Raw genomic sequence first — 57,671 nt, forward strand, 5'->3', positions numbered from 1 at the left:
AGCCCACCAGAGCCGATGGTACTGCGGTAACACGTGGGAGAGTAGGTCGGTGCCAAATCTTAAACTGCTAACAGCAGATTAATAAGAAACCCTGTAACTATCAGTTGCAGGGTTTTCTTGGTTTATAGCCGTTCAAGCTAAAATCCATCAATTGAAATGATTTGTGCATTGTTCCTATAAAGCACAGCCTTTGGTTAGTTAAACCTGACCGGCATGTAAATCCTTTTTGGTGAAGAGCAAATTAGTTTTAAAAACAAATGCTCCCAAAAGATTGCAATAAAGGGCAGGGCGACTGGTACCGATAAAACACTGACACTCGTTTCCTGATCCCCAATGAAAAAATCCTCTCCCGAATTAATAGACTTTTAATATAATACAATAATATTACATTGAATTATGCCACAGCTAGATGTATGGAATAGTTATTAAGCTCTTATTTAAAACTGATTACGTGCAAATGTGTTAATATAATAAGGTTTGCCATATTATTTGGTTATCTTTGACAATAACAAATATATAAACACAACAATGAGTTTTTTTGCAGAAAAAAGAAGGGAAGTGATGTTGCATATTGAGAAATATATGCTGGAGATGATGGATACCTATCTTAAACCAATTGATACTAACTGGCAGCCATCTGATTTCTTACCGGATTCTACAAGCGAAACATTTTATCAGGATATTAGAATTTTAAGGGATAATGCTAAAGATCTTTCTTACGATCTGGTAGCCGTTTTAGTAGGGGATACAATTACTGAAGAGGCTTTGCCTACTTATGAATCGTGGTTGGCTATGGTTGAAGGACCAAGTATGGCTGAAGATGGTGGCTGGATGAAATGGAACAGACACTGGACTGCTGAAGAGAACCGACATGGCGATCTTTTAAATAAATATTTATACTTATCTGGCCGCGTTGACATGCGCCAAATGGAAATATCTACTCAGTATTTAATTGCTGATGGTTTCGACATTGGTACCGGACACGATCCTTACCGTAATTTTATTTATACCAGTTTCCAGGAACTGGCAACAAATATTTCGCACAGAAGGGTTGCTTCTTTAGCGAAAAAGGACGGGGATACATTATTATCTAAAATGTGTGGTGTGATTGCTTCTGATGAGGCCAGACATGCAAAAGCTTACAAGGATTTTATGAACCGTATTTTTGAGGTTGATCCTAATGAAGCGATGCTTGCATTTGAAGACATGATGCGTAAGAAAATTGTAATGCCTGCTCACTTTTTACGTGAAGTAGGTTTAAAAATTGGTCAGACTTTTGGCCATTTTACCGATGCTGCACAACGTTTAGGTGTATATACTGCAATTGATTATGTAGATATTATGCAACAGTTAATTATCGACTGGAAAATTGAAGGAATGCGTGATTTAAATGAGGCTGGTGAAAAAGCCCGTGATTATATTATGAATCTGCCTTCGCGTTTATTGCGTGTAGCAGAACGAATGAAAAATCCTTCGATTGATTATAAATTTACCTGGATAGCAGGTTAACATTATTAAATAATATTGAAAAGCCCCGATTTTGTCGGGGCTTTTTTGTGTCCTGAAACTATAAATTAATAAATGATTTGACCTTGTCTGGCCAAATTAAAACCATTTTTTAAGACTTCTTTTTGGGTGTTTACATCCCACAATAAAGGGTTGGTGTGATTAAAGTGAATAAAGTAAACCTTGTTTTTTGTCTGCAAATCCTCGGTTTGAAGCAATTTTTCAGTTTCCATCACTAGCGGATGCGGAACTTCAGCAATTGCCCTGTTTCCAAGTTCTGTATTGGTATAAAAGGTCGCATCTATCATTGCAACGTCTACTTTCTTTACTTCATCTATTATGTTTTTGTTCCACTTATTCCATTTATCTACGTCAGGTATAAAAAGATATTTTTTGGTTGGTGTTACAATTTTGAAGCCTGCAGTTTCTGAATATTCATCACGATGCGGAACCGTAAAAGCAGTTATACTATTATTAATTACAGACACTGGTTTATCCGGACTGAGTTCTATCAGATCAATGTTATTAAGCTTTACGAGTTGACTCCAGGGGCCATTTTGCTCTAAAAATGCTTTTAATTTTGGAAGAACGTATACCTTTAGCTTATTGGTGGCCATTACTTCACGGCCAAATTCCATGAGCCCGGTATAATGACCTATATGCGCATGGGTAATAAAAACACCTTCTGGAAGGTAAGGATATTGCTCTTTTGTTTGCAATTTGAAATCCTGAAGCTGTTGTTTGATATCTGGTGTGGCTTCAAATAGCCACCATTTTTTATTTACCGGATCAACTAAAGCTAAAGAAACCACATTTTTCCTTAAAACAGGGTTATTCCAGGCCATTTTGCAACAGTTTTTCTGGCAACCCATGTGCGGATAACCTCCATCCTGAGCAACACCAAGCACAATAATGTAACTTGATTTTGGCTCTTCAGCCGACCAGCCTTTTACCTGCAGAATGAGCAGGAACACAACAATGAATATTCGTTTCACAACCATTTACATATTTCTTCTATATTGACCGCCAACTTCATAAAGTGCATTACTGATTTGCCCTAATGAACAAATCTTACAAACTTCCATCAGCTGTTCGAAGATGTTATCACCGGCAACTGCAGACTTTTGAAGTGTTTTTAACAATGCAGAGGCCTGATCTTCATTACGGTTTTGGAACTGTTTTAAAGCCTCAATCTGGTATTGTTTCTCCTCTTCGGTTGCTCTGATGACTTCGCCCGGAACAATAGTAGGGGAACCATTTTTATTGAGAAAGGTATTTACACCTACAATAGGATATTCTCCCGTATGTTTTAAGGTTTCGTAATAAAGACTTTCTTCCTGAATTTTACCACGCTGATACATGGTTTCCATGGCACCTAAAACACCTCCGCGATCATTAATTCGCTTAAATTCTGCCAATACCGCATCTTCCACCAAATCTGTTAATTCTTCGATAATGAAGGCACCTTGTAAAGGATTTTCATTTTTTGCCAGACCCAATTCGCGGTTGATGATCAGCTGGATGGCCATTGCTCTGCGCACAGATTCTTCTGTGGGGGTTGTAATGGCTTCATCGTAAGCATTGGTATGCAGAGAATTGCAATTGTCGTAAATGGCATAAAGCGCCTGTAATGTAGTCCGAATATCGTTAAAATCAATCTCCTGTGCATGTAAAGAACGCCCTGAAGTTTGAATGTGGTACTTTAATTTTTGCGAACGATCATTTCCTTTATATTTATTTTTAATGGCCTTGGCCCATATTCTTCTGGCAACGCGACCAATCACTGCATATTCAGGATCGATTCCGTTAGAAAAGAAGAAAGAGAGGTTAGGCGCAAAATCATCAATGTGCATGCCCCTGCTTAAATAGTATTCTACAAAGGTAAAGCCATTACTCAGGGTAAAGGCAAGCTGAGAAATTGGATTTGCACCGGCCTCCGCAATGTGATAACCAGAAATGGATACAGAATAGAAATTTCTTACTTTTTCATCAATAAAATACTTCTGGATATCACCCATCATGCGCAATGCAAATTCAGTAGAAAAAATACAGGTATTTTGAGCCTGATCTTCTTTCAAAATATCAGCCTGCACGGTTCCTCTTACTGAGCTGATTGCGTAAGCTCTTATTTTAGCGTAAACATCGGCTGGTAAAACCTGATCGCCAGTAACCCCCAGGAGCATTAAACCCAGGCCATTATTTCCCTCTGGCAATGATCCGTTATAAGTTGGTCTTTTTATTTTTTTAGCTTTATAAATGGCCTCAATTTTAGCCTGAACTTCTTCTTGCAGTTCATTTTCGATAATGTATTTTTCACATTGCTGATCGATGGCCGCATTCATAAAAAAGCCTAATAACATAGGTGCAGGACCATTAATAGTCATGGATACCGATGTAGAAGGGGCGCAAAGGTCAAAACCTGAATACAGTTTTTTGGCATCATCCAGTGTGGCAATACTTACCCCAGAATTACCAATTTTACCATAAATATCGGGGCGGATATGAGGATCTTCACCGTAAAGGGTTACCGAATCAAAGGCCGTAGACAAACGGTGTGCCGGCTGACCTAGAGAAACATAGTGAAAACGTTTATTTGTTCTTTCAGGGCCACCTTCTCCGGCAAACATCCTGGTAGGATCTTCTCCATCACGCTTTAAAGGGAAAACCCCTGCTGCATAAGGAAATTCTCCGGGAAGATTTTCGGTTAACAACCAGCGAAGAATATCTCCCCAATCTTCATACCTTGGTAGGGAAACTTTTGGAATATTTAACTTGGAAAGTGACTCGTAATAAAGCGGCTGTTTAATTTCCTTATCCCGAACTTTATAAATGAAAAATTCCTGCTTATAACTTTTCTTCGTTTCAGGCCATTGACGAAGTAACCGTCTGCATTCGCCGTCTAATTGTTCTTCAAAAAATGAGTAGGCTTCTTCTAATCCATTGGAAGATGGGAGTGAAGTTCCTGTTTTTTTCAGGTTGTGGTCATTCAGTAGATCGATTACCCCTTTAAGCTGATACATTTTTCTGGCAATACCGGTCTGTTTATCAACCCAGTCATTATAACTTTGACTGGCTTCGGCAATTTCAGCTAAATAGCGAATGCGATCGGGTGGGATAATGTAAATTTTTTCAGACTGATCTGAAGTAAGTTCCATTTTGGCCTTGAAATCCGTTCCGGTTTTAACTTTGATTTGCTGCATTAAAGCTACAAACAAGTTGTTCATTCCCGGATCATTAAACTGGGAAGCCATGGTGCCATAAACCGGAATTTCCTCGTCTTTAGCATCAAAAATATTGTGATTGCGTTTGTATTGTTTGCGTACATCACGGAGGGCATCTAATGCACCTCTTTTATCGAATTTATTAATGGCCACGAGATCAGCGAAATCGAGCATATCAATTTTCTCCAGCTGGGTTGCCGCACCAAATTCGGGTGTCATTACATATAAAGAAACATCACAATGTTCGGTAATTTCGGTATCAGACTGACCTATACCTGAAGTTTCGACAATAATAAGGTCGTAACCAGCAGCTTTACAAATGTCGATACTTTCCTGTACATTTTTAGATAGGGCTAAATTTGCCTGGCGGGTAGCCAGCGAGCGCATGTAAACCCTGGGATTGTTGATTGCATTCATGCGAATGCGATCGCCAAGTAAGGCACCGCCTGTTTTTCTTTTAGATGGATCAACGGAGATGATAGCCAGTGTTTTATCTTTCACCTCAACTAAAAATCGTCTGACCAATTCATCTACCAAAGAGGATTTACCAGCTCCACCCGTTCCGGTAATTCCTAAAATCGGTGCTTTATTATTTTCTGATAATTTTTTTAATTCGTCTACAAAAGCTTGTGCGCCTTCAGGATCATTCTCTGCAACGGTAATGGCTCCGGCTATGGCTTTAATATCTTTTTTAGGAATGGTATTTAATTCTTCGGTAATGCTGGTTTTGGTTACAAAATCTGTTTGACGAAGCATATCGTTAATCATGCCCTGCAAACCCATCTTACGGCCATCATCCGGAGAATAGATTTTAGAAATCCCATAGGCTTGTAATTCCTCAATTTCTACCGGTAGAATAACGCCACCACCACCTGCAAATATTTTAATATGACCTGATCCGCGTTCCTGCAAAAGATCGTACATATATTTAAAGTACTCAATATGTCCGCCCTGATAAGAAGTCATGGCAATACCCTGTACATCTTCCTGAATGGCACAGTTTACCACTTCATCAACAGAACGGTTATGGCCTAAATGGATAACTTCGGCCCCTGATGACTGAAGGATCCGTCGCATAATATTGATGGTGGCATCGTGTCCATCGAAAAGGGAGGCTGCTGTTACAAAGCGGATTTTGTTTTTAGGCTTATATATTTCTACTTGTTGCATACTAAAGGGTTTTAAGGATCTGAATTTTAACAGTACCGATCCCTGTTCCAATTTATATTTGGTCTGCAAATGTACTAAAATAAGTAGTTTACCACAGCGAATACCCTAAACCGTTATGGCTTTTAGTTCAGGTTTATTTCTTGCCCAAATTGTAGTAAGTAGCCATTGTTATCATAAATGGCAAACTCTCTCATACCATGCTCAAAATCTTCCAGTGGATAACAGATTTGACAAACATCTTTTAAGCTTTCCCATAATGTTGCTACTTCATCTGTATAAATGTATAACGAGCCACTCATAATGGATTTAGGAAGGTTACGATGTTCATTAGGGCTGCAGAACATTATTTCTATATCATCCTTAGTAAGTGCTAACCAGCTCAAATCATCAAATTTTACTTTACAGGTAAAGTTTAAAATTTCGGTATAAAAGGTTAATGTTGCTGACATATCATGCGATTCCAGCATGGGTGTCAACCGGGTTGCTGTATATTTTGACATTACGTTAAAATAAAAAAAACTATGCTGAAAAGCATAGTTTTTTTTTATTATTTGTTCGTTATTTCCGTAATGGGCTCTCCAACGCAGCCGCTAGGCATTTGGATGTGGAGCAGCGCAGCTAAAGTTGCCGAAATATCTGTCATGTAATGGGTTTTGTTTGAGGCGCCCGGTTTAATTCCCCAGCCCATAAATACCAATGGAATATGAGAATCATAAGGATTCCAGTTGCCGTGTGTTGTACCGGTAGGGCCACCATTAAACCAGTTTGGATTTAAGATGTAATAAATGTCGCCACTTCTGCGAGCGTTATACCCATTGGTAATCATTGTTTTTTGAATTTGTGGTAAAGTGCTTGAAGATATTTTAGCAATGTCAACAGCATTAGCAAAACCATCTAATCTTTTTAGAAATTCAACAGCGGCAGATTTAATTACATCAAAACTTACTGAGCCGTTATCTGTTTTATCGTGATCGAAAATAATCTGATTGTTCTGTGATTTTAAAACAACGTTATTCACTTTAAATTTATCGTTAAGATAAGTATTTAACTTACTGGCAATTTCTCTGTCACTAACCACACCGCCCGGCAATTTATTTTCCTGCATAAAACCAGGAACATGTGCTGCACCATGATCTGCCGTTAAGAAAATCGTATAATTTCCTTTTCCAACTTTCTTATCCAAATAGTTGAAAAACTCTTCAAAATCTTTGTCTAAACGCAAATAAGTATCTTCTGCTTCAATAGAGTTAGGACCGTACGCATGACCAACATAATCTGTAGCAGAGCAACTCACTGCCAAGAAATCGGTGATGTTATCCTGACCTAAATCTTCTGAAAGAATAGCAAGTTTAGCTAAGTCAAGTGTAATGGTATTTCCGTAAGGCGTACTTCTGATGGCATCAAAATTACGATCGACAAATTGTGTAAGGTTATGTGGGAAAGTACTGTTTTTACCTTCATACGCTTTTTCATCACTTGTACTGTTTACATAAGTGTTAATCGGGTAGAGCGTTTCCCAGTTTTTTGCATAAAACTTATTGGCAAGTTTTAATTTATTGTAATCCGCTATCCAGGTAGGTACTTCTTTCATGTAATAGCTGCTGGTAATCCAGTTGCCGGTTGTACCCTGATACCAGTAAGCCGCATTTGCAGCATGCCCTGCCGGAAGAATAGAACCCCGGTCTTTTAAAGATATCCCAATTACTTTCCCTCTGAAATTAGTTGCTAATCTCAGTTCGTCAGTAATGGTTGTGGTCAGCATATTTTTAGGAGACATTTCTCCTTCAGATGATGGTGTACTGCCCACAGTAACTACCGATGTATCTTGTGTGCAATACATATTCTTTTTGGTTTCCGGATCGTACCAATCGTTACCAATAATACCATGAACTGCGGGAACAGAGCCTGTATAAATACAAGTATGACCGCAAGCAGTATAAGTTGGTGTGTAAGGGATATAAGTGTTTTCAACAGAAAAACCTTCGTTGATTAATCTTTTAAAACCACCGTTTGTATATCGGTTATAGTAACGGTATAAATAATCCCAGCGCATTTGGTCTACAACTAAACCTACTACCAGCTTTGGACGGGCAACTTCTGCCGGAAAAGTTTTGGCTGGTGCGGCAACTGTTTTCTTAGTTTGTCCGATGGCTACTGAAAGCGAAAAAACGGAAAGAGAAAAGAATAAGTAAGCGGTTTTTTTCATTCTATGTGGTTATTTGTTTGGTAAAGAAACGGACTGTTTTTAACGGACCATTATCTTCGGTTAAAGGTATAAAGTAACAACTTTTAGATGAAGTATCTCTGAAGTTATTGTAAAGTTTTTATATCGATTCTGCAACTACAAAGGTGCTTCCGCCAATAAAAACAAGGTCTTCTTTCATTGCTTTAGATAGGGCTTCGGCCTTAGCTTCTGCAACAGAATTAAAAGTATTGCCTTGTAAACCAAAGGAAATTGCTTGTTGTTGCAGCTCATTAACGGCTAATCCTCTTTCTAAATCCGGCTTGCAAAAATAGTAAGTTGCTTTCTTTGGTAAAATGGATAAGACCTTTGAAATATCTTTGTCTTTAACCATGCCAAATACCATATGTAAATTTTTATGTGGCGTTAAACTAATGTTTTTAACCACTTCTGCTATACCGGCTTCATTATGCCCGGTATCACAAATAACCAGTGGGTTTTTACCAAGTGTTTGCCATCTGCCCTGTAAGCCTGTTCGTTTCTTAACCTGTTTTAAACCTTTAAAAATACTTTCAATGCTTATTTTAAGTTGAGTTTTTTGATTCAAAACTTCCAGCGCTTCCAGTACCGTTAATATATTTTTAGGCTGGTAAATACCTGTTAAATCACTTTGGAGTTTATTATACTTTAAGTTGTTATTTTGATAAACGGATAAGGAGAGTTTACCATTTTTAATGTTTATGTCTTTAGCATTAAGTTGCTGATCGGCAAAAACAATGCTGGCATTCATTTCTTTAGCTTTATTGATAAACACAAGTCTGCTTTCTGACTGAGTTTCACCAATAACGGCCGGAATGTTTTTTTTAATAATGCCCGCTTTTTCTCCGGCAATTTCTGTCAGGGTGTTTCCCAGCATATTCGTGTGATCGATGCTGATGTTGGTAATTACCGAAATTTCGGGTGTAATGATATTGGTTGAGTCTAACCGTCCACCTAAACCCACTTCAATAACAGCAACATCCACTTCATGGCGGGCAAAGTGATCGAAAGCCATTGCAACGGTTACTTCAAAAAAAGAAGGTTCAATTTGTTCAATCAATTGCTTTTGCTGTTGAACAAAAGAACAAACTTCCGTTTTACTCATCATTTTTCCGTTAATGCGTATACGTTCGCGGAAATCTTTAAGGTGAGGAGAGGTATACAACCCGGTTTTATAACCTTGCGCCTGCAGTACGGAGGCCAGCATATGTGATGTTGAGCCTTTACCATTTGTACCGGCCACATGAATGGTTTTAAATTTCGTTTGCGGATTATCAATCGCTTCGCAAAGTGCTATGGTGTTGGTCAGGTCTTTTTTAAATGCTGACGCACCTATACGCGTAAACATGGGTAATTTACTGTATAAAAAATCAAGCGTTTGCTGGTAGTTCATCATTATAGTTCAAATATAAGCCGACTATTATTATTATAAAATGAAATGCTCAATAATTTACTACAGGAGATGAATATTTTTATCCGGGTTGCATTAATTTCAAAAGCAGTCTTTGAAATCCGTTATTAAATTTTATTACTATAAACGAAGAATAACCTAAAATTACCCCTAATCTTTAAGATTTTTCACCCTTCGCTTTTTTGAAAATAGATAATATTTGATTGAAAAATTTTTAACCAAATTCTATTAAAAAATGAAAAACTTATTAATTACCTGTTCGGCATTAACTATGCTGTTACTCGGTGGATGCAAAAAAGCAATTGTACAAGGTGCAGATGGCTTATCAATCCAAAAACTAAGCAGCAATACCAGTAACCTTGTTGGTATTGCAGGGACTGTTTATTATGTGGATCCGTTGGGGGATGACAACAATAACGGTACAAGCACAAGTACTGCCTGGAAAACCATAAACAAAGTAAATACAGTTACTTATGCGCCAGGGGACCAGATTTTGTTTAAAGCTGGTGGGGTATGGACCGGAAATCTTGCTCCATTGGGTTCAGGGAGTGCCTCAGGCTCAATTGTTATTGATCAATATGGATCTGGGAATAAGCCTGTTATAAATGGTGGGGGATTAACCAACGGTTCAATAACGGTTTTGCTTAACAATCAATCCTTTTGGGAAATTAATAATCTTGAAATTACCAATACAGTAACTTCAGGACAACAATATGCAGTAACGGGTATTAAAGTAAATAATTCAGGTGCTACGGCTGCGAGTAATATTACCATCAATAATTGTTATGTGCATAATGTAAATTCAACAGGATATGGTACACCCAATTATAATAAGGGGTCGGGTGGAATTATTTTTACCGGCCTGATTAATAATGTATTGGTTTTAAACTGTCATGTTAAAGATTGTGATATTGAAGGAATCAGAACATCCAGTTCGGTAAAAGCAGATAATGTAGTATTTGAAGGTAACTTAATTGAAAATATTTATGGCGATGGCATTGTGTTTAATGGGGTGAAAAATTCGAAAATTACCCATAATATTTTGCGCAACGTATGTAAAAGTGATGCAGCAAATTATGCCGCCTGCTGGACGTACGGAAGTATAGGAACGATTATATCTTATAACGAAGTTTCGGGTATTAAAGGTGGTGGACCTTATGATGGACAGGCCTTTGATGCAGATATTGATACCAACGGGGATATTTTTGAATATAACTATTCTCATGATAATGATCGTGGTTTTATGTTGTTTATGCCTAGTGCCCAAAATATTATTGTTAGGTATAACATCAGCGTAAATGATGTAAAGCATGCCAATTCGTCTCCAAGTGGCTCTAAACTTATTAATTATACCTCAAACTATACAACCAATAAAATATACAACAATACTTTTTACACAAATGATAGTTTTACCAGGATATTTCAATACACCAATACGGGTAGTACTTTTGCCTTTAACAGTAATTTCAGCAATAATATAATCTATGCAACGGGTACCATTACTAGGTTTTCGGATAAACCCATAATGGCCTCTGCTGTTTTTAAAAATAATTGTTTTTATCCGCAGTCCATAACAGCTGTAAACGGTCCGGCTGGTACGGTTTCAGGTAATACTTATACTGATCCGAAATTTAACAACGCTTCTGCAACCGGTACACCTGCTGATTTCAAATTGCAAAAAACATCTCCTTTGATTGCCGGAGCTGTTAATTTTACCGATAATGGAGGCATTGATTATTTTCAAACGGCTTTGCCACTGAGCAACCCGGATGTTGGTTTTGCACAAAGCTCGTATTCATTTACAGGGTTTGTTTCTAATGCAGATACTTATGTAAGAAATGGTACCTATGCCGGCAATAATTATGGTACGGAAAGCACTTTGATTGTAAAAACGGATGCAAGTTCTTATGCCAGAAAAACCTATATTAAATTTGATTTTTCTGCACTCTCCGGCTCTGCAGTTTCTAATGCAAGATTAGTTTTAAATGCGGCTTCAGTTAATACCGATCCTTCCAGAACAATTAGTGTATATACTGCAGCGACAAATACGTGGACAGAAACCGGATTAACCTGGAATAATGCACCACTATCCAACCCACTGGTCAATAGTTTTGTGGCGTATGGAGTAGATAACTATTCGATTGATGTAACCAGTGTAATTAATCAAAATCTAAGTGCAGGAAATAAAATTATAACCTTTGTGTTAACGAATGAAGCTCCGGCAAGCAGTAAAAATGATATTTACTTTACCAGCAGGGAACAGGCAAGTAATAAACCTCAGCTTAATATTATTTTATAACTACCGCTTAAAGAAAAAGCCCGATATTTTTATCGGGCTTTTTTATGTTTTAAAGATTAGCTGTGTTGTGATTTCAGCCTATTTCACTTTGAAATTAAACATAACCACACCAATTTGTACATCGGGGGCTGATTCCAGTTTATTTAAACTTGCACCTAATACAGCCTGTTCACATTTTCTCCAAAGGGCTAAATCAGATAGGGTAGTTCCTTTTGCACCAGCGCGGGCAAATACGACTGTTCCATTTTTATCAACCCGAATTTGAACGGCAATTTTACCTGCACTTTGTCCATCATCCTGAATACGCGGAATATTTACAAATCTTCTGCTGGCCAGCGTAAGCTGTACATTTCCATTGCCAGAGCCACCTTCGCCATAATTATTAGCAAGTGGATCTCCATTTACTGAACCTTGATTGCCCGGTGTATTACCCGTACCATCTCCCTGTCCCTGACCTGTATTTTTCTTCCCTTTGTACAAGGCATTTTGATTAATAACAGGTTTTGAGGGTTTATCCTCTGTAGTTGGGGTAGGCGTAGCGGTAGTTGGTTTAGTCTTTTTAGTATTTACACTAATTGCGTCTTCTGTATTCTGGGTCTGGATTTCCTTATCGCTTGATTGTACAGAAGTAGTTGGTGTTACCTTTTCTTCCGGTACTACTTTATCAGGTGCCTTATTATTTGCATTAGGATCTGCAGAAGGCTCTTCTATGCTGGTATAATCATCGCCCATACCGGTTTCAGCTGTTCCGTAATTTACAACCATGCCGCCCATGCCTACCTCTTCAGGTGGTTGGAAAGACCCGATGACGATAAAAAAGCTTATTGCAAGCAGAAAAACCATTATCCCTGTAGAAATGGCTATCGCTTTTGGGTAATTATTTTCCTCTTTGTAAGTCATTATTTCTTAGGCTCAACAGCTAAAACAAGTTTTAATTTTAGTTTGTTTGCAACATCGTAAGCAACCATAATATTTTCTGCCGGAACATTTTTAGCCACATATAAAATAATGGTCATATCTGGTGCCAGCTTTTGAAAAGTTTCGATTGCTGGCAACAACTGATCTGCAGGAGTTGGCTTCTTATCTACAAAATACTTTAAATTTTCGTCTATCGTTACTGTAACTGCTTTTTTGGCTGTAGATTGTTGACCGCTTGATGATTGAGGCAATAACAATTTAACCACTTGCGGGTTTACAACCGCAGAGGCCAGCAGGAAAAACAGCATCAGGAAGAACATAATGTCGTTTAATGCCGACGTATGTACTTCTACACTTCCTTTTGTTCTTTTTCTTAAATTCATTATTTACCTGGTTCTTCTAATAAGTCAATAAAATCAATTGCATCAGTTTCCATTTTAAGGATGATCTTTTCAACCATGATGTTTAAAATGTGGTATAAAACATAAGCGATAATACCGATAATTAATCCGGTAGCCGAAGTAATCATTTTAGTATAAAGACCACCTGAAATGGTACCTATTTCGATGGCACCTTTAATGGATACCTGGTGGAAAATGGTAATTACCCCCACAATTGTACCTACGAAACCAAGCATTGGTGCAATACCTGCAACAATACCTAAAATACTGATGTTTTTTTCAAGTTTTGAAACTTCCAGTTTACCAACGTTTTCAATAGCACCTTCAATATCTTTAATTGGGCGGCCGATACGCTTTAAACCTTTTTGCAACATACGCGAAAGCGGAGAGTTGTTGTTTCTTAAAAGTGCTGTTGCGCCTTCAAGATTTCCGGATTGGATGTATTGCCTGATTTGAAGCATTAGATTAGATTCATCTTTGGTCGATTTTCTAATGGTTAAATAACGCTCAACAAAAATGATTAACGCTAAAAAGGCTAAAAAAGCCAGTGGAATCATTACCCAGCCGCCTTTAAAAAGCAGGTCAATAAAGTGAAGTTCGGGAGTTGGCTGGCTTAAGTTTGAATTAGCTGCATTTAAAGTGTCTTGTAATGCTTTTGAGGTATCCTGAATGGTTAATAGTGTAATCATTATGGTGTGTTGTTTATCTGTTGTATGTAAAGTCCTTTAATGTTTATTTTATGCTCTAAAATTGGTCTCTGTGCTCTTGCTTCAGTTTCTGTTTTAAATGATCCCACGCTTACTTTGATCAATTTGCCTGGCAAACCTTTAATAATTTTAGCATCAATGCCATATTTTTTCATGGCATACACAAATTGCTCCGCTCTTCTGTTTGTTTTTACAGAAGTTCCAATTACTTCAAACGTAACAGGGCCGGTATTTGGTATAGCCGTAACTGCAGTTGCAGCAGGTTTAACCTTTTTCAAACTATCTGTTTTTACAGTTTTTGAAGCATTTATCTGGTTGGCTTTTAAAATGCTGTCTGTTTTGGCAATAGAATCCTGTTTTATTTTTGCAGTGTCGATGGCTACTTTATTGGTATCAACAATTGCAGCAGCTGGTTTAGTTTCTACTGTTTTGGCTTTTCCAAATAATTCAGGTTTAGCATAATACAAGATTGCTGCAATTACGGCTAAAATGATTATTACAAAAAGAACTTTAATCCAGGCCGACATTTTTTGCTGCTCTTCTGCATATTCAGGAGCTATCGGATCGTGGCCAAAGCGGTTAGGATGTTCTGCATGTTGTTCTTTTATAAACTCTGGGGCTTCATTAATAACTTCTTCTTTCCGAAGCTCATCATGCAGGTTGATATAAGTTTTAGGAGCATCGGCCTCCGGTACAGAAGAGCTAACAGTTTCTTCAACTTGATCTTCAACTATTTCCTGCTTTTCTGTATGGTGATGTTCCGGTTCAGACTCTGGTTTATGTCCAAAGCGGTTAGGGTGCTCTTCATGTTGCTCTTTAATAAATTCAGGTGCTTCAACATGATCATGCGTTTTTTCAACTCCGGCTGGTTCTTCATGTTCCGCAATTGTTTCGGGAACTTCAAACTCATTTTCGACCGACTTCTCTGAATGTTTTAACGTGTTTTTTAAATCGTCATTAACTTCATCCAGTTCTACGTTTTCAATTTCAGGAACGGCTTGCGCTGTTTTATCAATATTCTGATGTTCCGCTGCAGTTGGTGCTTCTGCTATTTCTTCATAAACATCATCCTCTTTAGAAACAGGTGTGGCAGGTAAATCGGCCGGTTTTTGAATTTCAGCTTCAGTCAATGCGGGCAGTCCAAAAAACTCCGATCCGTAATTGATGTTTTTTTCAGCCTCAAAACTTAAACCTTCATGTTCGGTATAAAATAAACGGCCCAGGTTTTCAAGGCTGGCTTCATGCTCTAATTCAAGCTTGCTGTTTATCTCTTCTACAAACTGCTGAATAGAGTATTGTGCGCTTTCTGCAGATATACTTTTTTTAGCTGCAACAAAATTTGCAAGTGCGTTTTCTTCTTTAACTTCTTTTGTAAATTGAAGGGCATAGGCTGGTGGTAAAAACGATTGTTTTTCTTTATCGTATCTCCCCGGAAATTTCTTTTTATAAAAAGTGCCTAAGCCGGTAATACCAACTTCTTTGCTTTGTTGCAAGAGTTCTAAAAGGTATGATAAGATATCCATTCCGGTAAAATTAAGCGTTTTATATTTATAACAAGTGTTTAGACTATATAAAACGATATTTTATAATATTATTTTAAAAATAAGTCTGTTTAATTTAGTTGTGCACAGGTTTAAACCATTAATGTTCTCCAAATTGCTTAATTTCAAATATAACAGATACAAAGATAAAAATGGTATACTTCTAAGCAAATTGCAGTAAATCGTGGGTTCAATTGTCCTGTTTCTTCAAATCATTTTTTCCATAACAATAAGTTCTATCAATTGTCTTGGTTGTCCAAAACGTACATTATCGTGAAAAGGTTGTATCTCTCCTGTAAAAGAATAACCGCGGCGTTCGTACCAGCTAATTAATTCTTCGCGACCTTTAATCACCGTCATGGTAATCGTATCGCAATTTTGTTGTTTTGCAATTACTTCTGCTGCCTCAATTAACGCTCTTCCAACACCGTTTCCCTGCAAGGTTGGCGATACACTGAACATGCCCAGATACAATTTTGGCGTTTTAAGTTCCAAATAAACGGAACCTATAATTTTTCCATGGTCATTGGTATACTTTAATAGGGTAATGGCTTCGTTTTTAAAATATTCAGCCAAAGTTTCTTCATCTATCCTGATGCCATTGAGCAGATTGGCTTCAGTTGTCCAGCCTTTTTTAGATTCCTCTCCGCGGTAAGCACTGTTAACCAACCGGTTTATTTCAGGAATGTCTGCTGATGTGGCTCTGGTAATTGGCATAATGATCATTTAACAGGTAAGGGTGCCTGCGGATTATAAATAACAAAAAGCCAACTTTCGTTTAGAAAATTGGCCTTTTGTTTGGGTTAAAATTATTAAAATGAATAACTAAGACCTCCAAAAACATTTATACCATTTACCTGATAATAAAGGTATCTGCTATAGTTTTTATTTAAAAGGTTATTGGCCTTTGCAAAAACAGAAAACTTGTTATTAATACGGTACTCTGCACCTAAACCTAAATCAACATAACCTTTAACTGTTACGATAGATTCTATTGCGGTGTTAGGGGAAACGTATTGTAATGCCGGTACCGGATTAGCGGTATAAATTTTTGCTTTCACATCATCCTGAATCACCACGGCAGCATTAAAGCTTAATTTTTTATTGTAGGTATAGGTAAAGTTAGAGCCTACTTTTAAACCTGGTTTAAACCAACTGTACGTTTCAGCTGCTGGCTTGTAATCATCTATGTTTAATTTACCTGTCCATTTTAAAGCATCACTTACCTGAACTGAAATTTCGCCTTCTAAACCAGTTATTTTACTTTTTCCGAAGTCGTAAATCACATCAAACTTGTTAAAATCTGTAAAGTTGTTTACAAATAAAGGCATATCGTCCATTTGTTTCATGTAGAAACGGGCTTTATAACCAAAACCAGGACCGCCTGTACCTTTAATACCTGCACTGATGCTTAATTTTTCAACCGTGTTTTTAACCAGGACATTGCTGTTTAACCATGGGTTTTCATCCGTAAAGCTTTTCATTGAATTTCTGGTTACATCGCCTTTAACTTCTCCAAACACCTGTAAGTAATCAGGAATTAGGGTAAAATCTGCAGTAACCGCCGGGAATATCCTTGAGCTGCTATATGCGCCAAATTCCTGTACAAAATTAATACCTGCTGTAATTTTAGCACCTTTAACCTGCAGGCGGATGTATGGATTTAAACGTAACAAATTGTTTCCAACACTGGTTAAAGCATCTTTAGTATTTCCAAATTCGGTTGATGCCGCAAGACCAAGGTTTAAAGAGTTAATGCGTTTGTTTAAATAGCCATTTAAGCCGATGTAGCTTTCTTTTGCACTGTATTTATCACTCCACAAATAACCATTTGCTTTAACTGCATAGCTTAACGCATCCTGATCTTCAGTATAGTTTTTAACCAATTCGCCTTCTGCCTCAAGTAGGGTTAGGGCCTGTTTTTCCGGATTGGGGTTTAAAGTTGGTCTGTCATTATCAATACCGTAAAAATATAAACCATTACGTTCAAAGTTAATCCGGCCACTTACTGTATTCTGATCTAAAATGCTCCGACCGAATATGCTTACTTGCTGGCTACTGCTATTTTGTTTATTCAGTTTACCTTGCTGACTGAAGTGCTTAAAATAACCACCCAATTGCATGCCTTCATCTTTACCTAAATTAATATAAGCTTCGCCCAGTATGGTTCCTAAACTACCAATGCCACCTTTAACATAGTTATTAATTAATTCGGTTTGTTTTTCATCGGCAAGTTGCTGTGCCTGCAGTTTTTTAATGTCGCTGTTTAATTCCAGCTTTCTATCCGTAACGCTGTAATTAAGTTTAGCTTTATAAATTTTAACATCATTTAAATCCGGACTTCTTCTCAGTTTTACAGCTTCTGCTAAAATTGGTTTGTATGGACGTACAACTTCAATTTCTTCATTTACTACTGCCTTTTCATCCGTTTTTTTATCCTGCGCCTGGACAGTCATCATTCCGGCAACTAAAAAAAACAGTGAACTATATATATATTTAATCGACTTCATAATTCTACTTCTTCTGGTTTAGTTTTTCTAGTTTCTCTTTGGCTGTTGGGATAATGTCATCCTTGCCGTCGTAATTATCAATAATGCTTAGAAGCGTACTTTTAGCCTGTAAATTATCTTTTAATGCTACATAGTTATCTGATAGCAAAATGAATGATTTGGCTACCCAATAATCGTAAGAAGGCATGTTGTTAATTAGATCGAAACAGGTTTTAGATGAGGTTTTGAAATCTCCTTTTGTATATTCAAGTAAAGCCAGGTTGTATTTAGCTTCTGCCGCCGCAACTGTTTTGGTGCTGGCTACCACGTTTTTAAATTCTTTAACCGCTGTTGTAGTATCTCCCTTTAACAAATAAGCTTTACCTGCAAATAAGCCAGAACTGTTTTTCTCCTCTTCAGAAGCTTTTTCAGATCCTTTGGTTAATGCTGCATATTTAAGCATATCATCAGGCAGGTTTAGTGCCGTGTAGGCTTTTAGCAAGTTGTTAATGGCATAACTGTAATGCGATTTATAATCAGTAGTGGTTTCTAATCTTTTCAAATAAACGATGGCTTCGTTGTATTTTTTCTGATCCAGAAACACCTGAGAAATACTTAATAACGAACGTTCAGTATAATCACTGGTCCAGTCGTTTAAGATAAACTCATAATCAGGAATCGCTTCATCCGGACGTTTTAATTTTACTAAAGATTCTGCACGGATAAACTTAGCCTCTTTTTCATGGATGGCTTTAGGGAACTTATCAAAATAAGCATTAACCGCCAATAAAGCGCCATTGGCATCACCTTTTAGGTATAAGTTGTTGGCCGCACTAAAAATAATATTATCCTGCTCAGCATTTGAATAGTTGCCCAGCGGGGTAGTGCCTGCATAAGTAATAAATCCATTGGCATCACCACGATCTACGTAAATATTTTTAATGGATTCCAAAGCTTGTTTGGCCTCATCAGCACTTGGGTAATCGCGGATTACCTTTTTAAACGATTCTAAAGCCGCATCGTCCTGATCCTGGTTGTACTGAACCAAACCGATGGTAACCAAAGCTTTTGGTACATAACTGCTGCGAGGATATTTTGCAACCAAATCAACTAAATCCGATCTCGATTTATCAAAATCGCCTTTATTGAAATAGGTATAAGCTGTTTCGAAACCTGCATCATCCGCATAATTTGAATTGGGAAACTGTTTCAATAAACTTTGCATGGTTGCAATTTTGGTGTCGTATTGATTTTCCAATCCCTGGATCATTCCTTTTTGGAAAAGGGCATAATCTTCAGCCGTAGTTTTGCGGCTGATAATTTTGTTATAGTTTGCCATTGCATCGCCATAGTTCTTATTTACGAAGTAAGAATCGGCTAAGCGGATGGTTGCATCATCAATTGTTTTTTGATCTTTATCGTTTCCTGCAAGGAATTTTTCAAAGTAATTTGCTGCCTTACTGTATTTTTCATCTTCAAAAGCTGCATAAGCCAGGGCGTAATTTGCAAAATTGTAAACCCCTGTTTTATCGGCGTCAGGCATTTTTAAAAACTTTTCGAAGGTTGAAACAGCTTCTCCATACTTGCGCAATTCGTACATCGATTCTGCTTTCCAATACATGCTTAAGGCACTGATTTCGTTGTCTTCAGCAAATTTTTCTGAACGAAGAAACATAGCCAAAGCATTTGGAAACGCTCTTTCGTTATAAAACTCAAGTCCGCGGAAATAAGTTACTTTTTGATACGCTTCTTTGGCTTCTAAAGTTTTATTCGGAATAGGTTCCAGAATATCAACTGCGGCCTGGTAATTTTTTGTAGTTAATAAAACCTCGCCTAATAAAGTTTTCGCTTCGTTGGTTTTTTTAGAGTTAGGAAATTGCTTTAAGAAGTTTTGCGTTGCATCCAGAGCTTGCTGATGAAACTCTAGTTCATAGCTTAATTTAGCATAATTTAACCAGGCTTCTTCCTGAATGGCTTTATCAAAATCTAAACGCGAGGCTCTGAAAAATGCACTCTGCGCTTTTTGTTTATTGCCTAGCTGAATAAATGCTTTACCTAAAGTGTACATACCGTTTTGCAGGTAAATATCATCCGAGTTCAGTTTTTCTAAAACAGTTACAGATTCTTTATATTTTTTGTTTTGAAATAAAGAGTAACCATACTGATAAATGAACAGGTTATTTTTGGTTTCGCTTTTATCTTTAGCATAAAACTCTGCAAAATATTTTTCAGCATTTTTAAATTCCGATTTTGCAAAATAAGAGGCTGCAACCAAACTCAACATTTCCGGTTCGAACTGTTGCTGCGTTTTTTGCATTGCCGGAATCGCATAATCAATTACGTCATCATAACGTTCATCCAGATAGTACATTGAAGTGATGTAATACGGATAACTGGCTTCATAGGTTGGCGAACCTTTTAACTTTTCGAAGTTTGCTAAAGCTGTTTTATACTCCTTATTCAGGTAGTTGATGTAAGCGAAATAGTAGGTTGCACTTTCCTGAAATTCGCCACTTTCTTTCTTAACTTTTTCAAATAAAGGTTCGGCTTTTTCATAATCTTTCAATTCAAAATAAGCGTAACCTTGTTTAAACTGGTACTCTAAACGTTGCTTGCCAGAAAGGGTAGAAGGATCAGTTTTTTCAAACCATTCTAAAGCTTTTTTATAGTTTTTTTGGTTGAAATAAGTTTTTCCAACATAAAAATAAGCCAGTTTGGTATTTGGATTTAAAGGATAATCGCGGATAAAAGCCTGAAATAAACTCTCTGCATCACTATTGGTTAACTCTAATGCGCATACTGCTGCATAAAATTTTGCATTCTCTTTTAATAATGACAATTCAGCATTACTTTCTGATTGTGTTGAGGGTTTAAAACGTTGTTGCTCAACTAATTTAAATTGTTGTGCAGCAGCAGTGTATTTTTCTTTGTCTAATAATTCTAACCCGGTTTGATAGTTTTTATTGAGGTTTTGCACGGCGCTTATCTGCGCATAACTGCTAAAACTTCCTGCTAAAAGTAGCGGAATTAGTAAATATTTTTTTTGCATCGGTTTCAAATATGGTTGGTACTAAATTATAAAATAGTATCAAAGCTTATCAACATAAGTAATTAACATCTGTTGATAACACAACTTTAACGAAGGGATTTTGGAATTGGTATGAGGAAAATACGAATGTGTAAAAAAGTAATTTTATCGAACCGATTAACTATAAAATTGATTAACGGGTACAATTTATACCATTAACAATTCAGAACTTTAAGCTTAATACTAACCCTGGCTAGCCAATAAATACAGCACGGCCATTCTAACTGCTACACCATTTTCGACCTGTTCGAGGATGATAGATTGTTTGCTGTCAGCCACATCACTTGTAATCTCCACGCCTCTGTTTATAGGGCCGGGGTGCATCACAATGATCTCTTTATCCAGGTTATCCAGAATTTGTTTATTTAGGCCATACATCATAGCATATTCCCTTAAAGATGGGAAGTATTTGATGTCCTGACGCTCTAACTGGATACGAAGCATGTTTGCTACATCGCACCAATTCAGTGCTTTAACTAAGTTGTGCTCAACTTTTACTCCAAGTTGATGAATGTGTTTAGGAATTAATGTGGTAGGTCCGCAAACCATAACTTCGGCACCCAAACGCTGTAAGCAAAGGATGTTGGATATGGCTACACGTGAATGCAGAATGTCACCCACGATGACTACTTTTTTTCCGGCAACATCACCTAGTTTCTGGCGGATTGAAAAGGCATCCAGTAAAGCTTGCGTCGGATGCTCATGAGCGCCATCGCCGGCATTTACAATCTGTGCTTTTACATGTTTGCTTAAAAACTGACCTGCACCCGCATAAGGATGGCGCATAACCACCATATCCACTTTCATAGATAAGATGTTGTTTACGGTATCGATCAGGGTTTCGCCTTTACTTACAGAAGAAGAAGAAGCGGCAAAGTTGACCACATCGGCCGAAAGCCTTTTCTCCGCAAGCTCAAAAGAGAGTTTGGTACGGGTAGAGTTTTCGAAGAAAATATTGGCAATGGTAATGTCGCGGAGGGAAGGCACTTTTTTAATAGGCCTGTTAATCACTTCTTTAAAATTATCTGCAGTTTCGAAAATTAATTCGATATCATTCCGGTTAATATCTTTAATGCCTAAAAGATGTCGGGTTGATAATTTGTCTGCTGCCATTTTCTGCTATTGCTTATCTGATAATAATAAAACTTTGTCTTCACCTTCTTCGTTTGCCCAACTTACTTTTACCTGTTGAGAATCTAAGCTATCTACCTGATGCCCAATGTAATCAGGCTCGATAGGTAAATGTCTGCTAAACCTGCGGTCAATTAAAACCAGCAGCTCAACTTTCTCGGGTCTGCCATAAGCCAGTAAAGCATCAAGTGCTGCTCTGATGGTTCTTCCGGTCCAAAGTACATCATCAATTAAAATTACTTTTTTGCCTTCAATAATAAAGTCGATTGAATTACTGCTGGCGGTAACCAAGCCATCTTTTCTCCGAAAATCATCCCTGAAAAACGTAATGTCAAGGTTACCCTTAAGTATTTTTTTGTGTTTAAGAATAATTTGAAGTTCCTGTTGAATCCGCTCGGCCAAAAAAATACCTCTTGGTTGGATGCCAATTAAAACGGTATTCGCGAAATCGTCGTGGTTTTCAATTAATTGATGGCAGAGCCTCTTAATTGTAATCTGAATTTTTTGTCCGTCAAGAAGTGTTTTCTTTTGCATTGAAGAAGGATTGGGCAAATATATAAAAATGTTTCAAGGTTAAAAAGTTGAAGATCGATTGTTTTTAATTTCAGTGCTAAAATGTTCTGTCACAACCTTTAAAAATCAATTGCTCGGGCTTCCATATCAGAGATGGCCAAAGTTCAATATCAGAAATTTTAAACCAGCTGGTCTTTCTCAATTAACGCCAAAAGCTGTTCATGAATGAGGCTGGTTATTTTATTGTTCCCATCCCCAATTAATTTTCCATCAACTTTATACACCGGAAAGGCATTTTTGGTTGAGCTGCTTACAAAAGCCTCTTTGGCATTATAAACTTCATCTAAAGTAAAATCTCTTTCTGTAAATTTATAATCCGGAATATTCAGACCCAAAATTTTACTTCTGGTAATTCCCTTTAAAATTTCATTATTAGTCGTGATAATTTCATTATCAGTAACAATAAAAAAATTAGCACGGGGGCATTCTCTTACCATTCCATGATTATGATAAAGCAAATCATCGGCATCATTTTCTTTTACAAATTTTTGCAAACGAATGGCTTGTAAATAATCAATTGTTTTTACCTGCGGAATTTGCCGCTGATGATTGTAACTGATTAAAGAAAATCCTTTTTGGGGCAAGCTTTGACTAATTTCTAAAGGAGTTTGGATAATAATCAGATTTGGTTTTACCAGGGTATTGCCGTCTTCTGAATAACCTCCCGTTAGGATAATTTTTATGCCCGAATTGGGTATGTTATTCTTCTCAATGAGTTTTTGAATCGTGCCGCTCAATTGAACTCTGTCTAAATCAACTTCTAAATTCATCTCTTTTGCCGAGTTGTAAAAGCGATCCAGGTAATTTTCAATAAAAATAGGCTTGTTGTTGATGGTTTTTAAAAAATCGAAGATTCCATAACCTCTTTGAATAGATAAATCCGATACCGAAATTTTGGCATCTTCACTGGCGAAAAATTGGTTGTTAATAGAAATATACATGTTAGCTTCAGCTTTAATAAGTTAAGCTAATGTACTGGATTATTAATTTTATTGCCAATAATTAAGGCAAAGTGTGTGAATAAGACATAAATCTGATTTTTATTAAAGTTTTAAATATCTAACTTTATTTATGGACCAACCCGTAATTTTATTTGATGGTGTTTGCAACCTTTGTAATGCATCGGTTCAGTTTGTAATTGAGCATGATTCAAAGCAATTATTTAAGTTTGCAGCGTTGCAAAGTGATTACGCCAGGGAAGTGTTAAAGCCTTTTAAGGTTAATCCTGAGGAGCTGAATACGACGATGCTGATTGAGAACGGTAAACTTTATAAAAGATCTTCTTCGGCGCTCAGGGTTGCGAAACATTTAAATGGCCTGTGGCCAATGTTATATGGATTTATGATTATTCCTAAGTTTATTCGCGATTGGGTTTACGATATTATTGCAAACAACCGCTATAAATGGTGGGGAAAGCAGGAAAGTTGCTGGGTACCAACACCCGAGCTGAAAAGCAGATTTTATTCCTGAGGTATATTTTCTCCGTCAATGGTTTTTCTTTTGGGCCTCCAAAGCCAAAGCGTAAATATAAATAAGGGGAGCGTTATGCTAATTGCCGTTAAAATAAGCTGGGGCCTCTGACTTATTATATCCGCATCTGTTGTTGTAAAAATGTAAACACATTCTTTAATCGCGAAAATGGTAATGAGGGTAAAAATAACAGCTAAAACTTTACGCATAAATCATCTAATTTTCAGCAAATATACATAGAATTAAAAATCACCTGTCAGGTATCTTTTGCTGTAAGTTATGCCCATTAAATCGTAACGTTTAAATTGCGTATTCAGGCGTTTTTTAAAGTCGGGATAATTTCTTTTACCTTTCGGACTCCATAAAATTTCACTCAAGGCATCCAGTCTCGGAAAAAGCATATACTGTACTTTTGCAGGATTGGTGATGTACTCGCTCCATAAACACCCTTGTCCGCCCCAAATGTATTTAGCTTGTTCTGCCGTTAATTCTGCCGGAATTGGTTCGTAATTGTAAACATCAATCAGTGGAGATAACTTATTAGCAGTTAAACTATCCTCTTTAACAAATTGTGCATGATTGAAGTACATTTTATTCTCTGGAGTCATAATGGCTTTGTGGCCTTGTTTTGCGGCTTCAATGCCCCCTTTTTCGCCCTGCCAACTCATTACAATAGCATTTGGAGCAAGGCCACCCTGTAAAATTTCATTCCAGCCAATAATTGTTTTGCCTTTACTGTTTACAAATTTCTCCATTCTTCTGATGAAATAACTTTGCAGTGCACTTTCATCCTTTAAATTATTAGCTTTCATAATTTGCTGAGCAACAGCAGATTGTTTCCACCAGGTTTTTGCTGCTTCGTCTCCGCCAACATGGATGTAAGGCGCAGGGAATAAATCCATTACTTCAGTTAAAACATCTTCCAAAAAAGAGAAGGTTTTTTCTGTTGGCTGCAAAACATTGTTAAACTTATTAAAGATGCCCCAGGTTTGGGCTACTTCATATTTTTTTGAAGGTTCTGTACCCAATTCAGGGTAAGAAGCTAAAACGGCCATGTTGTGTGCGGGCATTTCAATTTCGGGAATGATGGTAACATAGCGGTCGGCAGCATATTTAATAACCTCTTTAATTTGTTCCTGAGTGTAAAATCCGCCGTGTTTTATTCCATCATTTCCGGTTCCTGGATACAAACCAATAATACTTCCGTTGCGCCAGGCACCAACCTCGGTTAGCTTTGGATATTTTTTAATCTCTATTCGCCAGCCATGGTCATCAGTTAAGTGCCAATGAAAATAATTCATTTTATGCAATGCCAGGTAGTCAATGTATTGTTTTACAAAAGCAATATCAAAAAAGTGACGGCTTACATCCAAATGCATGCCGCGGTAAGCAAAACGAGGATAATCTATAATGGAAACCGAGGGAACCTGAACCGGAAAAGCTTTATTTGAATAGGGCAGAAGCTGAATTAAAGTTTGTATACCATAAAAAATACCTTTGGAAGATGTGGCCTGAATGGTGATTTGTTTAGCATCTGAATTTAATTCGTAGCGGTCTTCATTTTCAGTCTTAACATTGCTTATAACTAATTTTATAACACTGGTTTTGCGATCAGAAACTGCAGACTGAGTAACGTTGCTGCCAAGGTATTTAAATAAGTAATCCTTCAAAAACAAAGCATTGTTCGATAAAGAATCAGCAGCTATAATTTGAGTATTGCTATCAATGATAAAAGGAGAGTTTTTGGATTTTATTTCGACTTTTACCGGTTGAGGAATAATATTGATTTCCTGAGCAGAAAGATTAAAGGTAATCGCCAGTAAAAAAAGAAATGTAAAAACTCTCATATGGATAAGCTATTATTTTTTCAAAAGTAAGAAAAAACACTTTGGGATAAAAGTGAACGATTTATAAGCTTAGGATATACATTAAATAAACATTGTTATTTATTCATAATGAGTGTGTTATAGTTATTTTTTTCAAATGGGAGGTTCTTAAATGCTCTTATATTTCTTACATGGTTCAAAACTATAGCTTCAAATAATTGCCATATAAGACATTAAGAAAATATAAGACTGATGACCTTTGTTAAATAAACCCGAGAGCATGAATGCCGTTTTTCACGGCAGGAAGTATAACGGGGCTTGGCTCTTGCTTTCGTTTTCTAATTATTATTTTATACCCTATAAGTTATTCTTAAATGCTTTTACAATTTTTTAGATCGTTCAAAATAAATCCGTGAATTCAGTATTTCCGTGGCAAAAAAATCCACAAAAAAATCCACAAAAAAAGCCTCCGATTTTCATCGAAGGCTTTAATATGATCAGTTAAAAAGAACTAGCCTTTTTTAGCTTTGCTCTCTTCGCCTTCTAATTGCGATTTCAATTGAGCTAATACGTCTAAATCTCCTAAAGTAGATTTCTCTACAGAATCTTTAACTTTTTTAACAGCAGTTACAGCAGCTTTAGCTTCTTTTTTCTTAGTTGCTCTTTCTTCAGCAACAGCTTCAGCTTTAACCTCTTCCCAAATGCGGGCGTGAGATACTACAATGCGTTTTGCTTCTTTGTTGAATTCAATGATTTTGAAGTCATTGGTTTCTTCAGCTTTAACCGAAGTACCATCTTCTTTAACCATGTGTTTAGTTGGTACGAAACCTTCTACGCCATATGGTAAAGCAATAACAGCACCTTTATCAGTTACTTTAACAACAGTACCCTGGTGAACCGAATCTAAAGTAAAGATCGTTTCGAAAGTATCCCAAGGGTTTTCTTCTAATTGTTTGTGACCTAAGCTTAATTTACGGTTATCAACGTCTAATTCTAAAACAACTACGTCTAATACATCACCAACTTTAGTGAATTCGTTAGGGTGGTTAACTTTTTTAGACCATGATAAGTCAGAAATGTGGATTAAACCATCGATACCTTCTTCAATTTCCACGAAAACACCAAAGTTAGTCATGTTTTTAACAACAGCTTTGTGTTTGCTTCCTACAGGGAATTTAGCAGCAACTTCTTGCCAAGGATCGTTAGATAATTGTTTAATACCCAAGCTCATTTTGCGCTCGTCTCTGTCTAAAGTTAAAACTTCAGCTTCGATCTCATCACCAACTTTTAAGAATTCCTGTGGATTTCTTAAGTTTTGTGACCAGCTCATTTCAGATACGTGGATTAAACCTTCAACACCTGGAATGATTTCTAAGAAAGCACCGTAATCTGCAACAGTTACGATTTTTCCTTTAACTTTAGAACCAACCTGAATGTCAGCACTTAAATTTTCCCAAGGGTGTGGAGTTAATTGTTTTAATCCTAATGCGATACGTTTTTTCTCATCATCAAAATCTAAAACAACAACGTTGATTTTTTCATCTAATGATAATACTTCTTTTGGATGCTCTATGCGGCCCCAAGAAATATCAGTAATGTGAAGTAAACCATCAACACCACCTAAATCGATGAACACACCGAAATCAGTAATGTTTTTAACAGTACCTTCTAATACCTGTCCTTTTTCTAATTTAGAAACGATTTCTACTTTTTGGCTTTCTAAATCGTCTTCAATTAACACTTTATGAGAAACTACAACGTTTTTAAACTCATGGTTAATTTTAACAACTTTGAATTCCATTGTTTTACCAACGTAAACATCGTAGTCACGGATAGGTTTAATATCAATTTGAGATCCTGGTAAGAAAGCCTCAACGCCCATAATGTCAACAATTAAACCACCTTTAGTACGGCTTTTTACAAAACCATTGATGATTCTATCATTTTCAAGCGCCTCGTTAATAGCTTCCCATGATCTTTGAGTTTTAGCTCTTTTGCGAGAAAGAATCAATTGACCGTTAGCATCTTCTGGTGCTTCAACGAAAACGTCAACTGAATCGCCGATTTTTAGATCTGGTGTATCACGGAATTCTGAAGTAGAAACTAAACCGTCAGATTTGAAACCTACGTTTAATACTACGTCTTTGTTGTTAATTGAAACAACAATACCGCTAATGATTTCACCTTTAGTGATCTGATTAAATGTTCCGGCATACATATCTTCAAACTTTTTACGGTCTGCATCATTGTAATTACCGAATACTTTTTCATCTGCATCCCAATCAAAATCTTCTGTTGGTGTTGCTAATGATGATTTGATCGATTCGATCGAAACTGAATCAGCTTCTGATTCAATAGTTTCTTTTTCAGTCAAGCGTCCGCCTGCATCCTGAAGCTCAGCTGTCTTAGCTGCTAGTTCTTTTTCTGCTACTTGTTTTTTAGCCATTAATTAATTATCTCCTTTTTTCCCTATTTAGGGACTGCAAAGGTAAAACTTTTTTTAATTATAGAAAAGATTTTTTTAATAAATGTTGCTGATTTTTAGCATATTAAGAAAGCCCGGTCCTCGATTCTGAATTTATTTCAGAATACCAGTCGTAAAGACAAGGCGTTTAGCGTACTGCTTTTTGTAATGATTTGAAAATGAGCATTTAGCCGCTCTTCCCAAACAGCAGTCCTGCTTTTGCTCATAGTCCTCTCCGGATGTAAAATCGGAATGTGGGCTAATCCGCTCCGCCAGGTTTAAGAATCCAGGCTTACTTAAGAAACCTAAATCCGGTTTTAATAATTACTTCTTAATAAAGGTTCCTTTGGTAAAGCCTTCACCTATTAAAGTATTTTCATCTCTGATTAACAATAAAATAGTATTTTGTTCCTGTTGCAGTTTAATCATATCGCCCTCAATTACGTAATGAGCGATAAATAATGAATCAGAATAAACATCTTTTACCACAACAGAATCTTTCGTTTTAAAATCAAAAGATTGGTATTGAGTATCGCTGTCACTTGCAAATGTACCCGTAACCACTTTTTCTTTTATAAAAGTGATAAAACAAAAATAACCGGTTACCAATACCACAAGGGTAGAAAACGCAATTAGAATCCTGTTTTGCCTCAAATATTTAAATATAAAAAACAAAATAGTGATCAGTATTAAGGCTACAATTGAAAAAAAGATCAGATTGGAGTTATCTGTTATAGCTTTTGGTGTAGCTACCGCTGCCGGTTTTACAACTGGTTTTGAAGGAACGGGGCTAACCCTGATTAAATATTCTTTACTTACCCAACCTTCGCCATTTGTTACCTTAACCTTAAAATATTTCGCATCCGCCGAATCCAGCACTGCCACATTTTCATCCTGACGGATAAAGCCAATAACTTTACTTTTCGGATCGTTCGTTGCTCTGACATTTAATTTGTCGGCTTTAACGCGGTACATATCTTGTGCACTTAAATTCATCGAAGAAATAAATAGCGCAACAAACAGGAATAATATTCTGGTCATAATCATAGGTAATAAAAAACATTAACGAATAGCCAATGCAGCAAAAATTAACGCAAGAAGTAAGCAGAGTGTTAAATGCCTCAAAAGTATAAAATACTTTCAATAAGGCTAAAGAAGATTAAAAAAAGATAATTTGGACTAATACCGAAAGTAAAGAAAATCAATGAAGCTCATGGATGTAAAAAACATCTGCTATTTAAGAATTTCACCCAGTACTTTATTCAATTTAACTTTATTCTTTGCAAAAGGTTCCAGGTTGTACAGCTGAACCGTTTTGAATTCAATAGGATGGCTTTCGCTTTGTAAAGAAATATAACCACCAGTTAAAGCCTTTCCATCTACTTTTACTTTAGGATCATAATTGGCTACGTTACCGCCACCAATCTGTGGTTTGGTATATTCCAGTACAACCTCGTGATTGATAATGTGTTTGATAACAGAATCGCCTAAAACTAAAAACTCTGCAGTAACCCATTGATCACCCGCATAAGTTTTTGATTTAGAATCCAGGCAGTGCGGAGTAAATAATTTTCCTTCGTACACGATTTGAGTACCCGGGGTACAAACATTACTGGTATGGCGTTCGTGCTCACCGTCGCCACCTAAAATTTGTCCTTCAATAGATATTGGGAAATCCTGATCTTTCAGCATCGTTTCAGGTGCCTGACAATGCAGCATGGCACCGCTGTTTCGCAATGCCCAGCCTTCACCACCTTTAACCTGGTCGCCTACAAAACGATAGGTTACCTTTAACAAATAATAAGAAAAAGGTTTTTTATAGAAAATGTGTCCGTATTGCTGATCAAAACTTTGATAACCATCGTAACTTACCTTTAATAAACCATTTTCTACGCGAAAAGTATTTGCATAGTTTTCTTGATAGTTATGCTTAGAAATTTTAATATTCCAGTCTTTTAAATCTTTTCCATTAAAAAGATTAATCCAACCTTTTTGGGCTGAAACCTGATTTACATATAATAAGGTAACAATTGCAAGCAGAGATAATTTTAATTTCATATTTAAAAGCAGTGGTTTGCTGTTAAAAATAAGAAATTAAATTATACCAGTTATACTTTCAGTAAAGGATTAAGCTGTTTTAGTTAAAAAAGGTTCAACTCTTTCTAAGGCAAAAGCCAATTGTTCTTCCTGTGTAAGTTCTGTATTATCCAAAATTATGGCATCATCAGCTCTAACCAAAGGACTTTCCTTCCTGGTTGTATCTGCATAATCTCGGTGAGCCAGGTTTTCAAAAACTTCTTCCAAAGTGGTTTCATTATTGCCTTTACTTTCCAGCTCTTTAAATCTTCGTTCAGCCCTGATTTTAGGGTCAGCAGTCATGAAAAACTTAACCGGTGCATCAGGAAAAACAGTTGTGCCTATGTCACGGCCATCCATTACAATATTTTTAGATTTCCCCATTCTTTGTTGTTGCTTCACCATTTCGTGGCGCACAATTTTATGAGCAGAAACCTCACTAACATTTTCCGAAACAGGCATCAAACGGATTTCATCAGAAACTTCTTCACCGTTTAAAGTAATATGAGATTGATAATCACGTGAATGGAAATTCAATTCAATGTGTTGTAAAGCATCGGCGACGCTGGCATCATCTGCAACATTGATTTTATTTCTTAGAAAATATAAAGTCACAGCCCGGTACATCGCACCACTGTCAACATAAATAAAGCCTAATTTTTTAGCCAATGCTTTAGCCAATGTACTTTTTCCACAAGATGAATAACCATCTATCGCTATTACTACATTTTTTCTCATCGCAGGCAAAGGTAAAAAAATAGAAAGGTATTGATGAATTTTTTAGGCGTATAAAGAACAATTCTAAACAAAAATGGCATGTAGATAAGCAGGAGAATAAATCTTTTTAAATTGTTTCAGCAATTTATACTTTTGTGGCATGTTACCCACAAGAGAAGAAATATTAAAGTCGGCTACCTTCAAAACATCACGCAGCGGAGGTAAGGGTGGGCAGAACGTAAATAAGGTTTCCAGTAAGGTTGAACTGATTTTTAACCTGGAAGAAGCTGAATATTTTACCGATGAAGAAAAAACGTTGTTAAAATCCAGACTCGAAAACCGTCTCGATACAGAAGGTTTTTTGCACATCGTTTCTCAAGAAGACAGAAGTCAGCTTTTAAACAAAGAAAAAACGGTAGCGAAGTTGCTGGATTTATTAAAACGATCTCTTTTGGTTGAAAAGAAACGTAAGCCAACGAAAATACCCAGGGCAGTAATTCAAAAACGTTTAAAAACAAAATCTGTCACCGCTCAGAAAAAAGAAAGCCGTAAAAAACCAAATTTCGATTAGTTTTACGGCTTTTTTTATTAAATATATCTATTTATATTTTTTCGAACCGGTAATACAAACTTAACCCGCCATAATTCTGTGCTTTTGCAGCACTTTCAACTTCTTTAGTTTTGAAAATAACATTAAAATCGGCTGTAAAACGTTTCGAACTATAATTTAAACCGAATTGCTGCTCAAAAACAATTGGTTTAACACCAAAAGTTACCGGGCTATTATGGTTAAATAGACTGCCCTGGATAGTTGCATCATAAGCCACAACATTTAATTGCGGTTTTAAATAGAAGAAAAACTCAGATTTGTTCAGGTTTTTGGTTTTAGATTCGCCAATTACCGCGTTATGGTAAGCGCTGTTAAAGAGCTGATTTAATTTTCCGGCTCTGAATAATATGGAAGTACCCAAACCGGAAAAAGTGGTTCCTAAATTGGCGTAGCCCTGTCCGCTAAAATCAATAATATTATCAGTACTGCGGTATAGTAATTTACTGTAATTTCCAGCCAGGTTAAGTGCACAATCATTTTTAATCTGATAATCCCAGCCAGCCGGGGCATAAAAACCAACGGTTTGATGTAAAAACTTTTGTGCATTGCGTGCTAAAGAGCTGGGGCCAATCATCCCAATTTCTGCACTTAACTTTAAAACTGTTTCTTTTTTATAAAAAATAGAATAAGCTCCTCCGGCATATAAATATCCTGCAAAAGGTCTGTCCTGATCTTCTTTGTTTGGTACTGAACCCCAATAGGGCGTATACATTTTTTGGCCTAGAGAAATTTCGTAGATTTTCTTTTCTATTTTATCCGAAAACTTTTCAGGATTTAATGCGCTTCTGAAATAGATAAATAAGCCATTGGTATAGTATCTGTCATTCAATGTAGCCAGATAGGCATCATTTTCTGTTTTAAAGCCAAACTCGTTTTTAAAACTTTGGGCATTTACGCTTAAAGAAATAAAGATAATGAATAGGGAGGATAGGATTGATTTCATAAAAAAGCCCGGAAATATATCCCGGGCTGTAAAAGTATTTATTGTAACTGAAATTATGGACTGTTAAGCCAAAAGATTACAATTTAGTTTACAATTGGAGCAATTTTAATACTTAAATCCAATGGCTTTTTAACTTTGTTTTTGGTTAAAGCCAAATCAATTACTTCACTCATTTCGTTAACATAATGGAATTTTAAATCCTTAATGTAACTCTCTTTAATTTCTAAAATATCTTTACGGTTGCTTTTGCAAAGAATAATTTCTTTAATATTCGCTCTTTTGGCGGCCAATATTTTTTCTTTAATCCCACCAACAGGAAGCACTTTACCACGTAAAGTAATTTCGCCCGTCATGGCTAAATGTTGTTTTACTTTGCGCTGCGTAAATGCTGATGTTAAAGCGGTAAGCATAGTTACCCCAGCCGAAGGGCCATCTTTTGGCGTTGCACCTGCAGGTACGTGTACGTGAACATCCCAGTTATCAAACAACGAATAATCAATGCCGAATTCTGCTGCATGTGCACGTAAATAAGCCAAAGCAATTACCGCAGACTCTTTCATTACATCACCCAAATTACCGGTTAAAGTTAATTTGCCTTTACCCGGGCTCAAACTGGATTCAATAAATAAAATATCGCCACCAACACTTGTCCAGGCCAAACCGGTAACCACGCCTGCAACTTCGTTACCTTCATATAAATCCTTATCGTAAATCGGGGCTCCTAAAATACGTTCTACATCCTCATTTGTTAAATTTGGATTATATTCTTCTTCCATTGCAATTTTTGTTGCAACGCCACGCACCAGCGAACCTACTTTTTTCTCTAAGCCACGTACACCAGATTCGCGGGTATAATCTTCAATTACCTTTTCAATTAAAGCAGGTTTCAGATTGATGTCTTTATTTTGCAAACCATGATTTTCCTTTTGTTTAGGTAAAAGGTATTTCTTGGCAATTTCAATTTTCTCTTCAATCGTATAGCCGTTTACTTCAATAATTTCCATACGGTCAAGCAGGGCAGGCTGTATGGTGCTTAAAGAGTTTGCGGTTGCAATGAACAGGATGTTCGATAAATCGTAGTCCATTTCTACATAATGATCGTAAAAGGCACTATTTTGCTCCGGATCTAAAACTTCCAGTAAGGCAGAAGAAGGATCGCCACGATGGTCTGTACCTACCTTATCAATCTCATCCAGTACAAAAACAGGATTATCCGCACCTGCTTTTTTAATTGACGAAATAATACGACCGGGCATTGCGCCAATATAAGTTTTACGGTGACCACGAATTTCGGCTTCATCGCGAATACCACCCAATGCCATACGTACATACTTACGGCCCAAGGCTTTTGCAATAGATTTTCCTAATGATGTTTTACCAACTCCCGGAGGGCCAACCAAACATAAAATAGGCGCTTTCATATTGCGTTTCAGCTTCAAAACCGCTAAATATTCTATAATACGCTGTTTAACCTTTTCTAAACCGAAATGGTCTTTATCTAAAATGCGTTGTGCTCTTTTAAGGTCAAAATTATCTTTGGTGAACTCGCTCCATGGTAAATCCAGAAGTAATTCCAGATAATTTAACTGGATAGAATAATCTGGTGCTGCCGGATTCATGCGGCCCAGTTTATCTAATTCTTTATCAAAATGCTCCGCAACAGGTTTAGCCCATTTTTTCTTTTTAGCCCTTTCCTGTAAAGCATCAAACTCTAAATCGGCAGAGTTACCACCCAATTCTTCCTGAATTGTTTTTAACTGCTGATTTAAAAAATAATCGCGTTGTTGCTTATCCAGGTCGGTACGAACTTTAGATTGAATCTGATTTCTCAGTTCCAGCATCTGTAATTCGACCATTAAAAGCTCCATTACTTTTTGAGCCCTTTCCTGCAATTTATCCATTTCCAGGATTTGCTGCTTATCCGCCATTTCGGCATTCATGTTTGACGAAATAAAATTGATCAAAAATGAATTACTTTCTATGTTTTTAAGGGCGATGCTGGCTTCACTTGGAATGTTTGGCGAAAGCTGAATAATTTGAGCAGACATTTCACGGATCGAAGCAATTAATGCTTTAAATTCTTTGTCTGTTTTATGTTTTTGCTCTTCAAATTTCTTAACGGTTGCCTTAATGTAAGGTTCGTTTTGCACTTCTTCCAGTAACCTGAAACGTTGTTTACCCTGGATAATCACGGTGGTGTTTCCATCAGGCATTTGCAACAACTTAATAATGTTGGCAACCGTACCAACGTTATTTAACTGGTCAAAAGTAGGATCTTCAATTGAAACGTCTTTCTGAGAAACTACGCCAATAATCTTATTTCCTTTGTATGCTTCTTTAATTAATTTGATTGATTTATCTCTGCCTACCGTAATTGGAATTACCACACCAGGAAACAGAACCGTATTTCGCAAAGGCAGTATAGCCAATCTTTCAGGAGTCTCCTCATTGTTCATATCTTCCTCGTCCTGCTGAGACATTAAGGGAAAAAATTCGGTATCCTCGTTTATCATGGGCATTGCAGAATTGAAATCAAATATATCGTTTTTACTCATTCTCGAATTTATATATCACGACAAACTGGCAGTTTAATCGTTAACAGATTGTTTAAATTACTTAACAGGATAATAAATTCAACTCTTGTGCCAAAGTGAAAATTATATTAATGTTATGTTAAAAAGGCAGTATAATTTTAAATATTTGTATTAAATATCATATAAACCAATATTTAACGTTTATGTTGTTTAAACGAATGAGTTTAGTTAAAGAAAAATAAAAATCTTTTAAATTATCGGATTTCGATTATATTGCAAAATATATCTATGTAAATCTTAACTGATGTGTTAGATTTGTTAACTTATTATTAATACATGAACTATTTTAAACAAACCATTTTAGGGTTAATTATTTTCTCATCAAGCAGTGCCATAGCTCAAAACAATTCAGATAAAAGCATGCAGGCTATGATGAAAGGCGATTATAAAACTGCAATAATGCAGCTGGAAAAAGCCGATGCTAAAGATCCTAACAATGCAGATGTTTTAAAAATGCTGGGTTATTCTTATTTTCAAAAAGGAGATTATGAAAACTCTATTGCTATTTACAGCCGTTTGCTTATTCTAAAACCAAACGAAGTTTCTGCATACTATTACAGAGGCAAGGCGAGATTAAACATTGCAAATGATCCAAAGGAATCGTTAAGCCAAATGCGGGAGAGTTTTTACACTACAGCCATTAAAGATTTTACAAAAGCGATAGAAATTAGTGGTGAAGAAGATACACAAGGCCTTCAAAACAGAGCCTTGGCCTATAAAGATTATGCAATTTTCAGGTCATATAAAGTTAAAAAAGGACCAGATAAAGTAGCTTGTATTGCACTGTTTAACAACTCTATTGCCGATTTTCAAAAGGTTTTAACCATGCAGCCTTTAAGAAAAGACATTATCGACTGGATTACTTATGATAAAGCACAGATTGCCAGTTTAAAATAAAAGAAATTAATCATAAAAAAGGGGCTTTGAAATTTTCAAAGCCCCTTTTTTATTTCAGCTTACCTGTAATAATATATTTTTTAGGATTAAGTAATTTGATTTTTTGCTGCTTTCTTATTTCGTATAAGCTGTCTGGATAGTAGAGTAAGGTATCAGTTGATTGATATACCATGTTTTTATTTTCTCTGATAATTTCAATGCTGGTTACTTTACCATTTACTTTAACAATAATAATTCTTTTTACAGGGATTTTTCTGTTGTCAGAAGTGTAGGTTTCTGTATCAGCCACCTTATTTATTTTAAAACTGCCTCTCCAGGAGGTTTTGTTAATGTCGGCATCGGTAAATATGGTAAGTTCTTTTTCCCAATCATTAATTTTTGTGGCTTTACTTTCTGCATCACCATTAAGATTTACCAATTTTTGGACCAAAGGTTTTACTTTTTGCAAATGCAAAGCTTCATTTTTAAAATAGCCTTTAACATCAAAGTATAATAAATCGGTATTTGCTTCTGCATCTTTTCGTTGGTTGCACGAAAAGAAAGCCAGGGCAAATACCAAAATACAAAGGTTCTTCGTCATTATATTAAAACGTTTCCTGTCATTTCTTCCGGAATAGCAACACCCAATATTTTTAAAATAGTAGGAGCAATGTCTCCTAACTTACCGTCAGTAATACTTTTATAGTCGTTATCAATTAAAATACAAGGAACAAGATTAGTCGTGTGTGCTGTATTTACCGATCCGTCATTGTTAACCATATATTCTGAGTTGCCATGATCTGCCAGTAAAATAAAAGAGTAGCCATTTTCCAACCCCTTGTTCACGACAATTTCTGCACATTGGTCAGCAGTTTCAACAGCCTTTATAACGGCATCAAATACGCCCGTATGACCCACCATATCAGGGTTAGCAAAATTTAAACAGATAAAATCTGCCCATCCGGTTTCCATTTCCTTTGTAATGGCCTCGGTAATTCCTGCAGCACTCATTTCAGGTTGTAAATCGTAAGTAGCAACTTTTGGTGAAGGAATAAGGATTCGTTTTTCGTTTTCAAATTCAGATTCTCTTCCACCGGAGAAAAAGAAAGTTACGTGTGGGTATTTTTCAGTTTCGGCAATGCGGATTTGAGTTTTTTGATTTTCGGCCAAAACTTCACCAAGCGTTTTACTTAAATCATCTTTCGTAAAAATCACATTTACCTTTTCAAAGCTTTCGTCATAAGTGGTCATCGTTACGTAGTACAATGGCAATTTATGCATTTGTTGCTCAGGGAAATCTTTTTGAGTTAAAGCAGTCGTAATTTCACGACCTCTATCTGTACGGAAGTTAAAGCAAATTACTACGTCATCACTTTGAATGGTTGCAACAGGTGCACCATTATCCTGCGTTAAAACAATCGGTTTTAAAAATTCATCGGTAATGCCATCAGCATAAGATTTTTGAATGGCAGTTAAGGCATCCTGAGTTTTCTCCCCAATACCATTCACCATTACATCATAAGCCTGTTTAACACGTTCCCAACGATTATCTCTGTCCATGGCATAATAACGGCCAATTAATGAGGCAATTTTGGTTGAAGAACCCTGTATGTGATTTTGAAGATCCGAGATGAAACCCAATCCTGAATTAGGATCAGTATCACGCCCATCTAAAAAGCCATGGATAAAAACCTTTTCTAAACTGGCTTCCTGTGCAGCATCGCTAAGTGCTTTTAAATGCTCGATGTGTGCATGTACACCACCGTTTGAAACCAAACCGATAAAATGTAGCGCTTTATTATTTTTTTTGGCATAATCAAAGGCTTCCAATAAAACCGGATTACGGTGTAATTCGTGATCAGCTATTGATTTATTTATACGGCCAAGTTCCTGATAAACAACTCTGCCGGCACCTAAATTCATGTGGCCAACTTCCGAGTTTCCCATCTGCCCAGCAGGTAAACCCACTGCTTCGCCAGATGCTTCCAGTTTTGAATTAGGATATTTTTTTAACAATGAATCAAAAAAAGGCGTGTTGGCGGCAAATGCAGCATCTGAACTATCTTGTTTTCCGTAGCCCCAACCATCTAGAATAATAAGTGCGAGTTTTTTATTTTTTATCATGTTTATTCAAATAATTATAACAATACTCAAAACAATTTGGTGCGTAACCTGTTTTAGTATTTTAATTTATAAAGCAAATATAGCTTTATTGAAGGTTATACAAATTAAGAAATCCTTTTTTTGATAAGCTAATGGCATAATTTTAGCTGTGATGTTCAGTATAAAACACAGAAATGATCCGGAGCTTATTATTATTGTTTATCAGTATAACTTCAATATATCGTCCTACAGCCTTTCAGGCAGATATTATCGATGATTTGTCTGCGTATTTTAAAACCAGTAACTCCAAAGAGATTGCTAAAAATTTTGCTTCAACAATTGAATTGATCATCGTAGATGAAGAAGATGTATACTCTAAAGCACAGGGAGAGCAAATATTAAGAGATTTTTTCATCAAACATCCACCGGTTAAAACCAGTATTTTTCATAAAATAAATACCAATCCAAGTTATCGTTTTGGCGTTATTCTTTTAAGCACTTCTAAAGAAACTTTCAGGATTTCCATAACCTTAAAAAAGTTTAATTCTAACTTCCTGATTACAGAATTAAGAATAGAACCTGCCAAAGGCTAATTATTCTATATAATCTTACCAGAGCGACTAAAGCTCAATCATAAATTGCCTGATAACAAATAATTCTTATTTTTACGGCATAAATATTTCTATTTTGGATAAACAATTAGTCGATCAGTTTATAAAAAATGCCCTTACCGAAGATGTTGGTGATGGCGATCATACTTCATTATCAACTATTCCAGCCAGTACTCAGGGCAAAGCCAGGCTCATTATTAAAGAGGATGGCGTGTTAGCAGGAATAGAGCTGGCTGTTGAAATATTTAAAGTGGTTGATGCCAGTTTAAAAGTAGAGGTTTTATTGAAAGACGGAACCGAAGTTAAATTTGGTGATATTGCGCTTACCGTAAGCGGAAGTACACATTCTATTTTGATAGCCGAAAGGTTGGTTTTAAATTGTATGCAGCGCATGAGCGGCATTGCAACTAAAACCAGCAGAATTGTTGCTTTACTTAAAGATACCAAAACCAAAATTTTAGACACCCGAAAAACAACTCCGGGCTTGCGCTATTTAGAAAAATGGGCGGTAAGAATTGGTGGTGGCGTTAACCACCGCATTGGTTTGTACGACATGATTTTAATTAAAGATAATCATGTGGATTATGCAGGTGGAATTTCAAATGCAATTCGGGCTGCTCGAAAATATTTATCTGATCAGGGTAAATCATTACAAATTGAGATTGAGGTGAGGAATATTGAGGAATTAAAACAGGTTTTAGCAATAGGTGGGGTAGATCGCATTATGCTGGACAATTTTAATTTTGAAAATTTAACAAAAGCTGTTCAAATCATCGATGGTCGTTTTGTTACCGAAGCATCAGGTGGAATAACAGAGGAAAATGTTACCGAATATGCAGCATGTGGTGTAGATTTTATCTCCATGGGCGCACTTACCCATTCAGTAAAGAGTCTGGATATGAGCCTAAAAGCATATTAACTGTGACAGGCTATAAAATAAAAGGCTTATTTTTTGTATCATTGTAGGCTATGGTTACGGTTTATTCTCTCAGCGCTCTTCTGGTCGCGTACTTATTTGGATCAATACCAACTGCTGTATGGTTAGGCCAGGCCTTTTATGGGGTAGACGTTAGAGAATATGGCAGCGGTAATGCCGGTGCAACCAACACTTTTAGGGTTTTAGGGAAAAAAGCGGGTATAACGGTTATGATTATCGATATCGCAAAAGGTTATACCGCAACAAATCTGGCCTATTTGATAGGCATGTCCGTAACCGGGCCTCAAAATTCAGTCGTTTTTGTCAATTATCAACTTGCGTTAGGCGTAACCGCTGTAATGGGACACTTGTTTCCTGTTTTTGCTGGTTTTAGAGGAGGAAAAGGAGTGGCCACACTTTTTGGAATGATTTTGGCAGTTAACTTTTCGGCATCTATGCTTTGCGTTCTGGTTTTTGTAGTGGTATTACTTTTAACGAAATATGTTTCATTAAGTTCGATCTGTGCAGGCTTTACTTTTCCGCTCAGTATTGTGTTTTTGTTTCATGTATCCATAAAGTCTGAAGTGTTATACGGAATGGTTGTATGCATTTTGATCCTGGTTACCCACCAAAAAAATCTTGAAAGATTGCTGAAAGGCAAAGAATCCAAAGTGTATTTGTTTAGAAAAAAAACTAATTAACTAACAAATAATCAATTTAATTAAATTGATTAAGCACTCTTTTGAGGCTTTAACTAAATTGACAGATAACGGATTAATAACTAAACTTATGAAAAAAATATTATTAACAGCTGGTGTTGCTGCAACACTATTGTTTAATTCTTGTTCTACTGTACCTTTAACTGGTCGCAGTCGTTTTGACCTTGTTAGCAATGAGCAGGTTTTACCAATGGCCTTCCAGGCTTACGGTGAGTTTTTAACTGAAAATAAATCTACCGTTTTACCGGCTTCCAATGCACAAACTTTAAAGGTAAAAACCATTGGCAGCAAATTAATTACAGCGGTAAAAACTTATATGAATAACAATAACTATGGTAATCTGATTAAAGATTATCAATGGGAAGTTAATGTAGTTCAGAATAATGAGAAAAATGCATGGTGTATGCCTGGTGGTAAAATAGTGGTTTATACAGGAATTTTATCAGTTACACAAGATGATGCTGGTTTAGCAACTGTAATGGGGCACGAGATCGCACACGCTATTGCAGGTCACTCAGCCGAGCGTATGTCTAATGAGATGGTAGCACAAGGTATTGGCGCTGCAGCGGGCGTAGCACTTTCTAAAAACCCTAAAACCCAATCTATATTTAATACACTTTACGGTGTTGGAACGCCTGTGGCGATGTTAAAATTTAGCAGAAACCAGGAATTAGAAGCAGATCGTTTAGGCCTTATTTTTATGGCAATGGCTGGTTATAATCCACAAACATCTGTTAATTTCTGGCAAAGAATGTCTTCTTCTTCAGCAGGAGCACAGAAACCTGCAGAGTTTTTAAGTACACACCCTAGCGATGCAACACGTATTGCTCAAATACAAAAATACCTGCCAGAAGCACAACAATATTATAAAAAATAAGGTTTTTAACACCTTAAATTGAAGGTGGGAGGCTTACAAATAAGCTTTCCACCTTTTTTATTGATCATGAGACCGAATTTACTTCAGCACTTTTTTAGCTTAGTACTTTTAAAATAGCACTTGCTTTTAACAAGCATTCTTCATATTCCAATTCTGCATCACATTGATAGGTAATTGCCCCGCCAACCTGAAAAGACAAGTATTTAGCCGTAGCGTTATATAAAATACTTCTGATGACCACATTAAAATCAAAGTCGCCATTAGGACTAATACAGCCGAAAGAACCTGAATAAACGCCTCTTTTAGTTACTTCATATTCTTCAATAAGTTTCATGGCTTTAACCTTTGGCGCACCCGTCATAGAACCCATTGGGAAAGCATTTTTAATGGCATCTATAAAATGTACACTTGGATCTAAATCGCAACTGATGGTCGAAATCATTTGATGTACCTGAGGAAAGGTGTAAATGCCAAAAAGTTCATCAACTTTAACAGAGCCTTTAACAGCAGATTTGGTCAAATCGTGACGAACCAGATCAACAATCATTACGTTTTCTGTTTGCTCTTTAATATCGGCCCTTAATGCCTTTTTAATACGTAAATCTTCTGCCTGATTTAAGCTTCTTTTTGCAGTTCCTTTTATGGGTTGAGAAATTAGTTTTTGATTTCTTTTACACAAAAAACGTTCTGGCGTAGCCGATAAAATATACTGGCCATGCGATTTAAAATAACCTGCAAATGGAGTAGGAGAGACATCATTTAATAATTCGAAAGTATGAATGGGATTTATTTCCGCATTTTCTGCAAAAAACTCCTGACAAAAATTGATTTCATAAATATCCCCACGCAAAATATGCTGTTTTAAAGCTTCTACTTTTGCTTTATAAGCATCTTTTGTTAACCGCTGCTGAATGGTTAAGTTTTTAGACTTGCTTTGCTGCGGAAGTTTAAATGCTTCAATCTCCTTCAAAACTGTATTATCTCCAATCAGGATTTCTATTTTACCATTTTTAGATGCGATAAGGTATTCAGGAATAAAGAAATAAGCATCAGGGAAAGTCAGGTAATCCGGATTTTCAGATTTTAGATCTTCTGTTTCATTTTTAAGGTCATAACTGAAAAAACCGAAAATCCATTGTTTATTTTGGTCGTAAAAGGTTTTTAATTCTTCGAATGTTTGATTTGCAGATGCATTTAACTCTTTTGCAGTTCCTGCTGCCAACATAAAATCATAAGCAGAATAGATATCTTTATATTGATTGGAATCTAAGAAACAGCAAACATCGAACTGATTGGCCCAGTTTAGTGCTTTATGTTTAAAATCTGATATGTTTATTTGGTTTTTCAAGCTGCGGCAAAGGTAACTAAACCCGACATAAGTGGAAAGCGCCGGGATGCATAAACTTTAATTGATTGATGGTTTTAAACCCGGGCTTGAAACATTGGCGGGACTCAACATTAAAAATAGCGATGGGCTGGCTTTCCAAAAAAAGATATTAATAAAAAAAGCAATCCAAATTAATGAATTGCTTTTATTCAGCTGAAATAATTCAACATGATAATTATTTTAGTACAATTCTAATGTTTGGGCCCTGTCTGGTCCAACGGATAAGAATTTAACCGGTACTTCTAATTCTTTTTCAAGGAATTTGATATAATCAGTAAGTGCAGCTGGAATTTGGTCAACAGCTGTAATTTTAGTTACATCTGTTTCCCATCCTTTAATGGCTTTTAATACTGGTTTTGGCTGGATCGAAATAATATCGTAAGGCATATAATCGATTGTTTCGCCATTATGTTCGTAATGTGTACAGGCATAAATGGTATCAAAACCATCTAAAACATCCGCTTTCATCATAATTAATTCGGTTACCCCGTTTAACATGATTGCATATTTTAATGCAGGAAGATCAATCCATCCGCAACGGCGTGCACGGCCTGTTGTTGCCCCAAATTCATGACCAATCTGGCGTAAATTTTCACCAACTTCGTTATCTAATTCTGTTGGAAAAGGACCGCCACCAACACGTGTGCAATACGCTTTGAAAATACCATAAACTGCACCAACTTTATTAGGTGCAATACCCAAACCTGTACAAGCACCGGCAGTTGTGGTATTACTTGAGGTTACAAAAGGATATGATCCAAAATCAACGTCTAATAATGTTCCTTGTGCGCCTTCAGCTAAAACAGCTTTTCCTTCTTTTAAATAACCATTTACAAAATGCTCGCTATCTACATGAGGAATGGTTTTTAAGAATTCAATAGCTTCAAAGAATGAAGCTTCTTTTTCGGCCAATTCATATTCAAAATCATAGTGAGAGAGAATCTCAGTATGTTTTTCTACTAATCTGGCATAACGCTCTTTAAAATCAGGAAGGGTAGTATCACCAACACGTAAACCATTACGTCCGGTTTTATCCATATAAGTTGGGCCTATACCTTTTAAGGTTGAACCAATTTTATTTTTACCCATTCTTGCTTCATTTGCAGCATCTAATAATTGATGCGTAGGCAAAATTAAGTGTGCTTTACGTGCAATAACTAATTTGCCTTCAGCAACAGGGTCATGACCAGCTTTTTTTAAATTATCTAATTCTCTTTTTAAGATAATGGGATCTATTACCACACCATTGCCGATAAGGTTCATGGTTTTTTCGTTAAAAATACCTGATGGAATGGTGTTTAGAACAAATTTTTTGCCATCGAACTCTAATGTATGCCCGGCATTTGGTCCACCCTGGAAACGGGCGATAAGATCATATTTTGGACTTAGAACATCAACGATTTTTCCCTTTCCTTCATCGCCCCATTGCAGGCCGAGAAGTACATCTACTTGCGTCATTATTAATAAATTAAGCTGGTTTTATTTTGTGTATTATTTAATTTGCTTGAATTTTTGCAGCCTCCGCTGCATTTTCGTTAACTTTTCTTGCCACACTGCAATCAGAGCAGAAGCCATAGAGATTTAAAGAATGGTGTTTGATGTCAAATTTAAGCAAATCGCCAACCATCGTTTGGATTTGATGGATACGGGGATCGCAAAATTCAACAACTTTACCGCATTCAATACAAATCACGTGATCGTGCTGACGGTAACCATAAGATTTTTCGAATTGAGCCATATTTTTACCAAACTGGTGTTTGGTAACTAAATCACACGAAACCAATAGCTCTAAGGTATTGTAAACCGTAGCCCGGCTTACGCGATACTTTTGGTTTTTCATGTGAATGTATAGCGTTTCAACGTCGAAGTGATCGTTACGTGAATAGATTTCCTCTAATATTGCGAAACGTTCCGGCGTTTTCCTAAGATTTTTGTTTTCTAAATAAGCTTCAAAAATCTTGCGAACGAGCTCATTTGTTTTTTGTTCAGACATAGTTTTTAAACTCCATTCAAAGGTAGTTAAATTGTTTGATTGTTGTAGCCTTCAATTGTTTAATTGTTGTAAGAATTATTGGGCTGTTTTAAAGTTTAAATGTTGTAAGATTATGAAATAAGTGGCTTATTAATAACAGGTACAAATCTTTTATGATAATTTTATTTCTATTAAATATGCCTGGTAAACTGTCTTTAGTAATGGCGTATAGGTTTGTTAGTTCCTGTGGTGTTTTGATCGGTAAGTTTTTTTGTTGAATTGGAATGGTTTGGTATTCTCTTCTCAGCTTGTTTTCAAAACAAGAGTAACGCGATTAGGATTAAGAATATGCCATAAATATTAATTGATGTCAGGAGTCATATTTGCTTTTATTAATTTTAAAATATAAGTGTTGTTTTTAATTTTTATTAATTTAAAATAACATTTATAAGTGTAATTTCCACCTTCTTTACCTTTATAATAATCTTCTGAAGTAATATTATTGTTTTTGTCTAATAAAAGCCCGTTCTCATTTCTGAACTCTATATTATCTTCTTTATAAGATCTAATTACTCTCGCCGAAGACCTTATTTTGTTTCCGTCAACCAGGTTTGCTTTACCAGCGCTTAAATCTAATGCATAAAGCTGTCCTCTGAAATGACCATGACTATGGATGGAAGTTATATAAATAAATGGATGCCCAGATAGGTACACTACTTTTATATTATCAGGATGATAACCATCATAATCATAGGTTAACAAAACCAATTTCTTGTTGCCATTTTTTATATAAATAGTTGTATATACATCATCGTAACTGTAAGAGATACGGTCATATTTGATTGATTTACCTTTAACGCTTCCCAGGGAAATATCTTTTTCTTCAATAGCTTTGGGTTCTTCATCCTTTGGTTTTGCCGTACTTACTTTCGTGTTTTTTGAAACGTTATTACTTGAATTAATTTTATTTTTTGAAAAAGTTTGTTTGTCGACTTTTTGCTTACAGCCCAGCCCAAATAAAATTAGTATGAGAATTAGTATTTTCATTTACGTAAATAATCATATAAATATCTAAAGTCTTTGTAGTCTTGATATTTAGTGCTGAATGCCTCTGGTCTTAAGCATCAAATCTGGTTACACCGGTTACGCCTCTAACTTTAAGTAAATTTTTAATCAGGTTTTCGAGATGTTCAGTATCATTTACAAAAATCATGATGGAACCATCAAATATACCCTCGTTTGTATCTACCGTAATGGAACGCATATTGACCTTAAAATCGGTAGAAATTACACGGGTAATGTTATTAATTAAACCAACATCATCAATACCCACAATGTGTAAACCGGTTAAAAAAGTAAGTTCCTGCTGTTTATTCCATTTTGCTTTTACAACTCTATAACCATAATTGGCCATTAACTGGGCTGCATTAGGGCAGTTGGTTCTGTGAATTTTAATGCCTTCGCTTACCGTAATAAAGCCAAAAACATCATCACCCGGAATAGGGTTACAGCAAGCTGCAAGGGTATAATCAATGCGCTGCATATCCTCGCCAATCAGCAGAATATCAGATTCTGAGCCTTTAATTTTACTCTTAACTCCATCAACGGATAAATTTTCAGGACGTTCAGGACCGCGGGTTTCAATCTCCTTTTCGCTTGACAGGTATTCTTTAATGTCTTTAAGTTCTATTTTACCTAAAGCAACGTTCACAAAAAGCTCCTGAGTAGAGGGCAGTTTGAAGAAATAACTCAGTTTATTTAAATTATCGGTGTTATACGTAATTTTCAATGATTTCAGCTTACGCTCTAAAATTTCTTTACCATTCTCTGCAATTTTTCGCTTTTCTTCCTTTAAAGAAGATTTAATTTTGGATTTAGCTTTCGCTGTAACCACAACATTTAGCCAGTCTTCTTTAGGCGTTTGCTTATTGGAAGTAATAATTTCTACCTGATCGCCATTTTGTAATTTGTAAGAAATAGGAACCAGTTTGTGGTTTACCTTAGCCCCAATACAGGTTGCACCCACATCGGTATGAATTTCAAAAGCAAAATCTAAAGCGGTTGCACCCAAAGGCAATTGAATTAAAGCACCTTTAGGCGTAAAAATGAAGATCTCATCAGAGAAAAGATTCATTTTAAAGTCGTCCAGAAAGTCTAAAGCATTGGCTTCAGGGTTGTTTAACATTTCTCTAACCTTCTGAATCCATTGATCCAGACCGTTGTCATTCGTCGATTCTTTATATTTCCAATGCGCAGCGAAACCTTTTTCAGCAATCTCATTCATGCGCTGGGTACGAATTTGTACTTCAACCCATTGTCCTCTGGGCCCCATAACTGTGGTGTGCAAACTTTCGTAACCATTGCCTTTTGGCGAAGAAACCCAGTCGCGTAAACGATCCGGATTAGGACGGTACAAATCGGTTACAATAGAATAAGCCTTCCAGCAATCGGCTTTTTCATTTTCAGGAGCACTATCCAGAATAATACGGATGGCAAAAAGATCATAAACCTCTTCAAAAGGAATATTTTTTTTCTTCATCTTATTCCAAATGGAATGGATAGACTTTGGCCTGCCGTAAACATCGGCAACCAAACCCTGTTCGTGTACGATTTCGTCAATTGGCTCAACGAATTTTTTAATAAATAAAGCACGTTCCGCTTTTTTCTCATTCAGTTTTTTAGCAATAAATTTATAAGTATCAGGGTCGAGATATTTCATGGAAAGATCTTCCAGCTCTGACTTTATTGCATATAAACCTAAACGGTGGGCAAGAGGTGCATATAAATAAATGGTTTCTGAAGCAATTTTTAGTTGTTTATGGCGAGGCATAAAATCCATCGTCCGCATGTTGTGCAAGCGGTCGGCCAGTTTAATTAAAATTACCCTTACGTCATCGGCCAGGGTAAGCAGCATTTTACGGAAGTTTTCGGCCTGTAAAGAGCTGTTTGTATCAAAAACGCCTGATATTTTAGTTAATCCATCAATAATTTTGGCCGTTTTCTTGCCAAATTCACGTTCAATATCTTCAAGGGTAATGTCGGTATCTTCAACTACATCGTGTAATAAAGCACACACAATAGAAGTGGTGCCCAAGCCAATTTCTTCTGCAGCAATTTGGGCCACAGCAATTGGATGATAAATATAAGGCTCGCCAGATTTGCGGCGCATGTCTTTATGGCTTTCGAGCGCCATATCAAATGCTTTCCTGATTTCTTTTTTATCTCCACGTTGTAAAGTGGATTTGCTCGCCCGTAATAATGCCCTGTATCTTTTTAGAATTTCTTGTTTCTCAGCCTCTAAGTCAATCACTAACTCTGTTTTCATTTGTATTTTTTGCGTAAAAAATTGCGTCTTATTATTGAATAAAACTTATATTAGTTCTATGAAACACCTAATATATGAAATAACACCTAACTTTGTCAAAGTATAAATTTATGAATTTTAAAGGGCTCTTTTTTCTGTGTATTGTAATCCTTTTAGGCTTTTCGCTGAAAGCGCAGGAGAATGTAGAGCCTGTTTTCCCAAAGATGGGTAAGAACGATACCATTAGGGTGGCTTCTACCAATGATAACGGAATTATGATTCCATGGATGCAGCTTAATGATGTAAGTATTTTTGCAGCCCGGATCTGGAAATCGCCGGCAGAACAAGCAGCTTATAACCGTTTGCGTTACAATGTTTTAAAAGTTATGCCTTATGCTTTGTTTGCCAAGCGCAGATATGAGCAATTAGAGCAGGATTTAATTGTTAATACCGAAAAGAGAAAACAAAAAGAACTGGTTAAAGCCTGTGATAAAGAAATAAAGGAAATGTTTAACCGTGAAATAAAAGAGTTAACCATTGCCCAGGGACAGATATTAACCAAATTGATTGACCGGGAAGTTGGAAGAACAACCTACGATATTGTTAAACAAACAAAAGGCGGTTTTGCCGCATTTTCATATCAAATTATTGCACGTGTGGTTGGTCATAATTTAAAAAGTACCTACGATGCAAACCAGGACCGGGATATTGAATCCATTATTCGCACTTCCGGTTTCTATCAATAAATTACCCTAATGAAGGAAAGCATTCCAAATATTTACCCGTTCAAGGTAAAAAAAATTAACGGTGAGGATCAACTCTTATCGGCATACAGAAATAAAGTTCTTTTAATTGTAAATACAGCTTCAGAGTGTGGTTTTACGCCTCAGCTTAAAGAATTACAGCAACTAAAAGACGAAATAAATAGTCCTGATTTTGAAATTTTAGGTTTTCCAACCAATGATTTTGGTAAACAGGAACCTTTGAATGGGGAAGAGATCAGTTCATTTTGCGAAATTAATCATGGTGTCCAATTCCCGGTTTTTGATAAAATTATGATTCGTGGCGATCACGCCCACCCGCTGTATCAGTTTTTAAGTGACAAAAAACAAAATGCAAAGCTGAGCTCAAAACCCAGGTGGAATTTCCATAAATTCCTGATTAATAAAAATGGTGAAGTGGAAGATTATTTTCTTCCTTTTACAAAACCTTTAAGCTCAAAAATCAAAAAGAAAGTTCAGCGCCTGCTGAATGAAAAATAACATTTACCCATTTTCAATCCCCTGCCTTGAAATTTTGATTTTCACATTATGAATTGTACAGGTAATAAAACAATTTGCGCTCGTTTTTAAATCCAAAAATAGACATGAAATTAGATATTTTAGTTATAGCTGTTCATCCTGATGATGCTGAACTTTGCTGTTCAGGAACCATTTTAAAACACATTGCCCTGGGTAAAAAAGTTGGCCTGGTTGATTTAACAAGAGGCGAACTGGGTACGCGTGGTACTGCCGAAACCCGTGATGAAGAAGCTAAAGATTCAGCTGAAATTTTAGGTTTGCATGCCCGTGAAAATTTAAGATTCAGAGATGGCTTTTTTCAGAATGATGAATTTCACCGTTTAGAAGTAATTAAAGCGATTCGTAAATATCAGCCGGAAATTATTTTAAGTAATGCGCTGCACGACCGTCATCCTGATCATGGCCGGGCCGGTGATTTGGTTTACGATTCGGTGTTTTTATCGGGCTTACCTAAAATAGAGACCGTTGTTGAAGGGATAAATCAGGCAGCTCATCGGCCCAGATTATTATTGCAATACATTCAGGACAGATACATTAAGCCTGATATTATAGTAGATATTACCGAGCAAATGGATACCAAAATTAAATCGATTAAGGCCTTTAAAACGCAGTTTTATAACCCCGATGTTGATGGTTTGGAAACTTATATTTCTTCTCCCGAGTTTTTTGAAAGCGTAATTGGCAGAGCCAGAGAATTTGGAAAAAGTATTGGCACCACCTTTGGCGAAGGCTTTACATCAAGAAAATTATTGGGTGTAGATAACCTGTTTGATTTAAGATAGTATAGTTTTATTTGTCATTCTGAGGCACGAAGAATCTTCATTAGATTCTTCGTGCCTCAGAATGACAGTACAGCCCAACAAAATCAGCCTTTATTTGTTATTCAAAAAACAAATAATAATGGCGAATATATTTTCTTCTCTAAAAAACGCTTACAACCTTTTTAAGCATGTAGATTTTGATAAGCTTGAAGCGCTTTCAAAAAAAGTAGATCTGCCTAAAATGGTCGAAACCATTTCTAACCTGGATGATAAACAAATTCAGGGCATGATGAAAATGATGGGCGGATCTCACAAAAAAAAGGAATTGCCACCCATTGAAGGCGATTTTTATCATTTAGGCGACGAGGCATTGAATGATGAAGACCGTGAGCTCCAATTAAAAGTACGGGCATTTTTAGAGAAAGAAGTAAAGCCAATCGTCAATCATTATTGGAATAAAGCCGAATTTCCTTTCGAAATTATTCCAAAACTTGCCGAATTAAATATTTGTGGTTTAACCTACCAGGGTTACGGTTGCCCGGGTAAATCTAATTTAATGGAAGGCATACTGGCAATGGAAATGGCCCGGATTGATACCTCAATTTCAACTTTTTTTGGCGTGCAGAGTGGCTTAGCTATGGGCTCTATTTATTTATGTGGCTCAGAAGAACAGAAACAACAATGGCTGCCTTTAATGCAGCAGTTTAAAATTATCGGTGCCTTTGGTTTAACAGAGCCCGAAGTGGGTTCGGCTGCGGCAGGCGGTTTAACCACAACCTGTAAAAAAACAGGTGATAAATGGATTTTAAACGGACAGAAGAAATGGATTGGCAATGCAACCTTTGCCGATATTTTAATTATCTGGGCCAGAGATGAAGACAGCAGCGAAGTAAAGGGTTTTATTGTTAAAAAGGAAAACCCCGGTTTTTCTGTCGAAAAAATGCAGGATAAAATGGCTTTGCGTATTGTGCAAAATGGCGTTATAACTTTAACCAATTGCGAAGTTGAAGAAACCGATCGTTTACAAAATGCCAATTCTTTTAAAGATACAGCCAAAGTTTTACAAATGACAAGGGCAGGAGTAGCCTGGCAAGCGGTAGGCTGCGCACGTGGAGCTTACGAGAATGCGCTGGATTATACCCGTACCCGCAAACAATTTGGTAAACCAATCGCTTCCTTTCAGTTAATTCAAAATCATTTGGTTGAGATGTTGTCTAACCTTACTGCCATGCAAACTTTATGTTACCGGTTATCGCAGTTACAGGATCAGGGTTTACTTAAAGACGAACATGCTTCGTTAGCCAAAGTATTTTGCTCTTTGCGTACACGCGATGTGGTGAGTAAAGCAAGGGAAGTTATGGGCGGAAACGGCATTTTGCTCGAATATAATGTGGCCCGTTTTGTAGCCGATGCAGAGGCGATTTATTCTTACGAGGGCACCAAAGAAATTAATACCCTAATTGTGGGGCGTGCAATAACTGGTTTCTCCGCATTTGTGTAAAATATTTTGTCATCCTGTGAAGGAGGATACTTAGGAAGGTAAAATTCTATTCTCAGGTAGGGCATTTCATTGCAAAAACTTTGTATCTAAACCCGATTGTATGGATCCCGATTTTTCATCGGGAGGAAGGAAAGCGGGACTGAAAAGGCCAAACGCTCAGAACCATTCATTTCCAAATCAATAATAATTTGAAACCTGCATATCTTATAATTTAGGTTTTGGAAACGGATGTCAGTTTTTCATCGTTTACAGCATCCCCGCCCTTTGCTAAATCCCGATAGAAAAAATCGGTATACCGCTGCCGGTCAGGTTTATTAAACTCAGGTAAGGTGTTTCGAGACAGGAACTTTGTACCTAAACCTATAGACTTTGTCATCCTGAGGAGACGAAGGATCTCAAAGGAGTTAAATCAAATATTAGTTTAAAACCTATATATCGCATGGTTTATATTTCGGAAACGAATGTCCGCCTTTATTATAGGAATGCATTTACTGAAAAGGATGTTGATTAAAAGCAACCTGACTCATGGCACTTTTTTCATATAAGGCAATGCACGATTGATTAAATTGAGGATCAAAGTTTACTTCTCCCGGTTGCAATGCTTTTGGCAGAGCTGTATTTTCCATAAAGAAGTAAACTTTGGTATTGCCGTATTTGGTATGGGGCATTAAATTGCCATAATCTTCCAGCTCTTTCCAAATACTATCCTTAACCGTTACCACATAAATTCTTTGAACGGGTCCGGTATTATTGGCATTTCTATATTTAACTATTTCGGTAAAACCTGCTTTCATATCCGCTACGCCAGGCTGATTAAAAGTATCTTTCACGATAAAGAAAGTTAAAATTAAAACAGCGGCAGCAATAAGGTAAGAAAGCACTTTTTTGTTCATGCTTACAATAAAGGCAATATTTTTTCCATAACTGTCAATCCCTCGTCAATATGTTTTTGCTCAATACATAAAGCCGGACGGAAGCGAATGGTTTTATTGCCGCAACCTAAAAACATTACATTGTTTTCCAGTCCTTTGGCTATAAAAGCATTGCGCATCTCTTTGTTAGGGAAATCGAAAGAACATAATAAACCACGGCCACGTACATTACTCATTTTATCGAATTTATATGCCAGGTTACCCAGGTTTTCTTTCAGGTAATTACCCATTTGTACCGCATTATCGCAAAGTTTATCCTCTTCTATAATCTGTAAAATCTGGGTAGAGCGTACCATATCCACTAAATTTCCGCCCCAGGTTGAATTAATCCGGCTCGGAACTTTAAATACATTGGTTTCAATCTCATCAACTTTGTTGCCCACTAAAATACCGCAAACCTGCATTTTCTTTCCGAAAGCAATAATATCAGGTCTGGCTTTTTCACTAAAATGTTGGTGACACCAGAATTTACCCGTCAGGCCAACGCCTGTTTGCACCTCATCGTAAATTAAAAAAGCTTCATTTTCATCAGCCAATGCTTTAAGCTGAATTAAAAATTCTTCACGCAGGTGGTTATCGCCACCTTCTGATTGAATGGGCTCTACAATAATGGCGCAAATGTCATCTTTATTATCAGCAAAGGCTTTTTTTATCTGTTGGATAGATATTTCTTCTGTTTGTATTGCATGGTTTAGGTTATCGCCCTGCAATGGAAATTTAACTTCCGGGGTACTTACGCGTGGCCAGTCAAATTTGGCAAACCATTTGGTTTTATCGGGTAAGGTATTGGTTAAACTCAATGTATAACCCGTTCTGCCGTGAAAGGCTTTTTCGAAATGTAAAACCTTAAAGCCTTTTTCTTCTGTATAACCTTTGGCAAAGTTTTTTTGAACTTTCCAGTCCATAGCCACTTTAATGGCATTTTCTACTGCAAGGCCACCACCGGCAATAAAAAAGGCATGTGGTAAATAATCAGGAATACCAACCTGAGAAAATGTTTCTACAAACTGTGCATATTGTTGGGTATACACATCAGAATTTGATGGATTGGCTATAGCGGCTTGCAACAAACTGCTTTTAAAGGCTTCGTCGTTAATCATTTTAGGGTGGTTGTAACCTAAAGGAACGGAAGCAAAGCAGGTAAAGAAATCAAGTAATGTTCTGTTGTATTTCGAATCGTAAATGTAAGCGCCATGGCTTTTTTCCATGTCATAGGTTAGGTCGAAACCATCAGCTAAAATATGCTTTTTAAGAGACTCGTTAACGCGATTAGCCGGTACTGTTAATTGATACATAAATTTGGTTTTGGTGTATTTCAAATTTAGTAAAAAGCCCCTAATTTTAAAATTTAGGGGCTTTTTGTACCCGGCAAGCAAAAAATAGGTTTAAACTGTTTAAAGTATGATTTTGGCAAAAATATGACTGAATGCCTAAGAAATGTGGAAAACTTTTTTGTTCGGATTCAGAAAATATGGAGCCTGCGGGTCGATTTTTTACCATCAATCTGCATCCTTCATTACAAAAAGGTACGATCGGGGTAATCCCCTTTTAATATCCTTACTTAATCCTGATAATCATAAATGTATTTGTCGGCCGTTCGTAATTTTGGTAGTCTGATTGGGTATAAGTTCTTTTTGATGAGTTGCTATCCTTGCCATTTACACAGCCGCACCGTACCTTTATTTAATAAAAAAGGAAACACATATGAATACTGAAAAAGCCATTTTGGCGGGCGGTTGCTTTTGGGGTGTTGAAGAGTTATTTCGTCATTATCCGGGTGTAATCTCTACCGTAGTGGGTTATACAGGCGGAGATGTACCTAATGCAACTTACCGCAACCATGGTACACATGCTGAAGCTATTGAAATTACATTCGATCCTGCGCAATTATCTTACCGTAAACTACTCGAATATTTTTTCATGATTCATAACCCAAGTACCCGAAACAGACAAGGAAATGATGTAGGTACCTCATACCGTTCGGCCATTTTCTTTACCGACGAAGTGCAACAGGAAACGGCAAATACTTTAATTGCTGAAATGGAAGCTTCGGGCAAGTGGCCGGGTCAAATTGTAACAGAAGTGGTTGCCGCAACTGATTTTTGGAATGCCGAAGAAGAACATCAGGACTATTTGCAAAAGAACCCTTACGGATATACCTGCCATTTTGAAAGACCGGAGTGGAAATTAAGCTAATTAATAGTACAAGCCGTAAATTTTACCCGGATAATTGCGATAACACATGAAATGGATAACCAGAGAACGACCAAAAATAGACAGAATAGCCTGCCCCTGGTTAATTAAGAAATTTGTAGATGATCAGGCCGAATTTATTTATGTTCCATTTAACGAAGTTATTAATAAGGCAAAAGAACTGGATGCCATTCCTTTTGATATTCCGGATGTAGAGTTTACCCATTATAATGAACAAAGTACTTTCGATTATATCGTAAAAAAGTACAATATAAAAGATCCCGCTGTTTTAGTAATGGCTGGAATTGTTCGCGGAGCAGATACCGACCGACATAATATTGCAAAAGAATCTGCAGGTTTGTGGGCAATTTCTGCTGGCCTTGCGTTTAATATTAAAAATGACTATAAGCTACTGGAAACAGGTTTACTCATTTATGATGCTTTGTACAGTTGGGCTACTCATTTATATACAGAAAGACACTTGCAGAATAGTCCTTTTGAAAACTTATTGTACGAAGCTTATGATAAATTTTTAAAGACAAAAAAAGCAGATAAAAAGAAAATACCAAACTGGGTTAAAGAGTTAAAAGAAATTATTCAGGATCAGGTAGATACCCAACTTGCCTTTGATATGAAAAAAATTTCGAATGATTTAGAGCTTAATCCTTCCTATTTGTCGAGAGAGTTTTCGAAATATTTTGATGATCTTAATTTTGGCGATTATATTAGAAAAATACGTATTGAAAAAGCAATAACCTTAATTCAAAGTTCGAACTACTCTTTAACCAAAATCGCTTACCTCACCGGTTTTTCTGATCAGAGCCATTTTACAAGAATATTTAAACTTCATACAGGTAAAAATCCATCCGTTTATCGGAAAAACCTTATAAAAAGTAAACCAGATACAAAAGGTAATTAACCTGCTATTTCTTTTGTTTAGCCAATAATAGCTTTGCTTGTATTAGATGCAAACATATCATGGCGCAACTTCGGTTCATTTTTCTTATTTTTTTTATCTCAATCAGTTTATCATCGTTTTCACAAACGATTTATCCTAAAGTTAATGGTTATGTAGGCATCGTACATCCAATTGTTAGCTTCAGTAAAGATGAAACTATAACCAATTTTAAAAACTATTATCAAGTTGGTTTTCCAACAGGTATTAACATTTGGAAAAGCCAGAAGATTGGATTTTCCCTTGAAGTTGTTCCTTTTATAAAAGCAGAAAACGGAAGCAGTAAAATGAATAATTTCCTGTTTCATCCGGGCGTATTGGTATCATTAGGCAATGGCTATACATTTGTAGGTAGACTTGCATTTGAAACAGCCGGACGATATGGCGTCACTCCGGTATTTAACAAAACAATTAAAAAGAACACCAGCAGCAGCTATTATGTTGCTATTCCATTACCAGTGAGGTTTGGCAATGATAAGCCAGCAACATTTGGATTGGCATTTCAGCTTGGTTTTGCTTTCTAAAACCAATTTGATATGGATGAAAAACCTGCATATACACTTAAACAACTTATTTTTTATTTTCTAAAATTAGGTTCAACGGGTTTTGGTGGTCCTGTAGCATTAGTAGGTTATATGTATAAAGATTTAGTCGAAAATCGAAAATGGATTTCAGATGATGAGTATAAGCAGGGGCTGGCATTGGCCCAATTAGTTCCGGGGCCTTTAGCTGCTCAACTGGGCATTTATTTGGGCTTTGTTCACTATCGTGTTTTAGGTGCAACCTTAGTGGGTATTGCTTTCGTTATTCCTTCTTTTATTATGGTTGTATTGCTGGGGATGGCATATAAACTTTATGGCGGGCTTGCCTGGATACAGGCCGTTTTTTATGGAGTAGGCGCTGCTGTAATGGGTATTATTGCAAATAGTTCTTATAAGCTAACTACAAAATCAATAGGTAAATTTAACCTCGAATCTTTTAAACAAAATTGGTTACTGTGGTTGTTCTTCGGCACTGCGGCGGCAATAACTTTTTGGACTCAACAAGAAAATATTTTACTCTTTATTGCCACAGGCCTTCTGTATATGTTTGTTAAAGTACCACCGAAATGGTTATCTAGTAAAACAAGCAGCATCTTCATCTTGCTTAAAATTGCTTTTTTGACTGATGAAAATTCTACACTTACCAAAATTGCACTCTTTTTTGCAAAGGCAGGAGCATTTGTTTTTGGTAGTGGTTTGGCAATTGTCCCATTTTTACATGGTGGGTTAGTAACCGAAAATCATTGGCTAACAGAACAACAATTTGTAGATGCAGTTGCTGTAGCAATGATTACACCAGGCCCGGTAGTTATTACAGTTGGCTTTATTGGTTATTTGATCGCAGGTTTCCAGGGTGCTTCTGTTGCTGCGCTGGCTACCTTTTTACCCTGTTATTTATTTACGGTTATTCTGGCGCCATTCTTTAATAAAATAGTTAAAAATAAATCTATAAAGGCTTTTGTAGATGGTATAACCGCAACTGTTGTTGGAGCTTTGGTCGGTGCAGTTATTGTTATAGCCAGCAGAAGTATATTAGATTTTCCAATGGCCCTAATCGCAATTATTACAATATTGGCCCTGCTGTATATTAAGAAAATTCAGGAACCTTATGTTATTATGGTTGCAGCAATTTTAGGGGTTTTTATAAAACTTATATTGTATTAAATTGCTCTAAGCGCCCAGGTTTCTCTGATTTTTCCAATTGTACCGGCCTGTTTAACTAAACTGTTCATCAATTCACGGCTTACATATTTAACCGATGACAGCTGATGCCAAACCGAAGTAGCTTTAGTAACCAGTTTAAACCCATGCGTCTTAAAAAAAGCTTCAGCCTGCTCAAAACTCT

The 57,671-nt window shown here is 36.5% G+C and carries 50 protein-coding genes (1 of these 50 running past the window's edge); 17 read left to right on the plus strand and 33 right to left on the minus strand.

The window, feature by feature from the left end:
• Window positions 1–528 precede the first annotated feature (528 nt).
• Window positions 529–1,509, plus strand: coding sequence for an acyl-ACP desaturase (locus O0955_RS12035; protein WP_269427794.1), 981 nt, complete (start codon window positions 529–531; stop codon window positions 1,507–1,509).
• Between the two features lie 65 nt (window positions 1,510–1,574).
• Here the strand turns inward: O0955_RS12035 and O0955_RS12040 are convergent, their stop codons facing one another.
• The 5 genes from O0955_RS12040 to O0955_RS12060 form a co-directional block, all read right to left on the minus strand.
• Entirely contained in the window at window positions 1,575–2,501 is a 927-nt protein-coding gene (locus O0955_RS12040) for an MBL fold metallo-hydrolase (RefSeq protein ID WP_269427795.1), read from the minus strand.
• A gap of 6 nt (window positions 2,502–2,507) precedes the next feature.
• The gene (locus O0955_RS12045; RefSeq protein ID WP_269427796.1) at window positions 2,508–5,897 is read right to left on the minus strand and encodes a methylmalonyl-CoA mutase family protein; all 3,390 of its coding nucleotides are present in this window, start codon (window positions 5,895–5,897) and stop codon (window positions 2,508–2,510) included.
• Window positions 5,898–6,019: 122 nt separating this feature from the next.
• Entirely contained in the window at window positions 6,020–6,397 is a 378-nt protein-coding gene (locus O0955_RS12050) for a VOC family protein (protein ID WP_269427797.1), read from the minus strand.
• 47 nt (window positions 6,398–6,444) lie between these two features.
• The gene (gene pafA, locus O0955_RS12055) at window positions 6,445–8,103 is read right to left on the minus strand and encodes an alkaline phosphatase PafA (RefSeq protein WP_269427798.1); all 1,659 of its coding nucleotides are present in this window, start codon (window positions 8,101–8,103) and stop codon (window positions 6,445–6,447) included.
• A gap of 118 nt (window positions 8,104–8,221) precedes the next feature.
• Entirely contained in the window at window positions 8,222–9,514 is a 1,293-nt protein-coding gene (locus O0955_RS12060) for a bifunctional folylpolyglutamate synthase/dihydrofolate synthase (protein ID WP_331283545.1), read from the minus strand.
• Window positions 9,515–9,764: 250 nt separating this feature from the next.
• Between O0955_RS12060 and O0955_RS12065 the strand changes: the two genes are divergently transcribed.
• Window positions 9,765–11,828 carry a CBM96 family carbohydrate-binding protein gene (locus O0955_RS12065; RefSeq protein ID WP_269427799.1) on the plus strand — a complete coding sequence of 688 codons (2,064 nt, stop codon included), beginning with the start codon at window positions 9,765–9,767 and terminating at the stop codon, window positions 11,826–11,828.
• A 78-nt stretch (window positions 11,829–11,906) separates the two neighbouring features.
• On the opposite strand, the gene O0955_RS12070 is transcribed toward O0955_RS12065, so the two are convergent.
• The 10 genes from O0955_RS12070 to O0955_RS12115 all read right to left on the minus strand — a co-directional run bounded on the left by O0955_RS12070 (window position 11,907) and on the right by O0955_RS12115 (window position 23,617).
• Entirely contained in the window at window positions 11,907–12,728 is an 822-nt protein-coding gene (locus tag O0955_RS12070) for an energy transducer TonB (RefSeq protein ID WP_269427800.1), read from the minus strand.
• Entirely contained in the window at window positions 12,728–13,129 is a 402-nt protein-coding gene (locus O0955_RS12075) for an ExbD/TolR family protein (protein ID WP_269427801.1), read from the minus strand. The genes O0955_RS12070 and O0955_RS12075 overlap by 1 nt, the downstream gene beginning before the upstream one ends.
• A complete protein-coding gene (locus O0955_RS12080; protein ID WP_269427802.1) occupies window positions 13,129–13,836 on the minus strand; it encodes a MotA/TolQ/ExbB proton channel family protein in 708 nt (235 codons plus the stop codon). The genes O0955_RS12075 and O0955_RS12080 overlap by 1 nt, the downstream gene beginning before the upstream one ends.
• Complete coding sequence (locus O0955_RS12085) at window positions 13,836–15,377, minus strand: HU domain-containing protein (protein WP_269427803.1); 1,542 nt, start codon at window positions 15,375–15,377, stop codon at window positions 13,836–13,838. Before O0955_RS12085 ends, O0955_RS12080 begins: the two co-directional genes overlap by 1 nt.
• A gap of 225 nt (window positions 15,378–15,602) precedes the next feature.
• Window positions 15,603–16,112 (minus strand): GNAT family N-acetyltransferase, encoded by a 510-nt coding sequence (locus O0955_RS12090; protein ID WP_269427804.1) that lies wholly within the window; start codon window positions 16,110–16,112, stop codon window positions 15,603–15,605.
• A gap of 95 nt (window positions 16,113–16,207) precedes the next feature.
• Complete coding sequence (locus O0955_RS12095; protein ID WP_269427805.1) at window positions 16,208–17,905, minus strand: porin family protein; 1,698 nt, start codon at window positions 17,903–17,905, stop codon at window positions 16,208–16,210.
• Between the two features lie 4 nt (window positions 17,906–17,909).
• Window positions 17,910–20,933 carry a tetratricopeptide repeat protein gene (locus O0955_RS12100; RefSeq protein ID WP_269427806.1) on the minus strand — a complete coding sequence of 1,008 codons (3,024 nt, stop codon included), beginning with the start codon at window positions 20,931–20,933 and terminating at the stop codon, window positions 17,910–17,912.
• Window positions 20,934–21,155: 222 nt separating this feature from the next.
• Complete coding sequence (locus O0955_RS12105; protein ID WP_269427807.1) at window positions 21,156–22,085, minus strand: aspartate carbamoyltransferase catalytic subunit; 930 nt, start codon at window positions 22,083–22,085, stop codon at window positions 21,156–21,158.
• A gap of 6 nt (window positions 22,086–22,091) precedes the next feature.
• A complete protein-coding gene (gene pyrR, locus O0955_RS12110; protein ID WP_269427808.1) occupies window positions 22,092–22,637 on the minus strand; it encodes a bifunctional pyr operon transcriptional regulator/uracil phosphoribosyltransferase PyrR in 546 nt (181 codons plus the stop codon).
• 158 nt (window positions 22,638–22,795) lie between these two features.
• A complete protein-coding gene (locus O0955_RS12115) occupies window positions 22,796–23,617 on the minus strand; it encodes an aminotransferase class IV (protein ID WP_269427809.1) in 822 nt (273 codons plus the stop codon).
• A gap of 130 nt (window positions 23,618–23,747) precedes the next feature.
• Between O0955_RS12115 and O0955_RS12120 the strand changes: the two genes are divergently transcribed.
• Window positions 23,748–24,146: a thiol-disulfide oxidoreductase DCC family protein gene (locus O0955_RS12120; RefSeq protein ID WP_269427810.1), complete on the plus strand. Its 399-nt coding sequence runs from the start codon at window positions 23,748–23,750 to the stop codon at window positions 24,144–24,146.
• Between the two features lie 242 nt (window positions 24,147–24,388).
• Here O0955_RS12120 and O0955_RS12125 read toward each other — a convergent pair whose 3' ends face one another.
• The 5 genes from O0955_RS12125 to cmk all read right to left on the minus strand — a co-directional run bounded on the left by O0955_RS12125 (window position 24,389) and on the right by cmk (window position 31,250).
• The gene (locus tag O0955_RS12125; protein ID WP_269427811.1) at window positions 24,389–25,993 is read right to left on the minus strand and encodes a beta-N-acetylhexosaminidase; all 1,605 of its coding nucleotides are present in this window, start codon (window positions 25,991–25,993) and stop codon (window positions 24,389–24,391) included.
• Between the two features lie 490 nt (window positions 25,994–26,483).
• Entirely contained in the window at window positions 26,484–28,418 is a 1,935-nt protein-coding gene (gene rpsA / locus O0955_RS12130) for a 30S ribosomal protein S1 (protein ID WP_269427812.1), read from the minus strand.
• Between the two features lie 342 nt (window positions 28,419–28,760).
• A complete protein-coding gene (locus O0955_RS12135; RefSeq protein ID WP_269427813.1) occupies window positions 28,761–29,477 on the minus strand; it encodes an SH3 domain-containing protein in 717 nt (238 codons plus the stop codon).
• Window positions 29,478–29,669: 192 nt separating this feature from the next.
• On the minus strand, window positions 29,670–30,494 hold the full coding sequence (locus O0955_RS12140) for a 3-keto-disaccharide hydrolase (protein WP_269427814.1): 825 nt from the start codon (window positions 30,492–30,494) through the stop codon (window positions 29,670–29,672).
• A 69-nt stretch (window positions 30,495–30,563) separates the two neighbouring features.
• Window positions 30,564–31,250 (minus strand): (d)CMP kinase, encoded by a 687-nt coding sequence (cmk, locus tag O0955_RS12145; protein WP_269427815.1) that lies wholly within the window; start codon window positions 31,248–31,250, stop codon window positions 30,564–30,566.
• A 139-nt stretch (window positions 31,251–31,389) separates the two neighbouring features.
• Between cmk and arfB the strand changes: the two genes are divergently transcribed.
• A complete protein-coding gene (arfB, locus tag O0955_RS12150; RefSeq protein ID WP_269427816.1) occupies window positions 31,390–31,800 on the plus strand; it encodes an alternative ribosome rescue aminoacyl-tRNA hydrolase ArfB in 411 nt (136 codons plus the stop codon).
• 31 nt (window positions 31,801–31,831) lie between these two features.
• Here the strand turns inward: arfB and O0955_RS12155 are convergent, their stop codons facing one another.
• Together O0955_RS12155 and lon are read right to left on the minus strand one after the other, a co-directional pair.
• Window positions 31,832–32,782 carry a lipid A deacylase LpxR family protein gene (locus O0955_RS12155; RefSeq protein ID WP_269427817.1) on the minus strand — a complete coding sequence of 317 codons (951 nt, stop codon included), beginning with the start codon at window positions 32,780–32,782 and terminating at the stop codon, window positions 31,832–31,834.
• Window positions 32,783–32,865: 83 nt separating this feature from the next.
• The gene (lon, locus tag O0955_RS12160) at window positions 32,866–35,337 is read right to left on the minus strand and encodes an endopeptidase La (RefSeq protein ID WP_269427818.1); all 2,472 of its coding nucleotides are present in this window, start codon (window positions 35,335–35,337) and stop codon (window positions 32,866–32,868) included.
• Between the two features lie 315 nt (window positions 35,338–35,652).
• Between lon and O0955_RS12165 the strand changes: the two genes are divergently transcribed.
• Window positions 35,653–36,273 (plus strand): tetratricopeptide repeat protein, encoded by a 621-nt coding sequence (locus O0955_RS12165; RefSeq protein WP_269427819.1) that lies wholly within the window; start codon window positions 35,653–35,655, stop codon window positions 36,271–36,273.
• A 49-nt stretch (window positions 36,274–36,322) separates the two neighbouring features.
• Here the strand turns inward: O0955_RS12165 and O0955_RS12170 are convergent, their stop codons facing one another.
• Window positions 36,323–36,853: a hypothetical protein gene (locus O0955_RS12170; protein ID WP_269427820.1), complete on the minus strand. Its 531-nt coding sequence runs from the start codon at window positions 36,851–36,853 to the stop codon at window positions 36,323–36,325.
• On the minus strand, window positions 36,853–38,376 hold the full coding sequence (gpmI, locus tag O0955_RS12175) for a 2,3-bisphosphoglycerate-independent phosphoglycerate mutase (RefSeq protein WP_269427821.1): 1,524 nt from the start codon (window positions 38,374–38,376) through the stop codon (window positions 36,853–36,855). Before gpmI ends, O0955_RS12170 begins: the two co-directional genes overlap by 1 nt.
• Window positions 38,377–38,549: 173 nt before the next feature.
• On the opposite strand from gpmI, the gene O0955_RS12180 reads away from it, so the two are divergent.
• From O0955_RS12180 to O0955_RS12195, 4 genes are all read left to right on the plus strand, one after another.
• The gene (locus O0955_RS12180; protein WP_269427822.1) at window positions 38,550–38,948 is read left to right on the plus strand and encodes a DUF4783 domain-containing protein; all 399 of its coding nucleotides are present in this window, start codon (window positions 38,550–38,552) and stop codon (window positions 38,946–38,948) included.
• A 94-nt stretch (window positions 38,949–39,042) separates the two neighbouring features.
• The gene (nadC, locus tag O0955_RS12185; protein WP_269427823.1) at window positions 39,043–39,885 is read left to right on the plus strand and encodes a carboxylating nicotinate-nucleotide diphosphorylase; all 843 of its coding nucleotides are present in this window, start codon (window positions 39,043–39,045) and stop codon (window positions 39,883–39,885) included.
• A 50-nt stretch (window positions 39,886–39,935) separates the two neighbouring features.
• Window positions 39,936–40,583 carry a glycerol-3-phosphate 1-O-acyltransferase PlsY gene (plsY, locus tag O0955_RS12190; protein WP_131538956.1) on the plus strand — a complete coding sequence of 216 codons (648 nt, stop codon included), beginning with the start codon at window positions 39,936–39,938 and terminating at the stop codon, window positions 40,581–40,583.
• Between the two features lie 88 nt (window positions 40,584–40,671).
• Entirely contained in the window at window positions 40,672–41,478 is an 807-nt protein-coding gene (locus O0955_RS12195) for a M48 family metallopeptidase (RefSeq protein ID WP_269427824.1), read from the plus strand.
• Window positions 41,479–41,572: 94 nt separating this feature from the next.
• Here O0955_RS12195 and O0955_RS12200 read toward each other — a convergent pair whose 3' ends face one another.
• The 5 genes from O0955_RS12200 to O0955_RS12220 all read right to left on the minus strand — a co-directional run bounded on the left by O0955_RS12200 (window position 41,573) and on the right by O0955_RS12220 (window position 48,162).
• Window positions 41,573–42,826: an anthranilate synthase component I family protein gene (locus O0955_RS12200; protein ID WP_269427825.1), complete on the minus strand. Its 1,254-nt coding sequence runs from the start codon at window positions 42,824–42,826 to the stop codon at window positions 41,573–41,575.
• 219 nt (window positions 42,827–43,045) lie between these two features.
• On the minus strand, window positions 43,046–44,323 hold the full coding sequence (locus O0955_RS12205; protein ID WP_269427826.1) for an adenylosuccinate synthase: 1,278 nt from the start codon (window positions 44,321–44,323) through the stop codon (window positions 43,046–43,048).
• 37 nt (window positions 44,324–44,360) lie between these two features.
• The gene (locus O0955_RS12210) at window positions 44,361–44,858 is read right to left on the minus strand and encodes a Fur family transcriptional regulator (protein WP_269427827.1); all 498 of its coding nucleotides are present in this window, start codon (window positions 44,856–44,858) and stop codon (window positions 44,361–44,363) included.
• Window positions 44,859–45,197: 339 nt separating this feature from the next.
• Entirely contained in the window at window positions 45,198–45,884 is a 687-nt protein-coding gene (locus tag O0955_RS12215; RefSeq protein ID WP_269427828.1) for a hypothetical protein, read from the minus strand.
• Between the two features lie 70 nt (window positions 45,885–45,954).
• Window positions 45,955–48,162, minus strand: a complete 2,208-nt coding sequence (locus tag O0955_RS12220; protein ID WP_269427829.1) for a RelA/SpoT family protein — start codon at window positions 48,160–48,162, stop codon at window positions 45,955–45,957.
• A gap of 110 nt (window positions 48,163–48,272) precedes the next feature.
• On the opposite strand from O0955_RS12220, the gene O0955_RS12225 reads away from it, so the two are divergent.
• The 4 genes from O0955_RS12225 to O0955_RS12240 all read left to right on the plus strand — a co-directional run bounded on the left by O0955_RS12225 (window position 48,273) and on the right by O0955_RS12240 (window position 51,704).
• Window positions 48,273–48,887: a DUF4294 domain-containing protein gene (locus O0955_RS12225; protein WP_269427830.1), complete on the plus strand. Its 615-nt coding sequence runs from the start codon at window positions 48,273–48,275 to the stop codon at window positions 48,885–48,887.
• A gap of 9 nt (window positions 48,888–48,896) precedes the next feature.
• The gene (locus O0955_RS12230; protein WP_269427831.1) at window positions 48,897–49,403 is read left to right on the plus strand and encodes a glutathione peroxidase; all 507 of its coding nucleotides are present in this window, start codon (window positions 48,897–48,899) and stop codon (window positions 49,401–49,403) included.
• 104 nt (window positions 49,404–49,507) lie between these two features.
• Window positions 49,508–50,224, plus strand: coding sequence for a bacillithiol biosynthesis deacetylase BshB1 (gene bshB1, locus O0955_RS12235; protein WP_269427832.1), 717 nt, complete (start codon window positions 49,508–49,510; stop codon window positions 50,222–50,224).
• Window positions 50,225–50,342: 118 nt separating this feature from the next.
• A complete protein-coding gene (locus O0955_RS12240; RefSeq protein ID WP_269427833.1) occupies window positions 50,343–51,704 on the plus strand; it encodes an acyl-CoA dehydrogenase family protein in 1,362 nt (453 codons plus the stop codon).
• A gap of 211 nt (window positions 51,705–51,915) precedes the next feature.
• On the opposite strand, the gene O0955_RS12245 is transcribed toward O0955_RS12240, so the two are convergent.
• From O0955_RS12245 to lat, 3 genes are all read right to left on the minus strand, one after another.
• Complete coding sequence (locus O0955_RS12245) at window positions 51,916–52,080, minus strand: hypothetical protein (RefSeq protein WP_269427834.1); 165 nt, start codon at window positions 52,078–52,080, stop codon at window positions 51,916–51,918.
• 112 nt (window positions 52,081–52,192) lie between these two features.
• Complete coding sequence (locus tag O0955_RS12250; protein ID WP_269427835.1) at window positions 52,193–52,597, minus strand: hypothetical protein; 405 nt, start codon at window positions 52,595–52,597, stop codon at window positions 52,193–52,195.
• Between the two features lie 2 nt (window positions 52,598–52,599).
• A complete protein-coding gene (gene lat / locus O0955_RS12255; protein WP_269427836.1) occupies window positions 52,600–53,931 on the minus strand; it encodes an L-lysine 6-transaminase in 1,332 nt (443 codons plus the stop codon).
• Window positions 53,932–54,340: 409 nt separating this feature from the next.
• Between lat and msrA the strand changes: the two genes are divergently transcribed.
• From msrA to O0955_RS12275, 4 genes are read left to right on the plus strand one after another with little or no spacing between them, the layout of a single operon-like run.
• On the plus strand, window positions 54,341–54,832 hold the full coding sequence (gene msrA / locus O0955_RS12260) for a peptide-methionine (S)-S-oxide reductase MsrA (protein ID WP_269427837.1): 492 nt from the start codon (window positions 54,341–54,343) through the stop codon (window positions 54,830–54,832).
• A 46-nt stretch (window positions 54,833–54,878) separates the two neighbouring features.
• Entirely contained in the window at window positions 54,879–55,748 is an 870-nt protein-coding gene (locus O0955_RS12265) for a chromate resistance protein ChrB domain-containing protein (RefSeq protein WP_269427838.1), read from the plus strand.
• Window positions 55,749–55,807: 59 nt separating this feature from the next.
• The gene (locus O0955_RS12270) at window positions 55,808–56,308 is read left to right on the plus strand and encodes a hypothetical protein (RefSeq protein WP_269427839.1); all 501 of its coding nucleotides are present in this window, start codon (window positions 55,808–55,810) and stop codon (window positions 56,306–56,308) included.
• A gap of 12 nt (window positions 56,309–56,320) precedes the next feature.
• Complete coding sequence (locus tag O0955_RS12275) at window positions 56,321–57,490, plus strand: chromate transporter (protein WP_269427840.1); 1,170 nt, start codon at window positions 56,321–56,323, stop codon at window positions 57,488–57,490.
• Here the strand turns inward: O0955_RS12275 and O0955_RS12280 are convergent.
• Window positions 57,487–57,671, minus strand: the final stretch of a protein-coding gene (locus O0955_RS12280) for a hypothetical protein (RefSeq protein WP_269427841.1). The gene runs 676 nt beyond the window's last position; only the last 185 of its 861 coding nucleotides appear in the window; its start codon lies beyond the right edge, outside the window; it ends in the stop codon at window positions 57,487–57,489. The two genes, O0955_RS12275 and O0955_RS12280, sit on opposite strands and share 4 nt — an antisense overlap.

Origin of the sequence: Pedobacter punctiformis, from assembly GCF_027213715.1 — a bacterium.
Lineage (GTDB): Bacteria > Bacteroidota > Bacteroidia > Sphingobacteriales > Sphingobacteriaceae > Pedobacter > Pedobacter punctiformis.

Excerpts from the sequence above, each read along its gene's own strand:
- O0955_RS12035 (WP_269427794.1), top strand. The coding sequence starts at position 529 with ATGAGTTTTTTTGCAGAAAAAAGAAGGGAAGTGATGTTGCATATTGAG.
- O0955_RS12045 (WP_269427796.1), bottom strand. The coding sequence starts at position 5,897 with ATGCAACAAGTAGAAATATATAAGCCTAAAAACAAAATCCGCTTTGTA.
- O0955_RS12050 (WP_269427797.1), bottom strand. The coding sequence starts at position 6,397 with ATGTCAAAATATACAGCAACCCGGTTGACACCCATGCTGGAATCGCAT.
- pafA (WP_269427798.1), bottom strand. The coding sequence starts at position 8,103 with ATGAAAAAAACCGCTTACTTATTCTTTTCTCTTTCCGTTTTTTCGCTT.
- O0955_RS12060 (WP_331283545.1), bottom strand. The coding sequence starts at position 9,514 with ATGATGAACTACCAGCAAACGCTTGATTTTTTATACAGTAAATTACCC.
- O0955_RS12065 (WP_269427799.1), top strand. The coding sequence starts at position 9,765 with ATGAAAAACTTATTAATTACCTGTTCGGCATTAACTATGCTGTTACTC.
- O0955_RS12070 (WP_269427800.1), bottom strand. The coding sequence starts at position 12,728 with ATGACTTACAAAGAGGAAAATAATTACCCAAAAGCGATAGCCATTTCT.
- O0955_RS12075 (WP_269427801.1), bottom strand. The coding sequence starts at position 13,129 with ATGAATTTAAGAAAAAGAACAAAAGGAAGTGTAGAAGTACATACGTCG.
- O0955_RS12080 (WP_269427802.1), bottom strand. The coding sequence starts at position 13,836 with ATGATTACACTATTAACCATTCAGGATACCTCAAAAGCATTACAAGAC.
- O0955_RS12085 (WP_269427803.1), bottom strand. The coding sequence starts at position 15,377 with ATGGATATCTTATCATACCTTTTAGAACTCTTGCAACAAAGCAAAGAA.
- O0955_RS12090 (WP_269427804.1), bottom strand. The coding sequence starts at position 16,112 with ATGCCAATTACCAGAGCCACATCAGCAGACATTCCTGAAATAAACCGG.
- O0955_RS12095 (WP_269427805.1), bottom strand. The coding sequence starts at position 17,905 with ATGAAGTCGATTAAATATATATATAGTTCACTGTTTTTTTTAGTTGCC.
- O0955_RS12100 (WP_269427806.1), bottom strand. The coding sequence starts at position 20,933 with ATGCAAAAAAAATATTTACTAATTCCGCTACTTTTAGCAGGAAGTTTT.
- O0955_RS12105 (WP_269427807.1), bottom strand. The coding sequence starts at position 22,085 with ATGGCAGCAGACAAATTATCAACCCGACATCTTTTAGGCATTAAAGAT.
- pyrR (WP_269427808.1), bottom strand. The coding sequence starts at position 22,637 with ATGCAAAAGAAAACACTTCTTGACGGACAAAAAATTCAGATTACAATT.
- O0955_RS12115 (WP_269427809.1), bottom strand. The coding sequence starts at position 23,617 with ATGTATATTTCTATTAACAACCAATTTTTCGCCAGTGAAGATGCCAAA.
- O0955_RS12120 (WP_269427810.1), top strand. The coding sequence starts at position 23,748 with ATGGACCAACCCGTAATTTTATTTGATGGTGTTTGCAACCTTTGTAAT.
- O0955_RS12125 (WP_269427811.1), bottom strand. The coding sequence starts at position 25,993 with ATGAGAGTTTTTACATTTCTTTTTTTACTGGCGATTACCTTTAATCTT.
- rpsA (WP_269427812.1), bottom strand. The coding sequence starts at position 28,418 with ATGGCTAAAAAACAAGTAGCAGAAAAAGAACTAGCAGCTAAGACAGCT.
- O0955_RS12135 (WP_269427813.1), bottom strand. The coding sequence starts at position 29,477 with ATGACCAGAATATTATTCCTGTTTGTTGCGCTATTTATTTCTTCGATG.
- O0955_RS12140 (WP_269427814.1), bottom strand. The coding sequence starts at position 30,494 with ATGAAATTAAAATTATCTCTGCTTGCAATTGTTACCTTATTATATGTA.
- cmk (WP_269427815.1), bottom strand. The coding sequence starts at position 31,250 with ATGAGAAAAAATGTAGTAATAGCGATAGATGGTTATTCATCTTGTGGA.
- arfB (WP_269427816.1), top strand. The coding sequence starts at position 31,390 with ATGTTACCCACAAGAGAAGAAATATTAAAGTCGGCTACCTTCAAAACA.
- O0955_RS12155 (WP_269427817.1), bottom strand. The coding sequence starts at position 32,782 with ATGAAATCAATCCTATCCTCCCTATTCATTATCTTTATTTCTTTAAGC.
- lon (WP_269427818.1), bottom strand. The coding sequence starts at position 35,337 with ATGAGTAAAAACGATATATTTGATTTCAATTCTGCAATGCCCATGATA.
- O0955_RS12165 (WP_269427819.1), top strand. The coding sequence starts at position 35,653 with ATGAACTATTTTAAACAAACCATTTTAGGGTTAATTATTTTCTCATCA.
- O0955_RS12170 (WP_269427820.1), bottom strand. The coding sequence starts at position 36,853 with ATGACGAAGAACCTTTGTATTTTGGTATTTGCCCTGGCTTTCTTTTCG.
- gpmI (WP_269427821.1), bottom strand. The coding sequence starts at position 38,376 with ATGATAAAAAATAAAAAACTCGCACTTATTATTCTAGATGGTTGGGGC.
- O0955_RS12180 (WP_269427822.1), top strand. The coding sequence starts at position 38,550 with ATGATCCGGAGCTTATTATTATTGTTTATCAGTATAACTTCAATATAT.
- plsY (WP_131538956.1), top strand. The coding sequence starts at position 39,936 with ATGGTTACGGTTTATTCTCTCAGCGCTCTTCTGGTCGCGTACTTATTT.
- O0955_RS12195 (WP_269427824.1), top strand. The coding sequence starts at position 40,672 with ATGAAAAAAATATTATTAACAGCTGGTGTTGCTGCAACACTATTGTTT.
- O0955_RS12205 (WP_269427826.1), bottom strand. The coding sequence starts at position 44,323 with ATGACGCAAGTAGATGTACTTCTCGGCCTGCAATGGGGCGATGAAGGA.
- O0955_RS12210 (WP_269427827.1), bottom strand. The coding sequence starts at position 44,858 with ATGTCTGAACAAAAAACAAATGAGCTCGTTCGCAAGATTTTTGAAGCT.
- O0955_RS12215 (WP_269427828.1), bottom strand. The coding sequence starts at position 45,884 with ATGAAAATACTAATTCTCATACTAATTTTATTTGGGCTGGGCTGTAAG.
- O0955_RS12220 (WP_269427829.1), bottom strand. The coding sequence starts at position 48,162 with ATGAAAACAGAGTTAGTGATTGACTTAGAGGCTGAGAAACAAGAAATT.
- O0955_RS12225 (WP_269427830.1), top strand. The coding sequence starts at position 48,273 with ATGAATTTTAAAGGGCTCTTTTTTCTGTGTATTGTAATCCTTTTAGGC.
- O0955_RS12230 (WP_269427831.1), top strand. The coding sequence starts at position 48,897 with ATGAAGGAAAGCATTCCAAATATTTACCCGTTCAAGGTAAAAAAAATT.
- bshB1 (WP_269427832.1), top strand. The coding sequence starts at position 49,508 with ATGAAATTAGATATTTTAGTTATAGCTGTTCATCCTGATGATGCTGAA.
- O0955_RS12240 (WP_269427833.1), top strand. The coding sequence starts at position 50,343 with ATGGCGAATATATTTTCTTCTCTAAAAAACGCTTACAACCTTTTTAAG.
- O0955_RS12245 (WP_269427834.1), bottom strand. The coding sequence starts at position 52,080 with ATGACAAAGTCTATAGGTTTAGGTACAAAGTTCCTGTCTCGAAACACC.
- O0955_RS12250 (WP_269427835.1), bottom strand. The coding sequence starts at position 52,597 with ATGAACAAAAAAGTGCTTTCTTACCTTATTGCTGCCGCTGTTTTAATT.
- lat (WP_269427836.1), bottom strand. The coding sequence starts at position 53,931 with ATGTATCAATTAACAGTACCGGCTAATCGCGTTAACGAGTCTCTTAAA.
- msrA (WP_269427837.1), top strand. The coding sequence starts at position 54,341 with ATGAATACTGAAAAAGCCATTTTGGCGGGCGGTTGCTTTTGGGGTGTT.
- O0955_RS12265 (WP_269427838.1), top strand. The coding sequence starts at position 54,879 with ATGAAATGGATAACCAGAGAACGACCAAAAATAGACAGAATAGCCTGC.
- O0955_RS12270 (WP_269427839.1), top strand. The coding sequence starts at position 55,808 with ATGGCGCAACTTCGGTTCATTTTTCTTATTTTTTTTATCTCAATCAGT.
- O0955_RS12275 (WP_269427840.1), top strand. The coding sequence starts at position 56,321 with ATGGATGAAAAACCTGCATATACACTTAAACAACTTATTTTTTATTTT.